The 55,558-nt window shown below is 66.3% G+C and carries 53 protein-coding genes (2 of these 53 running past the window's edge); 20 read left to right on the top strand and 33 right to left on the bottom strand.

Going from position 1 to position 55,558, the window contains the following annotated elements; all coding sequences use genetic code 11:
- A protein-coding gene (locus AC06FB_RS04035) for a DoxX family protein (RefSeq protein ID WP_053520277.1) crosses the window boundary here: on the bottom strand, positions 1-17 show its 5' portion. Its footprint begins 394 nt before the window's first position; 17 of the gene's 411 nt are visible here — the first part of the coding sequence; the start codon lies at positions 15-17; its stop codon lies beyond the left edge, outside the window.
- Positions 18-112: 95 nt separating this feature from the next.
- Between AC06FB_RS04035 and AC06FB_RS04030 the strand changes: the two genes are divergently transcribed.
- Positions 113-994 carry a LysR family transcriptional regulator gene (locus AC06FB_RS04030; RefSeq protein WP_065182533.1) on the top strand — a complete coding sequence of 294 codons (882 nt, stop codon included), beginning with the start codon at positions 113-115 and terminating at the stop codon, positions 992-994.
- 66 nt (positions 995-1,060) lie between these two features.
- On the opposite strand, the gene AC06FB_RS04025 is transcribed toward AC06FB_RS04030, so the two are convergent.
- Entirely contained in the window at positions 1,061-4,012 is a 2,952-nt protein-coding gene (locus AC06FB_RS04025; RefSeq protein ID WP_239519757.1) for a bifunctional diguanylate cyclase/phosphodiesterase, read from the bottom strand.
- A gap of 287 nt (positions 4,013-4,299) precedes the next feature.
- Between AC06FB_RS04025 and AC06FB_RS04020 the strand changes: the two genes are divergently transcribed.
- Positions 4,300-6,411: a M13 family metallopeptidase gene (locus AC06FB_RS04020; protein ID WP_478053409.1), complete on the top strand. Its 2,112-nt coding sequence runs from the start codon at positions 4,300-4,302 to the stop codon at positions 6,409-6,411.
- 330 nt (positions 6,412-6,741) lie between these two features.
- Positions 6,742-7,356 (top strand): hypothetical protein, encoded by a 615-nt coding sequence (locus AC06FB_RS04015; protein ID WP_053518857.1) that lies wholly within the window; start codon positions 6,742-6,744, stop codon positions 7,354-7,356.
- Between the two features lie 39 nt (positions 7,357-7,395).
- Here the strand turns inward: AC06FB_RS04015 and AC06FB_RS04010 are convergent, their stop codons facing one another.
- The 9 genes from AC06FB_RS04010 to AC06FB_RS03970 all read right to left on the bottom strand — a co-directional run bounded on the left by AC06FB_RS04010 (position 7,396) and on the right by AC06FB_RS03970 (position 14,693).
- On the bottom strand, positions 7,396-7,740 hold the full coding sequence (locus AC06FB_RS04010; protein WP_262100743.1) for a hypothetical protein: 345 nt from the start codon (positions 7,738-7,740) through the stop codon (positions 7,396-7,398).
- Positions 7,741-7,772: 32 nt separating this feature from the next.
- Positions 7,773-8,540 carry a LytR/AlgR family response regulator transcription factor gene (locus tag AC06FB_RS04005; protein WP_053518856.1) on the bottom strand — a complete coding sequence of 256 codons (768 nt, stop codon included), beginning with the start codon at positions 8,538-8,540 and terminating at the stop codon, positions 7,773-7,775.
- A complete protein-coding gene (locus AC06FB_RS04000) occupies positions 8,530-9,792 on the bottom strand; it encodes a sensor histidine kinase (RefSeq protein ID WP_053518853.1) in 1,263 nt (420 codons plus the stop codon). Before AC06FB_RS04000 ends, AC06FB_RS04005 begins: the two co-directional genes overlap by 11 nt.
- Before the next feature lie 159 nt (positions 9,793-9,951).
- Entirely contained in the window at positions 9,952-11,601 is a 1,650-nt protein-coding gene (locus tag AC06FB_RS03995) for a M28 family metallopeptidase (protein ID WP_053518851.1), read from the bottom strand.
- 54 nt (positions 11,602-11,655) lie between these two features.
- Positions 11,656-12,924 carry an RNA polymerase sigma factor gene (locus AC06FB_RS03990; protein ID WP_053518849.1) on the bottom strand — a complete coding sequence of 423 codons (1,269 nt, stop codon included), beginning with the start codon at positions 12,922-12,924 and terminating at the stop codon, positions 11,656-11,658.
- 45 nt (positions 12,925-12,969) lie between these two features.
- Positions 12,970-13,326, bottom strand: a complete 357-nt coding sequence (locus tag AC06FB_RS03985; RefSeq protein ID WP_074901992.1) for a DUF1428 domain-containing protein — start codon at positions 13,324-13,326, stop codon at positions 12,970-12,972.
- A gap of 30 nt (positions 13,327-13,356) precedes the next feature.
- The gene (locus tag AC06FB_RS03980) at positions 13,357-13,767 is read right to left on the bottom strand and encodes a VOC family protein (protein WP_065175394.1); all 411 of its coding nucleotides are present in this window, start codon (positions 13,765-13,767) and stop codon (positions 13,357-13,359) included.
- Between the two features lie 38 nt (positions 13,768-13,805).
- Entirely contained in the window at positions 13,806-14,228 is a 423-nt protein-coding gene (locus tag AC06FB_RS03975) for a VOC family protein (RefSeq protein WP_164151011.1), read from the bottom strand.
- 51 nt (positions 14,229-14,279) lie between these two features.
- Positions 14,280-14,693: a YciI family protein gene (locus AC06FB_RS03970; RefSeq protein ID WP_053518842.1), complete on the bottom strand. Its 414-nt coding sequence runs from the start codon at positions 14,691-14,693 to the stop codon at positions 14,280-14,282.
- Positions 14,694-14,873: 180 nt separating this feature from the next.
- Between AC06FB_RS03970 and AC06FB_RS03965 the strand changes: the two genes are divergently transcribed.
- Positions 14,874-15,278: a YciI family protein gene (locus AC06FB_RS03965; protein WP_478053408.1), complete on the top strand. Its 405-nt coding sequence runs from the start codon at positions 14,874-14,876 to the stop codon at positions 15,276-15,278.
- On the opposite strand, the gene AC06FB_RS03960 is transcribed toward AC06FB_RS03965, so the two are convergent.
- The 4 genes from AC06FB_RS03960 to cycA form a co-directional block, all read right to left on the bottom strand.
- The gene (locus AC06FB_RS03960) at positions 15,256-17,334 is read right to left on the bottom strand and encodes a gluconolaconase (RefSeq protein WP_478053407.1); all 2,079 of its coding nucleotides are present in this window, start codon (positions 17,332-17,334) and stop codon (positions 15,256-15,258) included. The genes AC06FB_RS03965 and AC06FB_RS03960 overlap by 23 nt on opposite strands.
- Before the next feature lie 9 nt (positions 17,335-17,343).
- Positions 17,344-18,696, bottom strand: coding sequence for a hypothetical protein (locus AC06FB_RS03955; RefSeq protein ID WP_478053406.1), 1,353 nt, complete (start codon positions 18,694-18,696; stop codon positions 17,344-17,346).
- Positions 18,697-18,829: 133 nt separating this feature from the next.
- Positions 18,830-19,606 (bottom strand): lytic transglycosylase domain-containing protein, encoded by a 777-nt coding sequence (locus tag AC06FB_RS03950; protein ID WP_322523349.1) that lies wholly within the window; start codon positions 19,604-19,606, stop codon positions 18,830-18,832.
- A 61-nt stretch (positions 19,607-19,667) separates the two neighbouring features.
- A complete protein-coding gene (cycA, locus tag AC06FB_RS03945; protein WP_065182541.1) occupies positions 19,668-21,041 on the bottom strand; it encodes a D-serine/D-alanine/glycine transporter in 1,374 nt (457 codons plus the stop codon).
- Positions 21,042-21,267: 226 nt separating this feature from the next.
- Here cycA and AC06FB_RS03940 point away from each other — a divergent pair, with 226 nt between their 5' ends.
- The gene (locus tag AC06FB_RS03940; RefSeq protein WP_262100737.1) at positions 21,268-22,884 is read left to right on the top strand and encodes an EAL domain-containing protein; all 1,617 of its coding nucleotides are present in this window, start codon (positions 21,268-21,270) and stop codon (positions 22,882-22,884) included.
- A gap of 3 nt (positions 22,885-22,887) precedes the next feature.
- Here AC06FB_RS03940 and AC06FB_RS03935 read toward each other — a convergent pair whose 3' ends face one another.
- The gene (locus AC06FB_RS03935) at positions 22,888-24,072 is read right to left on the bottom strand and encodes an MFS transporter (RefSeq protein ID WP_478053405.1); all 1,185 of its coding nucleotides are present in this window, start codon (positions 24,070-24,072) and stop codon (positions 22,888-22,890) included.
- Complete coding sequence (locus AC06FB_RS03930) at positions 24,069-25,247, bottom strand: serine hydrolase domain-containing protein (RefSeq protein ID WP_180875805.1); 1,179 nt, start codon at positions 25,245-25,247, stop codon at positions 24,069-24,071. Before AC06FB_RS03930 ends, AC06FB_RS03935 begins: the two co-directional genes overlap by 4 nt.
- A 157-nt stretch (positions 25,248-25,404) precedes the next feature.
- Between AC06FB_RS03930 and AC06FB_RS03925 the strand changes: the two genes are divergently transcribed.
- A complete protein-coding gene (locus AC06FB_RS03925; protein WP_053518823.1) occupies positions 25,405-26,304 on the top strand; it encodes a LysR family transcriptional regulator in 900 nt (299 codons plus the stop codon).
- A 163-nt stretch (positions 26,305-26,467) separates the two neighbouring features.
- A complete protein-coding gene (locus AC06FB_RS03920) occupies positions 26,468-28,078 on the top strand; it encodes an ATP-binding cassette domain-containing protein (protein WP_478053404.1) in 1,611 nt (536 codons plus the stop codon).
- Between the two features lie 10 nt (positions 28,079-28,088).
- Here AC06FB_RS03920 and AC06FB_RS03915 read toward each other — a convergent pair whose 3' ends face one another.
- Positions 28,089-29,414 carry a GTP-binding protein gene (locus AC06FB_RS03915; protein WP_478053403.1) on the bottom strand — a complete coding sequence of 442 codons (1,326 nt, stop codon included), beginning with the start codon at positions 29,412-29,414 and terminating at the stop codon, positions 28,089-28,091.
- Between the two features lie 68 nt (positions 29,415-29,482).
- Here AC06FB_RS03915 and AC06FB_RS03910 point away from each other — a divergent pair, with 68 nt between their 5' ends.
- A complete protein-coding gene (locus AC06FB_RS03910; RefSeq protein WP_478053402.1) occupies positions 29,483-29,860 on the top strand; it encodes a MerC domain-containing protein in 378 nt (125 codons plus the stop codon).
- A gap of 24 nt (positions 29,861-29,884) precedes the next feature.
- Here the strand turns inward: AC06FB_RS03910 and AC06FB_RS03905 are convergent, their stop codons facing one another.
- Positions 29,885-30,169, bottom strand: a complete 285-nt coding sequence (locus AC06FB_RS03905; protein WP_049417302.1) for a metal-sensing transcriptional repressor — start codon at positions 30,167-30,169, stop codon at positions 29,885-29,887.
- Between the two features lie 51 nt (positions 30,170-30,220).
- On the opposite strand from AC06FB_RS03905, the gene dmeF reads away from it, so the two are divergent.
- Complete coding sequence (dmeF, locus tag AC06FB_RS03900) at positions 30,221-31,195, top strand: CDF family Co(II)/Ni(II) efflux transporter DmeF (RefSeq protein ID WP_065182548.1); 975 nt, start codon at positions 30,221-30,223, stop codon at positions 31,193-31,195.
- Between the two features lie 24 nt (positions 31,196-31,219).
- Here dmeF and AC06FB_RS03895 read toward each other — a convergent pair whose 3' ends face one another.
- Positions 31,220-31,504, bottom strand: coding sequence for a hypothetical protein (locus AC06FB_RS03895; protein WP_111186611.1), 285 nt, complete (start codon positions 31,502-31,504; stop codon positions 31,220-31,222).
- A gap of 85 nt (positions 31,505-31,589) precedes the next feature.
- Here AC06FB_RS03895 and AC06FB_RS03890 point away from each other — a divergent pair, with 85 nt between their 5' ends.
- Positions 31,590-32,006 (top strand): hypothetical protein, encoded by a 417-nt coding sequence (locus tag AC06FB_RS03890; RefSeq protein WP_322523345.1) that lies wholly within the window; start codon positions 31,590-31,592, stop codon positions 32,004-32,006.
- A 513-nt stretch (positions 32,007-32,519) separates the two neighbouring features.
- Positions 32,520-33,410, top strand: a complete 891-nt coding sequence (locus tag AC06FB_RS03885; protein ID WP_478053401.1) for a class I SAM-dependent methyltransferase — start codon at positions 32,520-32,522, stop codon at positions 33,408-33,410.
- Between the two features lie 3 nt (positions 33,411-33,413).
- Here the strand turns inward: AC06FB_RS03885 and AC06FB_RS03880 are convergent, their stop codons facing one another.
- Together AC06FB_RS03880 and AC06FB_RS03875 are read right to left on the bottom strand one after the other, a co-directional pair.
- Positions 33,414-34,382 carry a polysaccharide deacetylase family protein gene (locus AC06FB_RS03880; RefSeq protein WP_111186613.1) on the bottom strand — a complete coding sequence of 323 codons (969 nt, stop codon included), beginning with the start codon at positions 34,380-34,382 and terminating at the stop codon, positions 33,414-33,416.
- Between the two features lie 54 nt (positions 34,383-34,436).
- Positions 34,437-35,081 carry a hypothetical protein gene (locus tag AC06FB_RS03875; RefSeq protein ID WP_053518811.1) on the bottom strand — a complete coding sequence of 215 codons (645 nt, stop codon included), beginning with the start codon at positions 35,079-35,081 and terminating at the stop codon, positions 34,437-34,439.
- Positions 35,082-35,211: 130 nt separating this feature from the next.
- Between AC06FB_RS03875 and AC06FB_RS03870 the strand changes: the two genes are divergently transcribed.
- Positions 35,212-35,916: a hypothetical protein gene (locus tag AC06FB_RS03870; RefSeq protein WP_478053400.1), complete on the top strand. Its 705-nt coding sequence runs from the start codon at positions 35,212-35,214 to the stop codon at positions 35,914-35,916.
- Here the strand turns inward: AC06FB_RS03870 and AC06FB_RS03865 are convergent.
- Both AC06FB_RS03865 and AC06FB_RS03860 read right to left on the bottom strand, forming a co-directional pair.
- Positions 35,913-36,083 carry a hypothetical protein gene (locus AC06FB_RS03865; protein ID WP_164972344.1) on the bottom strand — a complete coding sequence of 57 codons (171 nt, stop codon included), beginning with the start codon at positions 36,081-36,083 and terminating at the stop codon, positions 35,913-35,915. The genes AC06FB_RS03870 and AC06FB_RS03865 overlap by 4 nt on opposite strands.
- 20 nt (positions 36,084-36,103) lie before the next feature.
- The gene (locus AC06FB_RS03860; protein ID WP_478053399.1) at positions 36,104-36,916 is read right to left on the bottom strand and encodes an alpha/beta fold hydrolase; all 813 of its coding nucleotides are present in this window, start codon (positions 36,914-36,916) and stop codon (positions 36,104-36,106) included.
- 219 nt (positions 36,917-37,135) lie between these two features.
- On the opposite strand from AC06FB_RS03860, the gene AC06FB_RS03855 reads away from it, so the two are divergent.
- The gene (locus AC06FB_RS03855) at positions 37,136-37,612 is read left to right on the top strand and encodes a nuclear transport factor 2 family protein (protein ID WP_478053398.1); all 477 of its coding nucleotides are present in this window, start codon (positions 37,136-37,138) and stop codon (positions 37,610-37,612) included.
- A gap of 113 nt (positions 37,613-37,725) precedes the next feature.
- On the opposite strand, the gene AC06FB_RS03850 is transcribed toward AC06FB_RS03855, so the two are convergent.
- A complete protein-coding gene (locus tag AC06FB_RS03850; RefSeq protein ID WP_461289454.1) occupies positions 37,726-38,865 on the bottom strand; it encodes a YncE family protein in 1,140 nt (379 codons plus the stop codon).
- Positions 38,866-39,553: 688 nt separating this feature from the next.
- Between AC06FB_RS03850 and AC06FB_RS03845 the strand changes: the two genes are divergently transcribed.
- Positions 39,554-39,922 (top strand): hypothetical protein, encoded by a 369-nt coding sequence (locus AC06FB_RS03845; RefSeq protein ID WP_065182553.1) that lies wholly within the window; start codon positions 39,554-39,556, stop codon positions 39,920-39,922.
- 659 nt (positions 39,923-40,581) lie between these two features.
- Complete coding sequence (locus AC06FB_RS03840; RefSeq protein ID WP_478053430.1) at positions 40,582-41,295, top strand: HNH endonuclease; 714 nt, start codon at positions 40,582-40,584, stop codon at positions 41,293-41,295.
- A 103-nt stretch (positions 41,296-41,398) separates the two neighbouring features.
- On the opposite strand, the gene AC06FB_RS03835 is transcribed toward AC06FB_RS03840, so the two are convergent.
- The 4 genes from AC06FB_RS03835 to aceE form a co-directional block, all read right to left on the bottom strand.
- On the bottom strand, positions 41,399-42,754 hold the full coding sequence (locus AC06FB_RS03835) for a DNA cytosine methyltransferase (protein WP_478053397.1): 1,356 nt from the start codon (positions 42,752-42,754) through the stop codon (positions 41,399-41,401).
- A 10-nt stretch (positions 42,755-42,764) separates the two neighbouring features.
- Positions 42,765-43,709 carry a hypothetical protein gene (locus AC06FB_RS03830; RefSeq protein WP_478053396.1) on the bottom strand — a complete coding sequence of 315 codons (945 nt, stop codon included), beginning with the start codon at positions 43,707-43,709 and terminating at the stop codon, positions 42,765-42,767.
- A complete protein-coding gene (locus AC06FB_RS03825) occupies positions 43,693-44,868 on the bottom strand; it encodes a hypothetical protein (protein ID WP_478053395.1) in 1,176 nt (391 codons plus the stop codon). Before AC06FB_RS03825 ends, AC06FB_RS03830 begins: the two co-directional genes overlap by 17 nt.
- 134 nt (positions 44,869-45,002) lie before the next feature.
- Positions 45,003-47,690, bottom strand: coding sequence for a pyruvate dehydrogenase (acetyl-transferring), homodimeric type (aceE, locus tag AC06FB_RS03820; RefSeq protein ID WP_065175416.1), 2,688 nt, complete (start codon positions 47,688-47,690; stop codon positions 45,003-45,005).
- 573 nt (positions 47,691-48,263) lie between these two features.
- Between aceE and AC06FB_RS03815 the strand changes: the two genes are divergently transcribed.
- Positions 48,264-48,821, top strand: coding sequence for a PadR family transcriptional regulator (locus AC06FB_RS03815; protein ID WP_053520111.1), 558 nt, complete (start codon positions 48,264-48,266; stop codon positions 48,819-48,821).
- Between the two features lie 59 nt (positions 48,822-48,880).
- Positions 48,881-49,678, top strand: coding sequence for a siderophore-interacting protein (locus AC06FB_RS03810; protein ID WP_053520112.1), 798 nt, complete (start codon positions 48,881-48,883; stop codon positions 49,676-49,678).
- A gap of 16 nt (positions 49,679-49,694) precedes the next feature.
- Here AC06FB_RS03810 and AC06FB_RS03805 read toward each other — a convergent pair whose 3' ends face one another.
- The gene (locus AC06FB_RS03805; RefSeq protein ID WP_368865992.1) at positions 49,695-50,519 is read right to left on the bottom strand and encodes a hypothetical protein; all 825 of its coding nucleotides are present in this window, start codon (positions 50,517-50,519) and stop codon (positions 49,695-49,697) included.
- Positions 50,520-50,700: 181 nt separating this feature from the next.
- On the opposite strand from AC06FB_RS03805, the gene AC06FB_RS03800 reads away from it, so the two are divergent.
- Positions 50,701-51,102 carry a hypothetical protein gene (locus AC06FB_RS03800; RefSeq protein WP_164151053.1) on the top strand — a complete coding sequence of 134 codons (402 nt, stop codon included), beginning with the start codon at positions 50,701-50,703 and terminating at the stop codon, positions 51,100-51,102.
- A 104-nt stretch (positions 51,103-51,206) separates the two neighbouring features.
- On the opposite strand, the gene AC06FB_RS03795 is transcribed toward AC06FB_RS03800, so the two are convergent.
- Together AC06FB_RS03795 and AC06FB_RS03790 are read right to left on the bottom strand one after the other, a co-directional pair.
- Positions 51,207-51,917 (bottom strand): YceI family protein, encoded by a 711-nt coding sequence (locus AC06FB_RS03795; protein ID WP_074902043.1) that lies wholly within the window; start codon positions 51,915-51,917, stop codon positions 51,207-51,209.
- 85 nt (positions 51,918-52,002) lie between these two features.
- Positions 52,003-52,593: a malonic semialdehyde reductase gene (locus tag AC06FB_RS03790; RefSeq protein ID WP_053520115.1), complete on the bottom strand. Its 591-nt coding sequence runs from the start codon at positions 52,591-52,593 to the stop codon at positions 52,003-52,005.
- 126 nt (positions 52,594-52,719) lie between these two features.
- On the opposite strand from AC06FB_RS03790, the gene AC06FB_RS03785 reads away from it, so the two are divergent.
- Positions 52,720-53,679: a mitochondrial fission ELM1 family protein gene (locus tag AC06FB_RS03785; protein WP_478053394.1), complete on the top strand. Its 960-nt coding sequence runs from the start codon at positions 52,720-52,722 to the stop codon at positions 53,677-53,679.
- Positions 53,680-53,780: 101 nt separating this feature from the next.
- Positions 53,781-54,347 carry a queuosine precursor transporter gene (locus AC06FB_RS03780; protein ID WP_053520117.1) on the top strand — a complete coding sequence of 189 codons (567 nt, stop codon included), beginning with the start codon at positions 53,781-53,783 and terminating at the stop codon, positions 54,345-54,347.
- A gap of 111 nt (positions 54,348-54,458) precedes the next feature.
- Here the strand turns inward: AC06FB_RS03780 and glnE are convergent, their stop codons facing one another.
- Positions 54,459-55,558 carry the 3' portion of a bifunctional [glutamate--ammonia ligase]-adenylyl-L-tyrosine phosphorylase/[glutamate--ammonia-ligase] adenylyltransferase gene (glnE, locus tag AC06FB_RS03775; protein ID WP_460256216.1) on the bottom strand. 1,696 nt of this gene lie beyond the right edge of the window, so the window shows 1,100 of its 2,796 coding nt (coding positions 1,697-2,796); the start codon falls outside the window, past its right edge; the stop codon is at positions 54,459-54,461.

Raw genomic sequence — 55,558 nt, 5'->3', positions numbered from 1 at the left:
GCAGCAGAGGTCGTCATGGCGGGGCCTCGAAAGGGAAGAAGCACAGCTTATTGCGCCGACCGATGCCGATAAATACGATGATTCGACCGTATTTATTTCATAAGGCGCAACAATGGACACTTTGGACGCCATGCGTGTGTTCGTGGCCGTGGTCGAGCGCAATGGCTTCAGTGCGGCCGCCCAGGCACTGGATCTGTCCACCGCCGGCGTCACCCGGCAGGTTGCGGCGCTTGAGAAGCGCCTGTCGACGCGGCTGCTCCACCGCACCACCCGCCGGGTCAGCCCGACCAGTGCCGGCGCCGCCTACTACGCGCAGTGCGTGCGCCTGCTGGCGGAGTTCGACGCACTGGAGGCCAGCATCGGCGCACAGGCACTGGAACCGTCCGGCCTGCTGCGCATCAATGCGCCGGTCAGCTGGGGCATCGCCCGTCTCGGCCCGCTGCTGGCCGGCTTCCGCGAGCGGTTCCCGCAGGTGGAACTGGACCTGGCCCTGTCCGACCGCCTGGTGGACATGGTCGAAGAAGGCTACGACGTGGCCATCCGCATCACCCGCGAGCCCGGGCCCACGTTGATCGCGCGTCGCCTGGGCGAATCGCGGATCAGTCTGTGCGCGGCGCCCTCCTACCTGGCTGCGCACGGCACGCCGGCCACGCCGCAGGCACTGCAGGATCACGCATGCCTGGGCTACAGCTACTGGGCCGGCGGCGACCAGTGGCCACTGCACGGCCCCGGAGGCGACGTCCAGGTCACGGTGAACAGCGTGCTGCGCGCCAACAACGGCGACGTGCTGCGCGAGGCGGCCATTGCTGGCATGGGCGTGATCCTGCAACCGGATTTCCTGCTCCAGGAGGCGCTGGCCGACGGCCGCCTGGTGCGCATCCTGCCGGACTGGGAAGCGGCGCCGATCGGCATCTTCGCCGTCTACACCAGTCGCAGCCACCTGGCGCCGAAGGTGCGCAGCTTCATCGATTACCTGGTGGAGGCCGGGATCTGACCGCGCCACTGGACAACACCCGTGACACGCGGGCGCAAGGCCGTGCCCGGCGAGCCGCAACATGGGCTAGACAGCGACCTCGTCCAGCATGCCGATGATCCGCTCCAGAGGGGCCGGACGTCCCAGCAGGTAGCCCTGCACCTGGTCGCAACCGTGCGCGGCCAGCCAGTCGAGCTGCCCCGGCGTTTCCACGCCTTCGGCAATGATGGTCAGGCCCATGCTGTGGCCCAGCGACAGCAACGCCCTGCAGATCGATGCGTTGCGCGGATTGGTCTCCACGTCGGCGACGAAGCTGCGGTCGATCTTGAGGATGTCCAGCGGCAGGTGCTGCAGGTAGGACATGCTGGAGTAGCCGGTACCGAAATCATCCAGCGACACGCAGATGCCCTGCTCGTGCAGGCGCTGCATGGTCTGCATCGCCTGCGCCGGCTTGCGCATCAGGCTGCTCTCGGTCAGCTCCACATGCAGCGCGCCGCGGGCCAGGCCGAAGTCCTGCTGGGCACGGGTGAACTCGGCCACCAGGTCGCTGTTGAAGAACTGCACGGCCGACACGTTCACCGCGATCGGCAGATCGCCCCAACCCGCCTCCACCAGGCGCCGCTGCGCCTGGGCCGCCGCACGGATCACCCAGCGCCCCAGGGCCAGGATCAGGCCGGTGTCCTCGCACAGCTGGATGAACTCGTTGGGAGGAATGAAGCTGCCATCGGCCTGCGGCCAGCGCAGCAATGCCTCCAGTGCCGCCGGACTGCCGTCGCTGGCGTGCCGGATCGGCTGGAAGTACAGCTGGAACTCGCTGTCGATCGCCGCATGGATGCGCCCGGCCAGGCGCAGGCGATCAGCCAGGCGCGTGGTCACCGCAGCGTCGAACCAGGCCACCACATCCCCTTCGGCGCGCGCGGCGTGCGCCGCCTGTGCCGCCATGCCGATCACCTGCTCGGCGCTGTGGCCATCATCTGCCGTGTGCACCGCCACGCCGATGCGCGGCTCGAACTGGTGCAGCGAATCCTTGCCACGCATCGGTGCCGACACGATCTGCAGCAGATCGTCGAGTACGCGCCGGGTGTCATGCGCGGCGCCGATGGCGAACACGAAATCTTCCGCCGGCTGGAAGGCCAGCGCGCCGTAACGTGCCGCCAGCACAGCCAGGCGCGAGGCCATCGACTGCAGCACCGCATCGCCGATCTCCCGGCCCAGCGTGTCGGCCACCAGCTGCAGGCCACGCAGCTGCACGAAGGCGATGGTATAGCCCTCCGCCTGGGCATCCAGCTGCTCGGTCAGCGCGCGCACGTTGAGCAGCCCGGTCGCCGGGTTGTGCCGCGCCTGGTAAGCCAGGTCGCGCTCATAGGCCATCCGCTCGCTGACATCCTCGGCCAGTACCAGGCAGGCCGGCTGGCCATCGAAATCCAGCCGGGACAAATGCGCGCGCACTTCGAACACACTGCCATCCTTGCGCCGGTGCAGGCGCACGGCAGCATCGGGAAGGTCGCCCACGCGCGCCCGCGCGATGGCTCCCTTGACCTCGTCCCACCCTTCCCGCGGCCGGATGTCGAGGATGCTCATGGTGAGGAATTCCTCACGGCTGTAGCCGTACTGCCTCACGGCCGCATCGTTGACCTCGATGAAGCGCAGCGTGTCCGGATCGAACACCCAGAACGGCGCAGGATTGCGGTCGAACAGCAGGCGGAAGCGCCGTTCGACCTGGTTCATCTGTTCACGGGCCTGATACCGCTCGCTGAGATCGGTGAGCGCGCCGATCATGCGCCGCTGGCGATCGGCCACCGGCACGCGCTGGCCCCGCGCGCCGACCCAGCGCACCGCACCCCCCGGCAGCACCAGGCGGAATACCTCATCCATCACCGCGTTGCCGGCAAATGCCTGGTCAAACGCCTTCTGCAGCCGAGCGGCATCATCGCGGTGCACCCGGGCAAAGAAATCGGCCACCGGCAGCGCGTCGGTCTGTACGCCGAAGATCTCGCGTGCCAGCGGTGACCAGCGCAGCAGTGCAGCGTCCTCATCGACATACCAGGTGCAGACCCGCCCGACCTGGTGGGCCAGCCGCAGTTCCGCATTGCCGGCCTGCAGTTCCTCGGCCATCGATTGCTGCCGGCGGATCGTTCGCCGGACGGCGAACAACAGCACCAGCAGCACGGCCACATAGACCAGCACGATGGCCACCGATGCCTGCAGGTAGGGCCACCACGGCGCCAGCACGTCCTTTTCGGCCAGGCCGACCTGCACCGCCAGCGGATTGCGTTCCAGCGTACTGATGGTGGTGATGCGCGGCACGCCGTCAACCACGCCGGGCATGTTCCCCAGTTCGATCACCGCCTGCCTGCCGAGCAGATCGCGCCCGGGCAGCTCGTAGCGGTGTCCGACCGTGCCATGCGGATCGGGCACGCGCGCCAACATGTAGCCTTCGGCATCACTGATCGACACCAGGCCGTTCGGGCCCACGTCCAGCCCGCCGATGATGCGCTGCAGTTCGCCGCAGCGCAGGCGCGCCAGCAGCCAGCGGTCGTCGTCCAGCGGCAGCGCCAGCGGCACCACCCAGCCATCATCGCTGCCCCGCTGCGGCGGCCCGATGTACAGCGCACTGCCAGGGCCGCGCCGTTGCGGATCGGTCCACAGGGGCAGCTGCAGGTCGCCCTGGCCCGCGGTCAGCGCACGTCCGTAGCTGTCGAGCACCACGATGCTGTGCAGCTCGGCGTGCCGTTGCAGCACGCCGGCCACGGCCGCATCGAGCAGCCGCGGTGCCTGTGCCGGCACGCTCCGGAACAGCTCGGCGGCGTCGGCGGAAATGCCGCCCATCGCCCGCTCCAGATTGCGCAGCTGCAATGCCAGCAGGCGCTCGCTGCCGACCGCCAGTGCCCGGCTCTGCCGCTGCGCCGCTTCCAACCGCCGATGGTGGTCATTGACCAGCATCATCGCCAGACCGGCCACCAGCAGCACGCCCAGCACCACCCCGCCCCAGGTGATGGCGCGCAGTGGCCGGGCCAACGCGCGTCTCAGCGCGGGCATCGGTGGGTGTTCCCTGTCCAGTCGGCTGGCTTCATGCGCGAACGATTCCTCCACATCCCCGACCTCAGCGGCCGGCGACTGCCATTCTTGACCGCCGGGCCCGCCACGCCGGATCACCGCCCTGCGTCCGCGCAGGGGTCCGGCATGCAGCATGCACCACGGCGGTGACGGCGTGAAGATCGCCGCACCGCGTTCAGCCAGATCGTGCACAGCCTTGCGCCACAACGGTGCGACCCATTGCATCGGAGCGGATTAGACTTGGCGTTTTCCCGCCGCAAGAGAAGTCCATGTCCAAGCTGCGCCGTCCCACCCTGGCACTGGCCATTGCTGCCAGCCTGTCCCTGGCCGCCTGCGACCGCGCCGCCGATCCGGCGGCCAGTACCGCCGCGCCGGCCGCATCCGCCCCCGCAGCCGCCAAGCCGATGCTGGGCAGCTTCGGCTTCGATGCCAGCGGCATGGATCGCAGCATCGCCGCCGGCGACGATTTCTTCGGCTTCGCCAATGGCACCTGGGTGAAGAACACCGAGATCCCCGCCGACCGCTCGCGCTTCGGCAGCTTCAACGTCATCGCGGAGAAGACCCAGGCCGACACCCGCGCCATCCTCGAAGGCGCTGCCGGCAATGCCCAGGCCAGCGGCGAGGACAAGCTGATCGGCGATTACTACGCCGCCTTCATGGATGAGGCCGGCATCGAGCAGCGCGGTATCGCACCGGTGCAGCCGCAGCTGAAGGCGATCGATGCGATCACTGACAAGGCCGGCCTGGCCCGCGCGCTGGGCGGCGACATGCGCGCCGATGTCGACCTGCTCAATGCCACCAACTTCTACACCGACCGCCTGTTCGGCCTGTGGGTCTCGGTCGATCTGCTGCAGCCGGACCGCACCGCGCCGTATCTGGTGCAGGGCGGACTTGGCATGCCCGACCGCGACTTCTATCTGGGCGACGGCCGCATGGCCGAACTGCGCAAGCAGTACCAGGCCTATATCGCGCAGCTCCTGCAGCTGGCCGGCAGCGCCGACCCGGCCGGCAAGGCGCAGCGCATCGTTGCGCTGGAAACGAAGATCGCGCAGGCGCACGCCACCCAGGAAGAAACCAACGACGTGACCAAGGGTGCCAACCCCTGGACCCAGGCTGACTTCAACGCCAAGGCCCCGGGCATGGACTGGACCGCCTTCCTCGATGCCGCGGCACTGGGCAAGCAGCAGGACTTCATCGTCTGGCAGCCCAGGGCGGTGGCCGGCCTGTCCAGGCTGGTGGCCACCGAGCCGCTGGAGGTCTGGAAGGATTACCTGGCCTTCCATGCGCTGGATCGCGCCGCGGCGTACCTGCCGAAGAAGTTCGCCGATGCCCGCTTCGCCTTCCACGGCACCGCGCTGAGCGGCACGCCACAGCAGAGCGATCGCTGGAAGCGCGCGGTGGATGATGCCAACCACGCCGTCGGTGAGGCCATCGGCAAGCGCTATGTCGAGAAGCACTTCGACGCCAGGACCAAGGAGCGCGCGGACGAAATGGCGAAGAACATCATCGCCGCGTTCGCCAGGCGCATCGACGCGCTGTCGTGGATGTCGCCGCAGACCAAGGCCAGCGCCAAGGCAAAGGTGGCCGGCCTGACCGTGGGCATGGGGTATCCGGAAAAATGGCGCGATTACAGCGGTCTGGAAATCCGCCGCGACGATCCGCTGGGCAATGCACAGCGCGCCGAACTGTTCGAGTACCAGCGCAACATCGCCAAGCTGGGCAAGCCGGTCGACCACGGTGAGTGGGCGATGCTGCCGCAGACCATCAACGCGATGAACGTGCCGCTGGAGAACCGCCTGGTGTTCCCGGCCGCGATCCTGCAGCCGCCGTTCTTCGATGGGGCCGCCGATGATGCGGTGAACTACGGTGCGATCGGTGCGGTGATCGGCCATGAGATCAGCCACGGGTTCGACAATGCCGGCGCGCTGTTCGACGAGACCGGCAAGCTGCACAACTGGTGGACCGCCGAGGACCTGAAGCAGTTCAACGCCGCCGGCGACGCGCTCGCGGCCCAGTTCAGCAGTTACGAGCCGTTCCCCGGCGTGCACGTCAACGGCAAGCTGACGCTGGGCGAGAACATCGCCGACGTCGCAGGTCTCGGAACGGCGTACGACGCCTACCAGCTGTCGCTGCAGGGCAAGCCGGGCCAGACCCTGGAAGGCTTCACCCCGGACCAGCGCTTCTTCCTCGGCTTCGCCCAGGCATGGCGCAGCAAGAGCCGCGAGCAGGCGCTGCGCAATTCGCTGCTGACCGACGTGCACGCGCCGGGCCAGTTCCGCGCGCTCACCGTGCGCAACATCGACGCCTGGTACCCGGCGTTCGATGTGAAGGAGGGCCAGAAGCTGTACCTGGCCCCCGACAAGCGGGTCAAAGTCTGGTGAGATGTGGGAAACGGGCGCCGCGAGGCGCCCGTTTTCCTCCGCACCGGCCCAGCGGGCTGCGCGGTCGGTGCCGATTCAGGCCGAAGACGACGCCGATCGCCGGGATCCCTGCTCATCCCCGGTTTCATGTGCGCCCGCAGCACGTTTCACCCTGCGACATCCTGTCGCAGGCTGCGGGCACTGTGCTGCATCGCACAAAACTTCACCCGGCCGGACAAGACCCTTACGCCGCTTGGCGTTCCGCCCATTGCACCGCTCGCTGGAAGTGCTAGAACTGAACCCGCCACACCGTCCAACGCTGATCGACGCACGTTCCACAAGGAGCCAGCCATGATTGCTTTGTTCAAGGGTTTGGGAATTCTGCTTCGCGACAACGAGCTCTACAGCAGCCCGTTCGACAAACAGGTCGCGCACTGGCGCAATCTCAGCGAGCAGCAGATCCGCGATGAAGTGGCGGTGCTGGCCCAGGCCAAGTGCCAGTGGCTGATCGCCTCCATCATCGGCTGGCAGGCGGCGTCGCTGGTGATTCTGGGCCTGATCGCCAACTACCTGTGGCGTGACGACTTCCATATCACCTTCACCCGCGTGGTGATCGTGTTCGGCTCATGGGTCTCGATCCTGTTCGTGATCTGGTTCATGGCCAACATGTTCGACCAGCAGGCCGGGTTCGAGCGCTGGATGAAAGCCTTCAACAGCCGGGCCCGCATCAGTTCCAAGGCCGACAGCGTCGAGCATGTGGCCGAGGCGCTGGACCTGGCCGAGCACTACCCGGAAGTGCTGGACTACAAGCAGGCGGTCACCGCCAGGCGCGAGCTGCGCCACGAGGACATCCGCATCATGACCGAGATCGGACGGATGAAGCAGCACTCCGAACTGGTCGGGCGGCTGAACCATGTAGGCGAAACCGAACACCATCACGAACTGACGCTGCAGCCTGCCTACTGACCCTTGCGGAAAACGGGGGGGTCCACAATGCCACCGTGATCACTCACGGTGGCATTGTTCTATCGGGTCCTGGCTGACGCATTGGTGGAAGCCCTCGGGCAGGCCTCGCATGGTTTCAGTTTGGCCTACGGCCACCGAAAAACGCCGCAGGGGCGGCGTGGCGCAGGTGGCCTCGGTGCTGCAGGCCGGGTCCAGCAAGAGATAGTGGCACCTGCCACTGCTGCTGGCGATGCATTGGAACCGCGCCTGACCATCAACGACGGTGCCCTTGCTGTACAGCGTGTCCACGCCGTTGGCGCGCGCGCGGGTAATCGAGGAATTGCTGGATTTTTCGCAGCCGGCCAGTGCCAGCAGCACAGCACACACAAGCAGCAGACGGGGCATGGTCATTCCTCGGGGCAGATGCAACGTCGCGGCTACATGCCCCGGAACAGGCTCATGAAGGGCTGGCTGACCACCAGCGTTTCCGGCCGCTGGCGCAGGCGCAGCACACCGCGCCCGGTATCGTCGCGGCTGACCGCGGCGACCGATTTCATGTTGACGATGGTCGAGCGGTGGATCTGGCGGAAGTGCTGCGGATCGAGCACTTCCAGCAGTTCGCGCAGCGGGGTGCGCAGCAGGCTCTCGCCGGCCGCGGTGATCACGGTGGTGTACTTGTTGTCCGCGCGGAAGTAGACCACGTCCTCCAGCATGATCAGCTGGGTCTCGCGGCCATTGCTGGCGGTGATCCACGCCAGCGGCGGGCGGTCACCGTTCTGTCCCGGTCCCAGACGCTGCAGCAGGCGTTCCAGCACCGCATCATCGTGGCGCGTGGAGGGCAACCGCGCCAGGATGCGCTCGCGCGTGGCCAGCAGGCGCTCATCGCTGACCGGCTTGAGCAGGTAGTCCATCGCACCCTGTTCGAAGGCATCGATGGCGTACTGGTCGTAGGCGGTGACGAACACCACCTGCGTGCGCGGGCTGAGCTCGGACAGTGCACGCGCGACCTCGATGCCGGTGATGCCCGGCATGCGGATGTCGAGGAACGCGATGTCCGGCTGCTTCTCGGCCAGCTGCTCCAGTGCACTGGCGCCGTCTTCGCACTCGGCCACCAGCTTCAGCTCCGGCCACAGCCGGCGCAGCTGGTCCACCAGCGACTGCCGCAGCAGTTCCTCGTCCTCGGCAATCAGGGCTTCAAGCGGCATGGCTGCGCTCCTTGCTGGATGGCGGCAATGTCATGGTCGCAGCAACGCCGCTGGGGAAATTGGCGACGATCGCTACGCCGGACTGCTCGCCGCAGGTCAGGCGCAGCCGCTCGCGCAGGTTCTTCAGGCCGATGCCGGTGCCACTGGTGGTGCCTTGGCTGAAGCCGAGCCCATCATCGGCCACGGTCACCGTCACGTGGTCGTCGAAGCCGCGCGCCAGGATCCAGATCGTTCCACCTCCGGGCTTGGGCTCCAGGCCGTGCTTGATCGCGTTCTCGACCAGCGTCTGCAGCGCCATCGCCGGCAGCTTCACCGCATGCAGTTCCGGCGGCACCTGCACCTCCACCGCGAGCCTTGCGCCCATGCGGATCCGCAGGATCTCCAGGTACGCGCGGGTACGCTCCAGCTCCACGCCGAGGGTCGACATCGATTCGTCCACCTGCGGCAACGAACTGCGCAGGTACTGGATCAGGTGTCCCAGCATCTGCTCGGCCCGCGCCGGATCGGTGCGGGTCAGCACCTGGGCATTGGCCAGCGTGTTGTACAGGAAGTGCGGCTCGACCTGCGCGTGCAGCAGGTTCAGGCGCGCCACCGACAGCTCCTTTTCCACCTGGGTCTGCTCCGCGGCGGCCTGCTCGGTGCGGCGCTGGTCGGCCACCCGACGGCTGATCGCACGGGTGACCGCTTCGGCATTCTCGTAGTTGCTGCCTTCGTCCAGCGCCAGCAGATCGGCCCACCAGCCCGCATCGGGCTCGAACAGCAGGGTGACGGTACTGGTGCCCTGCCCGGGCGTGACCGTGGCCAGCACGCCGTTGCGCTTGATCGCCAGCCGCGCGGGCAGGTTCCAGCGCGAGGGCTGGCGGCCGTTCCAGGGGTCGACGCGGCGCACGTAGGCGCGCACCTGCAGGCTGCCGGCCGCGCTTTCCACGTCCTCTACCCGGGGCAGCTCGGCCACGGCCGCCTCGACCACGGCAAAGGCCTGGCCGGCATCCATCGGCAGTTCCACCTGCCGACGCTGGCGCCCGGACAGCGTGCTCGCGTCCAGGCGCCCGGCCACCAGCCAGACCCGGCGCACATGGCTGATCGCACTGCCCAGCGCGGTAATCATCAGGAACATCGCCAGCAGGCCGAAGATCCAGCCCGGGCCATCGTTCATGCCGCTGAAGATGCCGCTCCAGACCATGCCGGCCACGACCAGCGCCGCGGCCCAGGCCAACAGATGACGGAAAATGAGAGTGAGGCTGGCGAACACGGCGGCGCCTTGGTGAAAGGGGTAAGCCGAGCATAGGGCGGCCTGCCGGGCAGACAAGCGGCCTGCGACGAAGTGCGGGAAAGCCGCGATGGAACCCCTCACGGAAACGCCGGGCGTGGCCCGGCGCTACCGGGGGGCGGGGCAGCGCCCCGCCTTCCCTTACTTCCGCTGCCCCGCGCTTTCGTCACGCACGGCGCGGAACGACTCGTCCTTGCTCCAGTTCGGCCAGCTGCGCGAGTTCGCCAGCTGGTTGCCCAGGGTGTACAGCACCTCCAGGTCGCGGGCGGCGCCGGCGAACACCCAGTCGGGCTGCCACTCGTCGCCCTGCTGGTGGTAGCGCTTGGCGGTGTAGTCCTCCGACGCCTTCCTGCCAGCAGCCACACCCCCGTCCACCCAGTCCTGTCCGGCCGACCAGGACAGCGCCGGCACGCCGCGCTTGGCGAACGGGAAATGGTCAGAGCGGAAGAACAGGCCCGCTTCCGGCTTCGGATCGGGCGTATAGCGGATGTCCCAGCCCTTGGCCACCTCTTTCAGCTGGTCCAGCAGCTCGAAGCGCGCGGCACCGTAGATGCCGAAGTCGCGCGAGGGGCCGAACGGCGCCATGCCATCCATGTTGATCACCGCCACGGTCTTCTCCAGCGGATACAACGGATGGGTCGCGTAGTACTCCGAACCCAGCAGGCCCTTTTCTTCGGCGGTGACCGCCAGGAACAGCAGCGAGCGCTGCGGCTGCTTGCCCTTGGCGAAGCCACGGGCCAGTTCGATCAGCGAAGCGGTGCCACTGGCATTGTCCAGCGCACCGTTGAAGATGCGGTCGCCGCGGGCATCGGGCTCGCCCACGCCGATGTGGTCCCAGTGGGCGCTGTAGATCACGGTCTCGTCCGGGTGGCTGCTGCCTTCCAGCCGCGCCGCCACGTTGTGCGAGGTGATCACTTCGGTCTTCACCGCATACTTCGCGTCCAGGCTGGCGCCGGTCAGCGTGACCGGCGTGAAGTCGCGCTGCTGCGCCTTTTTCTTCAGTGCCTCGAAATCCTGGCCGGCCGCGCGGAACAGGTCCACGGCCAGGTCGCGCTGGATCCAGCCTTCCAGCAGAGGGTGACTGTCGGCCGGGTTGTCGCGCACCACATCGAACATGGTGTTGGTGTTGGAGCCGGCGACCGTGGCCCAGCCGTACGAGGCCGGTGCGGTCTCATGCACGATCAGCACGCCCAGCGCGCCCTGGCGTGCGCCTTCCTCGTACTTGTAGGGCCAGCGGCCGTACCAGGTCATGCCCTTGCCGTCGAAGTCGCCCTTGCCGGTCTCGAAGTCCGGGTCGTTGATCAGCACGACCGCGATCTTGCCCTTCAGGTCCACGCCCTTGAAGTCGTCCCAGTTGCGCTCCGGGGCCTTCACGCCGTAGCCGAGGAAGACCAGCGGCGCCTTGCTGATGTCCACCGTGCTGGCGCCGTTCATCGCCGCGCGCACGGCGATCTGCTTGCCCTGCTCCAGCGCGATGGTCCTGTCACCCTGATGCAGGGCCAGCTGCGGCGTACCCACGATGTCGCCCTTGCGCAGCGGCACGGCCTGGGTCCACAGGCGCTTGCCATCCTTCAGGTCGCCACCCGGCTGCAGGCCGGCGTCGGCAAACTGCTTGCTCAGGTAGGCGATGGTCTTCGCTTCGCCCGCAGTGGCCGGCGAACGGCCCTCATAGGCGTCCGAGGCCAGCTCCTTCACGTCGGCGGAAATCCGCGCGCCATCGAATTTCGGCGTGGCCGCCATCAGCGCGCCCGACACCGACAGGGCCAGCACGCCCAGTGCTACTCGCTTCATCGCTCTCTCCAGCAGGGAAATCCCAGCCGAGTGTACAAAAGGGGCCCGACGGATTTAAGGCGCTTTTGGCACTGTCGGATGGGCCCGCGCCAGCAGGTGATCGCGTTCGCGCACGTTGTCGGTGAGCGCGGCAGCGGCCTGGAACGCCTGCCGGGCGTCTTCGACCCGACCCAGGTGCTGCAGCACTTCACCACGGACGACCTGCAACGGTGCGTAGTCACGCAGACGGTCATCGGAGAGCAGCGGCTGCAGATGCGCCCAGGCAGCGAACGCGCCCTCACTGCGCAGGATGGCCACCACCCGGTTCAACGCCACCACAGGCGAAGGCTGGATCTGCAGCAGCCGCGAATACAGCCCGGCGATGCGCGCCCAATCGGTCTGGTCGGCCTGGCGCGCCGTTGCGTGGCACTCGGCAATGCAGGCCTGCAGCACGTAGGGATCGTCGCTACCGCCGGCCGACAGCGCGCGCGCCAGCGCCTGCCGCCCGCGTTCGATCTGCAGCCAGTCCCAGCGTGCGCGGTTCTGCTGGTCCAGCAGCACCGGCCGGCCCTGCGCATCCACCCGCGCCGCGGCGCGCGAGGCCTGCAGTTCCATCAGTGCCAGCAGTCCCAGCACGGCGGCGGCCGGCATGCGGTGGGCGAGAATGCGCGCCAGGCGAAGCGCCTCCTCGCACAGCGCTGGTCGCATCCAGTCATCGCCGGCACTGGCGGCGTAGCCTTCGTTGAACACCAGGTAGATCGCTTCCAGCACGGAGGCCAGGCGCGCGGGCAACGCTTCGGCACGCGGCACTTCATAGGGCACCTGCTTCTGCGCGAGCGTGCGCTTGGCGCGCACCACGCGCTGGGCGATGGTCGGTTCCGGCTGCAGGAACGCGCGCGCGATCTCGCTCGTGGTCAGCCCGCCGAGCAGGCGCAGGGTCAGCGCCACGCGCGCGTCCGCGGGCAGTACCGGATGGCACGCCACGAACATCAGGCGCAGCAGATCGTCGCCAAGATCGTCTTCCAGCGCGGTGCTGTCGTCCGGTGCCGGCAGCGCGGCCGGATGCAGTGCCTCGCCCCACTGCGCATGCTGCTGCGCCACCCGCTGGTGCTGGCGCAGTACATCGATGGCCCGGTTGCGCGCAGTGGTCATCAGCCAGGCTCCAGGATTGTCCGGGATGCCCTGCTCCGGCCAACGCTCCAGCGCGGCCAGCCAGGTGTCCTGGGCCAGTTCCTCGGCACGGCCAACATCACCGCCGAGCAGCCGCGCCAGGCGCGCGATCAACACTGGCGATTCCATCCGCCAGAGAGTCTCCAGGCGCTGGGTCAGGGCGGGCTCGTGCATGCGCCGATCACAGCATGCACGTTCCCGCCGCACAAGCACCGGCAGTCACGCTTCGACGATGGGCCTGAAACCGCCCCAGAACATCCGCCGGGTATCGAACGGCATGTCCTTCGGGCCGATATCGGCCAGGCGCGGATCGGCCATCACCTTCGCGTTGATGCGGTCACGTGCAGCACGCGACCGGAACACCACGAAGGCCACGATCACGGTCTCGCCCGGCTTGGCCTTCACCGCACGCGGGAACGAGGTCGACGTGCCGGGTTCCACGTCGTCGGCCACGCATTCCATGTACTGAAGCGCACCGTGATCCTTCCACACCGCACCGGCCTTGCGGGCAAGGCGGCGGTAGGCCGCGACCTTGTCCTCGGGGCACGGCAGCACATAGGCATCGACGTAAGCCATGAGCGTTCTCCTGTCGTCGGGCGTGGCCGCTCAGCCCGGCTCGCCGTCCATGTGGGCGATTTCCCAGAGATGTCCGTCCAGGTCCTGGAAGCCACGCTGGTACATGAAACCATAGTCGCGCGCCGGCTGCGGTTCAGTGGCACCGGCGGCAAGTGCCTTGTCCACCATCACGTCCACTGCGTTGCGGCTGTCGGCGGACAGGCAGGTGATCACCTCGGTCTGCGCCTGCGCGTCGGCGATCGCCTTGGTGGTGAACTGCTGGAAGAACGGCTTGACCAGCAGCATCACGAAGATGCTGTCGCTGACCACCATGCAGGCCGCGTTCTCATCGGTGAACGCCGGGTTGAAGTGGTAGCCCAGTGCGGCGAAAAAGGCCTTGGACTTGTCCAGATCCTGCACGGGCAGGTTGACGAAGATCATCTGCGGTTGCGGTGTGCTCATTGCTCAGGTTCCCTGGGAAATGGAAAGAAGGCGGGCGATCAGGGCTGCTTCATGCAGTTGACCATCCACGGCTTGCCGTAGCGATCGGTCAACATGCCCCAGCGGTGCGCCCAGAACGTCTCGGCGATCGGCATCTGCACCTGGCCCCCATCGGCCAGCGCGGCGAACACGCGCTCGGCCTCCTCGATGCTGTCGACATCGACATTGATGGTGGTCGAGCCACCGTCGCCGGCACCGGGGCCGTCGGCGGCCATCAGGATGGCACTGCCGATTTCCAGCTGGCTGTGGGCCACGTGGTCAAGGGTGTCGGCCGGCATCTCGTTGCACCCCGGCGAGCCGTCGGAGGGGGGCATGTCGCGGTACTTCATTTCCGAGGTGACCTGGCCACCCAGGGCCTTGGCGTAGAAGGCCATCGCCTCGTGGGCCTGGCCGCTGAAGCCAAGGAAGGGAATCAGTTTCATCGGGGTGCTCCGTTCGGTTGAAGATGTCGAGTGTTCGCGGTGCGGCGGGGCTCAGCCTTCGAGCTGCTCGCGCAGACGCTGTTCCTGCTGCTGTAATTCGGGGGTGAAGGCTTCGCCGAAGTCTTCGGCGGAGATCAGCGGGCGCACCTCGAGCGTGCCACCACTGCCAAAGGGGGCGCGGCTGGCCCATTCCACAGCCTCGTCGAGCGAGCGGACATTCCACAGCCAGAAGCCTGCGATCTGGTCGGCGACGGGCGCGAACGGGCCGCTCTCGACCTGCGGTCCAGCGCCGCCGAAGTGAATGCGGCGGCCACGCGCGGTGGCATGCAGGCCTTCACCGGCCAGCATGATGCCGGCGGCAACCAGCTGTTCGTTGTAGGCGCCCATGGCCGTCAGCTCCTGCTCGCTGGGCAGGCGTCCGGCTTCGGAATCGGCGTTGGCTTTGACGATCACCATGACTTTCATGTGGGTCTCCCGTGGGGCGCAGGTGCGCGCCCTTCACTGTTACAACGAACGAGGGGACGGGGAATCGACAAATTCTGAAAGTTTTTTTTTGGGGGGCATCGGGCACCGGTCTCCCGCGCTGCAACATGCCCCGGCGCAAACCTGCGCGATCATGCAGGTCCGCCCCGCCAGGATCGCGCCATGCAGCAGTACCTGCTTCTGATCTACATCGAACCTGCCTTGCTGCAGGCCCTGCCGACCGAGGCGTTCAACACCTTGATGCGCGACTGCCTGGCCCACGCCGACAGGCTGCAGGCCGAAGGCACGCTGCTGCTGGCGCAGAAACTTCAGCCGGTGGATACCGCGCAGACCCTGCGCGTCCGCGACGGCCAGAGCCGGGTGCTGGATGGCCCGTTCGCCGAAACCCGCGAACTGCTGGCCGGCTTCAATCTCATTGTCGCGCGCGACCGTGACGAGGCGATGCGCATCGCGCGCGAGTTCCCGTGGGCACGGTTCGGCAGCATCGAAGTGCGCCCGCTGGAGGACATGGACGCCGAGCGTGAGCGCTGCGGCGCCCCGCCCGCTATGGCAGCAGCCGTACTCTGACCTCGCGCTTGCCAATGCCCTCGTTGCCGCTGTAGTCGCGCACGCTGGCACGCACGATGTAGTCCCCCGGCGGCAGGGCTGCCGGCTGCCAGCGACCGGTCTCCATCAGGCCATCGCGCACGGTGTTGGTGACCAGGTAGCGGAAACGGGTGACGGCGCTGCCGTGCACCGTGATGCCGCTGTCCGGTGCGTAGGCAACCTTTACGGCGGCATTCTGCGGCGGCATGCGGTTGAACACGATGTTCCAGCGCGGCTGCTCGTAGCCCTGCAGCGGCCGACCGGCCGCATCCAGGATCTGGTAGCCCACCTGGTACGCGCCCAGCCTGCGCCGGGCCAGGTTGTTGTCGACCTGGTCCCAGGCCTCGACCACGATCTGCACGCCCCGTCCCTGCCGCGCGACCATCACGCTGCCGTCGCTCCCCGCCGTCATCGGTTGGTCGTTGGCGTCCAGCAGCGCCACATCGGTGATGCGCGGCGCGAAGTGATCGGCGAAGTTGCGGAACCCCAGCGCGACCGCGTTGGTTTCAAAGCCGCTGGTGCCCACCGCCAGATGCACGTGCGCCTGGCTGTTGATGCTGCCCAGGCGATCGCCCACGTGGATGCGCGTGCCCCGGCGCACGCGGATGCGTTCCAGCGCGCCCTGGTCGTCATACAGCGCCTGCCAGCGCGCGTCGAACGGTTCCCCGCGCGGCGTGCGGCCCACCCGCATGTGGATGTACTTCAGCCGGTCCACCGCCAGCCCTTCGCCCTGCCCGCCCAGGCTCCAGCTGGCCACCGGGCTGCTGATCTTGCCCTCGGCAATGGCCAGCACGGTCTGGCCGACATCGCCGCGCACATCGAAGCCGCCGTGCAGATGGTGCCGGCTCTCACCCCTGAAATTGCCCCGCACCTCACCCAGCGTGCCGACCACTTCGTGCCAGCCCTCCTGCGGTGCCAGCGGCCAGCGCCCGGCCGTGTCCGGCAGCGCTGCATCAGCGGCGGGTCCAACCAGCGCAGGGGCCGGAAGCTCGCCCACCGGCAGCGGCCGCAGCCGATGCAGCCGGTATCCGGCCGCGTCGGCCACCAGCAGGCTGCCATCCGCATCCAGCGCCAGGCCGCTGGGGCGCGCCAGCCGCGGCAGTCGGTCATTGCCCACCAGTGCGATCTGGTGGCCCTGTGCGGTGACCTGCACCACGCGTCCCTCAAGGTCGCCCACGTACAGCACGCCATCATGGGTCGCGGCCAGCGACAGCGGCCCGTTGATGACCCCGCCACTGCCGACCCACGTTCTGACCGTGCCATCGGCACCGACACGACGCACCGCGTTGTTGAACAGATCCGCCACCAGCAGGACCCCGTGCGCGTCGAAGGCCAACGCCACCGGTGTATCGAACCGCGCCTCGCCTCCTGCCGCGTCGATGAAACCAGGCCGATCGCCCCCGGCGAGGGTGCGCACACTGCCGTCGGTGCCGATCACCCGGATCCGGTCGTTCCAGGTATCGGCCACGTAGATCTGACCCTGCGCATCCACCGCAATACCCATCGGTGCATCGAAACGTGCCTGCGCGCCGGGACCGTCGGCGTATCCCTGCTCGCCGCCGGCCACCGTGGTCACCTGGCCATCGACGCCAATGCGGCGGATCGCATGGTTGCCGGTGTCGGCCACGTACAGATTGCCCTGTGCATCGGCGGCGATGCCGGACGGCGTGTGGAAGCGTGCCTGCAGTGCCGGGCCATCGACGCGACCTTCGCCCTGCCCGGCCACGGTCTCGACGCGGCCATCGGGCAGGCGGCGGCGGATGCGGTTGTTGTCGCCGCCATCGGTGAAGTAGACGCTGCCATCGGCCAGCCGCAGCAGCGCGTAGGGGTCGGCGAAGCGCGCCTGCGCGGAGGCGCCATCCCGATCGCCCGGATGGCCATCACCGGCCAGCAGTTCGATCTGCGCGGTCCATGCCAGCGGCGTCGGCGCTGGTCCCGCAGGTGTGTCGGGGTGGGGTTCGTCCGGCAGCCAGAAGGTCGCTGCCAATGCACCGGCGGTTGCCACCGCAACCGCCGCCATCCAGTATCGCCGCGCCATCGTGTTCCATCATTCAACGGGGAGCGACGAACTTAGCCAGTAGTTCCACCCATGCCAACCCGCATCGGCCTCAGCCGCACGCTCGGGTGCTGTTGCAGCGCGCACTTTGATTTCGTCAGGCCAGGCATCGCTGTGCTTCAGCGGCCCTACCCTCCGCTCGCACAGCGCAGCCTGGTTGGCCGGCTCCAGCGCGGTGTCGAGCAGCAGCGCGTCGGCGAACAGCTTCCAGTCGCCATCCTGCATGTAGGACGCTACCGGATGTGGATGCGATTTCAGCGCGGGCTGCGGAAACGCGACGGCCCACACCTGCTTTCGCCCGTGCGATTCGCTGCTGCGCAGGTCGCGCCGTACCGCTGCGCAGGAATAGCGGATGTGGGTGGCCATGCAGGTGTTGCCCGCCATCCTGCACGACCCCAGCCGGCGGCCCTTGCCGGTGGCGAAATCGTGCCGGCTCAGGCCCAGGATCAACCGGTCGGGGATCGTGCCGAAGGTCTGCTCCAGGCGCGGATGATGGTAGTTGGCCATCGCCGTCGGCGGCTGCGCCGGTACCAGCATCGCCATGCGCAGGTTGCGCAGCGGCGGGAATCCATAGCCATCCAGACCGGCAGCGCGACGGTAGTAAGCGTCCTGCATGCCGCGCAGCGGAGAAGAGCCGTTGCCCAATGCGTTGTTCATCACGTACGCACCCGAGCTGTGGGTGAACACCCGCAACGGCATGTCCGTGTTGTCCACACCCGCCAGCACCCTGCGCAGCTCCAGTCCCACGTAGGGCCCGTTGAGCTGGGCGGCGCCCCAGATCAGGAACGCGTTGCCATGCATGCCATCCCAGTACACGCGCACGAATGACAACGTCTGCCCGCTGGCCGCCCCGCGCTCGCGGAAATCACGCTCCACCCGTTCGTACCAGGCGGCTGCCTCGCGGTAGTCGTTGTTGTAGCCGTGCACCAGCAGCACCACCACACGGCCGTCCTCCGCCGCACGATCCAGCTGCTGCGAGGCGCGCGCACGCAGCACCTGCTGGATCTGCTGCCAGGTGTCGGTGAAGGCGGCGTCGGGCGTCACCCCGGTATCGGCAAGCAGGCTGCGCCACGCCGCTGCCGAGGCAGCACCTGGCACCGCCGACTGCTGGTAGAGATGCCGGAGCGTCGCGAACTCCGCCGACGACGGGCGTGCCCCTTCCAGCATCTGCTGCACCGGCACCGCCACGCTGGCTGCGGGGTAGAGACTGCCCTCACGGTCCAGGAACAGCGCGGTTGCGTCCTGTCGTCGTTCGGCATCGCGATACAACACGTTCTTGCTGGCACAGCCATTGCATGCGATCGCGAACAACAATGCCGCGACCACGCTCCTGATAGGCTTCATGCACATCCCCCTGTGGATTCGATGCTGCAGGCCGGATCGTCCCTCGACGCCCGGGCCGGCGCTCCCCCGCCCACCCGTGCAGCGCCATCCTGCCGCGGCCGAGGGGCGCCCACAATCACCGTCCGACGAGTGGCTACTTTGCCGGCACCTCGATGCGGATGCCCATCGCCTCGCGATAGCGCGTGTACAACGCCATCACCTTGTCCACGTAGGCCAGCGTTTCCGCGTAGGGCGGTACGCCCTTGTAGCGGGTCACCGCGCCGATGCCGGCGTTGTACGCGGCCGCGGCAAGCGTGCGGTCGCCGTTGTAGCGGCGCAGCAGCGCGCGCATGTAGCGCGCGCCACCGTCGATTGACTGCTGTGGCGAGAACGGGTCGCTCACCCCGTACTCCAGTGCGGTCTCGGGCATCAGCTGCATCACGCCCTGGGCGCCCTTGCTGGACACCGCCAGCGCGTCGAAGTTGCTTTCTGCGTGGGCGATGGCACGCAGCCAGGCATCATCAACACCGGTCGCCTTCGCTGCCGCCCTGAACTGCCGCGCGTGCGGTGCCAGCTGCGGCTTGCCGACCCGGCCCAGGCCCTCATGCGCAGGCTCGCCCGGCGGCGTGGCCACGGTGAATTTCAGGAACACCCGCGAGCCCGGCAGATTGCGGGTGGAATAGACCAGCCGGCCGTCCTGCTCACGTTCGTACAGCACGCCGCTGAACACCCCCATGTTGCCCCACAGGTTCGGGGTCTGGATGGCGTTGTCGTCGATATCTCGCGCGGTGCAGAGCGAACCGGGTTCCGGCGCGGTGGCCAGGCTGACGGTGTTGCCCTGCACGCAGCGGTACACCGTGCGCGCAGCCGCCGTCCCGGCCCACAGGAGGGACAGCAGCATCAGCGCAGCGAGGACGGGGCGGCGGGTCATGGCGGCCGGATCATCCGGCCGCCCCCGCTAACGATGGGTGAATGCGGTGGCGGCCGCGCCCCTAGCGGGCCATCCGGCTGCGCAGCGCATAGCCCACGCCCAACAGCACGAACCACGCCGGGCTCGCGATCAGGGCCTGGCGGGTATCGGCCTGCAGGCTCAGCAGGACCAGAACGCCGGCGAAGAACCCCAGGCACGCCCAGCACATCGCCACGCCACCGGGCATCTTGAAGATCGAGGCCGCGTGGCGCTGCGGGTAACGGCGGCGGTAGACCATGTAGGCCACCAGGATCAGCGACCAGACGAAGATGAAAAGCACCGTCGCCAGCGTCGTCACCAGGGTGAAGGCGGTCACCAGATTCGGGATCAGGTAGATCAGCAGCGTGCCGCCCAGCAGGCACAGGCAGGAGAACAGCAGCCCGCGGGCCGGCACCGCCGCGCGCGACAGTTTCGACAGGCCGCGCGGCGCGTGGCCTTCTTCCGCCAGGCCATACAGCATGCGGCTGGTGGAGAAGATGCCGCTGTTGGCCGAGGACGTTGCCGAGGTCAGCACCACGAAATTGATCAGGCTGGCGGCGGCAGGGATCCCGGCCAATACGAACAGCTGCACGAACGGGCTCTTGTCCGGCACCACCTGCCGCCACGGCGTCACTGCCATGATCGCCACCAGCGCAAGCACGTAGAAGATGATGATGCGCACCGGGATCGAGTTGATCGCCTTGGGCAGGTTGCGCTCCGGGTCGGCGGTTTCAGCGGCGGTGGTTCCCACCAGCTCGATGCCGACGAAGGCGAACACCGCGATCTGGAAACCGGCAAAGAAGCCGACCAGTCCCATCGGGAACATGCCACCGTCGTTCCACAGGTTGGCCAGCGAGGCGGTGTGCCCGCTGGGCGAGGTGAAGCCCCACGCCACCAGGCCGGCGCCGGTGATGATCAGCGCGCAGATCGCCACGATCTTGATCAGCGCGAACCAGAACTCCATCTCACCGAACAGCTTCACTGTCACCAGATTCAGCCCCAGCAGCAACAGCACGCACATCAGTGCCGGAATCCACGCATCCAGGCCGGGGAACCAGAACTGTGCGTAAGCAGCGATGGCGATGACATCGGCGATGGCGGTGACGATCCAGCAGAACCAGTAGGTCCATCCACAGAAGAAGCCGGCCCAGGGCCCAAGCAGATCGGTGGAAAAATCGATGAAGGATTTGTACTGCAGGTTGGACAGCAGCAGTTCGCCCATCGCGCGCATGACGAAGAACAGCATCGCGCCGATGATCAGGTAGACGAATACGATGGACGGGCCGGCCAGGCTGATGGTCTTGCCCGATCCCATGAACAGACCGGTGCCGATGGCACCGCCGATGGCAATCAGCTGAAGGTGGCGGTTGGACAGGCTGCGGCGCAGATGCTCGGGGGGCTGGGCAGGGTCGGTCATGGCGCGGAATCGGCGGGCGAAGCGTCCGACGGTAGTCCTCCCGGGCCGGTTGCGCCAGCTGGGGACGGGCTGAATCCGGCAAAGTTGGCCGCTTTCACCACAATGTGACCGAATACCTGATTCGTCCCATTCCGCCCGGCGCGGCGGCATGCTCAGATAGCCGCATCTGCCCAAGGATCGGCCCGACCATGCGCCCTGCCCTGCCTGCCTTGCTGGAGCCCCGGACGTGAGCCGACTGCGGATCATCATCGGGGGAACCGCGCTGGCGCTGCTGGCGGCGGCCATTCCCATCGCCGTCATGGCCTACGCCACGTGGGACCGCGCCGTGAGCGTGGAGCAGCAGCGCCTGCATGACATCGCCGAACGCACCCTGCGGCGTGCGGACCTGTCCTACCAGGAAGCACTGGCCGCACTGAAATCAGCCGAGGCCACCGCACTCCCCGCCTGCAGCCCGGAGCACATCCGGCGCATGCAGACGCTGGTGATGACCACCCCTTCGGCCGATCAGCTGGGCTATTTCGAAGGCGGCAAACTGCGGTGCACCTCATGGGGGCCGTTCCTGTCCGACGTGAACCAGCCCAGGCCGGACCACGTCACCAGCGACGGCGCCGGCATCGCGGTCGATGTGCGTCCCGAGACCAGCGGCCGCCGCAAGGTGCTGTCGATCCTGTATGGCTCCTACGACGTACTGGTCGATCCCCGCCGCTTCGTCGATGTCATCGTTGATCCGAACGTGCGGCTGGCCCTGGCCAGCCCCGACGGCCGCCTGCTGGCCCGGCAGAACGACATGGATCCGGCGCTGCTGCAGACCCTGCTGCGCGATCCCGGCATTGGTCTGGACCAGAACACGCTGTACGCCACCGCTCGCAATGAAGAATGGCTGGCCATCGCCACCACCCCGCGGACCGCGCTCACCGCCAGCTTCCGCCAGCAGGCGTGGCTGTTCGTGCCGCTGGGCGTGCTGCTGGCCGCCGCCGGTGCCGGCCTGGTGATCTGGTTGTCGCGCCGCCGGCTGTCGCTGCGGGGTGAACTGGCCACCGCCATCCGCCGTCGCGAGCTGTACCTGCATTACCAGCCGATCATCGAACTGGACACCGGCATCTGCGTGGGCGCCGAAGCGCTGGTGCGCTGGCAGCGTCCGGACGGCACCCAGGTGCGTCCGGACCTGTTCATTCCGCTGGCCGAAGAGGCCGGCATGATCGGCGATGTCACCGATCTGGTGATCGAGAACGTGGTGCGCGACCTGCGCGAACTGCTGGTCGGCGATCGCAGCGCGCACGTGGCGATCAACCTGGCGGCCGAAGACATCAGCAGCGGCCGCGCGTTGAAGATGATCGCCAAGCACATGACCGGCAGCGGCATCCTGCCGCAGCAGATCTGGATGGAGGCCACCGAGCGCGGCTTCCTCGATCTGGACCGCGCCCGCACGATGCTGGCCGCGGCACGCCGCGCCGGGCACAGCGTCGCCATCGACGATTTCGGCGTGGGCTATTCCAGCCTGCAGTACCTGGCACAGCTGCCACTGGATGCGCTGAAGATCGACAAGTCCTTCGTCGATGCGATCGGCACCGACAGTGCCACCAGCCCGGTCACCCCGCACATCATCGGCATGGCGCGCGAGCTGGGCCTGTGGGTCGTGGCCGAAGGCGTGGAGACAGAAGCGCAGCTGGCCTATCTGCACGGTCAGAAGGTGCAGTTCGGGCAGGGCTGGCTGTTCTCCCGGCCGCTGCCACGTGACGAATTCGTGGCGTTCCACCACAAGCGGCAGCAGCGCTACGGCGCAGCGCGCGAACAGATGCAGAACCCGCGCAGCGTACCGATCGAACAGGAGCCACTGCCGTAAGCGTTACGCCCAGGCCTTCGGGCGTGCGATCAGCCACACCGCACTTGCCGCCAGCAACAGCAGCGGCAGCCAGCCCAGATGGCGCGCGTCGCCGGACTGCAGCACCAGGCCACCGGCCACGCCGCCGGCCGCAATGGCCAGGTTCCAGCCGGTCACCAGCATCGACTGCGCAAGGTCGGCCGCCGCGCCGGCGCGCCGCGCCAGTGCCGTCTGGAACAGGGTCGGCACCGCACCGAACGCCATGCCCCACACGATCGTCGCCAGCAGCAGTGCGGTCGCGCTCACCGGCCACAACAGCAGCGCCATGACGGCGGCGATGAAGCCCAGCACCGTGCTCCAGACCAGCGCATGCAGGTGGCGGTCCACACCCCAGCCAGCGATCGCGATACCGACAAGGGCCGCCATGCCGAACGCCAGCAGCAGGCGGTCCAGCCAGGCCCCCGCACCGGCCTGCAAGGCCAAGGGCTCGATGTAGGTGTACAGCACGTTGTGCGCGAGTACGTACAGCGCCATCACCAGCAAGGTGCTGCGCACGCCCGGCATGCGCCATACCGCAGCCAGCGACACACGCCGTCCGGAGCCGGCTGCGGGCAGGGCCGGCAGGGCCCAGCGCGCATAGACCAGCAGCAGCACCGCCAGCACGCTCATCAGGGCGAACGCCCAGCGCCACCCGATCTGCTGGCCCAGCAGGGTACCGGCTGGCACGCCCAGTGACAGGGCCAACGGCGATCCGATCATCGCCACCGCGATGGCGCGTCCCTGCAGCTCAGGCACCACCATGCGCGCGGCGTAACCTGCCACCAGCGACCACAGCAGGCCGCCACTGACGCCGGCCAGGAAGCGCGCCGCCAGAATCAGCGCGTAGCTGCTGCTCAACGCGGTCAGCGTATTGACCAGCACGAAGCCGGCGATCGCGGCCAGCAACAGGGGACGACGCGGCAAACGCTGGGTCAGCGCGGTCATCGGCAGCGCCGCCAATACCGAACCCAGCGCGTACACGCTGACCAGCTGACCCACCGCCGCATCGCTCACCCCCAGGCTGGCGCCCATCGGCCGCAGCACCCCGGCCGGCAGTGTTTCCGTCAGCAGGGTGATGAAGGCACCGCCGGCCAGCGCCAGCAGGCCGGCCCAGGGCGGGCGCGAGGCCGCACCCGCGGGGGCTGCCGCATCGATCGCGTGGCCACTCATCGTGCAGCCTCCAGATCGGCGTAGATCGCATCGCGCAGTTCATCCACGAATGCACCGTCCATGCCCTCGTACAGCGTATTGGTCAGCGCCACCACGCTCAGGCCCCGTGCCGGGTCGACGAACCAGCTGTGGCCGTAGGCACCGCCCCAGCGCCAGCTGCCTGGCGCCTGCGGCGTTGCGCCGGCAACCGCATCGCGCAGCACGGCAAATCCCAGGCCGAAGCCCCAGCCTGCCGGCTCCGGCGGCCCCGCCTCACCCACCTGCGGCGTGCCCATCTGCGCCAGCAGCGGGGCCGGCAGCAGCGCAGGCGCCTGCCCGTCGCGCAGCGCCTCGAGCACGGTCATCAGGTCGTCGGCCGTGCCGACCAGGCCCGCGCCGGCCGATGGATAGCGGCTGGCATCGGTGGCCCGGGCCAGGCTGTACTCGATACCGACCGTTTCCGGGAACACCGGCACGACCTCGCCCTCGCGCAGGCGGTGCGGCAGCGGGTCGTCGCTGACATAGGGCGTGGCCAGCCGGCTCGCGTCGCCGGTTGCGAAGGCGGTGTCGCGCAGGCCAAGCGGCGTCGCCAGCAGGCGCTCGAACAACGCCTGCAGGGTCTCGCCCGTTGCGGCTTCGGCCACCGCCCCGGCCACGTCCACGCCCAGCGAATACATCCACTGGCTGCCCGGCGGGAACAGCAGGGGCACCTGTGCGATACGCCGCACGTTGTCGGCCAGCGACAGCGGATTGGCATCCATGCCATCACTGACGCCGGCCCGCGCGTAGGGGCCGTGCGCATCGGCTTCCAGGAAGCGGTAGCCCAGGCCGCTGCTGTGACTGAGCAGCTGGCGCAGGCTGATGGCCGGCGTGCTGCCGTCGGCGAGCGCCGGCCGGAAATCGGGCAGCCAGCGCTGCACCGGCGCATCCAGATCAAGCACGCCCTCGGCGACCAGGCGCAGGATCACCACCGTCAGCAGAGGCTTGCTCACCGATGCCAGGCGGAACAGATGGTCACGGCGCATCGGTTCGCCGCGTTCACGGTCGGCCAGGCCGGTGGCGCTGGCGTGGCGCAGCACCCCGTGCACGCGCACCTGCACGACCGCACCGACCAGCCGGTGAGGGTGCACCTGCTGCAGCAGGCGCTGCACCGACGGCAGGGCGGGTTCAGTCACTGGGGAAAGAGCGGCATTCATGACGGCAGTCCGTGGGAGGAGAGGCCGCCACCTTAGGCAGCCTGGACGCCGGCAAAAAGCCGGTTGCCGCTCCGCGCATCATGGACCGGGGAGTCCGCAATGGGCATGATGCCCGGAACCGGAAGGCCATCATGCCGCTCCCCTGCCTGCCACGCCCATGTCCGTTCTCGACAATCTCGCCAACCTGCAGACCTTCGTGCACGCCGCCGACACCCGCAGCTTCGTCGAAACCGGCCGCCTGCAGGGCATTTCCGCCTCCGCGGCGGGCAAATGCGTGGCGCGGCTGGAACAGGCCCTGGGCGTACGCCTGTTCCACCGCAGTACGCGCAGCATCACCCTCACCGCGGAGGGCCAACTGTTCCTGGCCCGTTGCCGGCGCATCCTCGACGAGCGCGATGCCGCGCGTACCGAACTGGCGCAACCGCATGCCACGCCCAGTGGCACCCTGCGCATCAGCCTGCCGCTGGTCGGCGACCTCACCCTGCCGCTGATGGCCGAATTCATGGCGGCGTATCCGGACATCCGCCTCGACCTGGACTTCAGTGACCGCCTGGTGGACGTGATCGAAGAAGGCTTCGACGCAGTGCTGCGCGTGGGTGAGCCCAGCGATTCGCGCATGAACGCGCGTCGGATGGGGGTGTTTCCCCGGCGTGTCGTTGCCTCGCCTGCCTATCTGCAGCGGCGTGGCACGCCCCGCACCCCGGCCGACCTGCTGCAGCACACGCTGCTGCACTACCGCTTCCCCAGCAGCGGCAAGCTGGAGCCATGGCCGATCCACTGGCCCGAAGGCGAACCCGTGCAGGAACTGCCCGTGCACATGGTCGCCAACACCATCGAAGCCCGCGTGGCCCTGGCCCTGCGCGATGTCGGCCTGGCCTTCGTACCCGTGCATTCAGTGCGCGATACGCTGGCCGACGGGCGCCTGGTGACGGTGCTGGACGAGTACGTGCACTCCTGCGGCACCTTCCACCTGTTGTGGCCCTCGGGGCGCCACGTACTGCCGAAGCTGCGCGTGTTCATCGACTTCGTCGGCGCGCGCCTGGACACCGTGCCGTAGCCACGCCGCGGCGCGACCGTTCAGCCGCCGGCGCTATACTGGCCGCTCATTCCTCCTTGAGGCTCGCGACCGATGCGCCATTGATGCCGCCGTCTTCGAACTAGACGGCCCGACGCTTCCCGCCCCTGCGCGCAGGGGAGAACACGGCATCCATGGAGGTCGCATGACCGCACATTTCCTCACGCTCGATCGCGTGTCGTATCGACTGGCCGATGGCCGGTCGCTGTTTTCAGACCTGTCGTTTTCCTTTGAACCGGTCGCCACCGGCCTGGTCGGCGCCAACGGTGCCGGCAAGAGCGTGCTGGCGCGCCTGCTGGCGGGGCAGATCACGCCGGACAGCGGCGACGTGCACCGCAGCGGCAACGTGTTCCTGCTGCCCACGCCCGGCCAACCACCCCGTGGCAGCGTCGGCGAACTGGCCGGCGTCGGCCCGCAGCTGGCCGCACTGGCGCGGATCGAGGCTGGCAGCATCGACGAGGCCGACTTCGCCTGCATTGGCGAGCATTGGGATCTGCGCGAGCGGCTGGCACAGCACTGGCAGGCGCAACAGCTACCGGACGATCTCGATCCTGCGCAGCCGGCGGCCCGCCTCAGCGGTGGCCAGGCGATGCAGGTGGCGCTGTCCGGCGCCTGGGCCAGTGGCGCCGACTGGCTGATTCTGGACGAGCCCAGCAATCACCTCGACGCCCGCCATCGGCAGCAGCTCTACGCGCAGCTGCAGCAGTGGACCGGCGGTCTGCTGGTGATCAGCCACGACCGCGAACTGCTATCGCACATGCAGCAGATCGTCGAGCTGGACGCGCACGGCCTGCGTCGCTACGGCGGCCCCTGGCAGCACTATACCGAGGCACGCGCCGCCGAGCGGGACGCAGCGGACGCACAGCTTGACCACGCACGTGCACAGCACCGGCGGCAGCAGCGCAGCGCGCGCGAGCAGCACGAACGCCAACAGCAACGGCAGGCACGCGGCACGCGCGAGGCGAAGCAGGCCAACCAGGCACCGATCCTGCTCGGCCGGCAGAAGCAGCGCGCAGAAGCCAGCCACGGGCGTGCGCAGCAGATCCAGAACGAGCGCCTGCAGGCCAGTGCCGCGCAGGTACGCGCCGCTTCATCGGCCGTGCAGGCCACACCCGAGCTGGCCCTGTTTGCAGGCGAGGGCGAACGTGGCAGTACGCGCCTGCTGCAGGCGACTGATCTCGTACTGCCGTACGGTTGCAGCCTTCCGTTGCAGCTGGAAATCCGTCGCCGGCAACGCATCGCCGTGATCGGCGACAACGGCAGTGGCAAATCGACCCTGCTGCGTGTGCTGGCCGATCACCTGCCCGCGCGCAGTGGCGCCGTGCAGCGCCTCGCGCCGCTGGCCCTGCTGGACCAGCAGCTGCTGGGGTTGTGCGGTACGCGCAGCATTCTGGACAGCGTGCAGGCCGCCAACCCCGCCGCCGATCCTGGCGAGCTGCGCACGCGCCTGGCGTTGCTGGGGCTGGATGCGCAGCGCATCCAGCGTCCCACCAGCAGCCTCAGCGACGGCGAACGGGTGAAGGGCGCACTGGCCAGCGTGCTGTATGCCGACCCGGCACCCCAGCTGCTGCTGCTCGACGAGCCCGGCAATGCCCTGGACCTGGGGGCACTGCAGGCGCTGGAACAGCTGCTGGATGCATGGCCGGGTGCGTTGATGATGGTCAGCCACGACCGTCACCTGCTGCAGGCCTTGCGGCCCACGCAGGTGCTGCAGGTGACGGCAGACGGTTGGCAATGGCACGACCCACGCCCTTGAACCCCTCCCGTCAGCGCTTCCACACCGGGAACGACTGAGGCAGCTGCTGCCACAGCAGCGGGCCGGCGCGGAGCTCCTGGTCATCCAGCAGGCACGCATCCAGTTCCGCGCGCACCGCGCGTTCGTCCATGTGCACGCCGATCACCACCAGCTCCTGCCGACGGTCCCCCCATAGCGGATGCCACAGCCGCGCCATTGCGGCATGCGCGGCGCGATCCGGGAAGTCCTCCACGCCCGGCAGCGGGGCGCTCCAGCAGTTGGCCTGCTGGCGCGCCCAGCCCACATCGCTGTACGGCAGGGGCGTCGGCGGCAGCAGCGGCGTGGTGTCTTCCAGGCCTGCACGTACGCGATCACGCGCGGCGTACCAGAACCCTGCGGCCTGCGTGCGCGTTGCCGCGCCAACCGCGTTCAACTCGCCCACCCAGTCCATGCGGTTGGCCAGCCAGAACCAGCCCTTGCTGCGGATCACGCCGGGCATGCCACTGCGCAACGCGCGCGCGAAACGGGCCGGATGGAACGGCCGCCGTGAACGGTAGACGAAACTGGCAATGCCGTACTCTTCGCTTTCCGGCGTGTGCTCGCCACGCAACTCCTTCACCCAGCCCGGTGCGCGCTGCGCCCGCTCGAAGTCGAAGCGGCCGGTATCGAGCAGTTCCGTCAGCGGTACATCACCGAAGCTGGACAGCAGCAGCTTCGCATCGCGGTTGAGGCCGCGCAGCACGGCCAGCGTGTCCTGCAGCACTTCCTCATCCACCTGGTCGATCTTGCTGACCACGATCACGTCAGCGAACTCGACCTGCTCGCAGAGCAGGTCGACCACCCCGCGGTCGTCGTCCGGTCCCGCCTGCTGGCCACGCTCGGCCAGGCGCAGGGTCGATCCGAAGTCGGCCAGGAAGGCACTGCCGTCGACCACGGTGACCATCGTGTCCAGCCGGGCGATGTCGCTCAGGCTGAAGCCCTGCTCATCGCGCACCGCGAAGGTCGCGGCCACCGGCATCGGTTCGCCGATACCGGTGGATTCGATCAGCAGGTAGTCGTAGCGGCCGCTGTCGGCCAGCCGCCGCACTTCCTGCAGCAGGTCCTCGCGCAGCGTGCAGCAGATGCAGCCGTTGCTGAATTCCACCAGCGTCTCTTCGGTGCGGCGCAGTTCGGCGCCGCCGTCGCGCACCAGCTGCGCATCGATGTTGACCTCGCTCATGTCGTTGACGATGACCGCCACGCGCAGGCCCTCGCGGTTGCGCAGGATCTGGTTGAGCAGGGTGGTCTTGCCGGCCCCCAGAAAGCCGGACAGCACGGTGACGGGCAAGCGGCGGTCGGCGCGGGAAACAGTGTTCATGTCGGAGCGGTCTGGCTGCGGGAAAGAAATGTTACTGTATAACAATTGTTGCGCAAGGAACCTCCCCCATGAAGTCCCCTTCCCCCGCACTGCTCGATGCCGGAGCCCTCGCCCTGTCGAGCCTGTGCCTGCTGCACTGCCTGGCGCTGCCCCTGCTTGCCGCCGCGTTGCCACTGTTCGGCGCCTGGGCCCAGGCCGAATGGGTGCATCTGCTGTTCGTGGCGATCGCCCTGCCGCTCACCGGCTACGCCCTGTGGCGGGCCGATCGCCGCCATCGCCTGCCCGTCATGGCCTGGACCGTGGCCGGTCTCGGCCTGGGCCTGCTGCTGGCCGGCGCGCTGGAGCTGCCTTCGCATGCCTGGGAAACGCCGCTGACGGTCACCGGCAGCCTGCTGCTGGCCGCCACCCACGTCTGGAACGCGCGGCGCCGGCACCGCCACTGCTGAGCATCGCCGGCCGCCTGCCCGGCGTTACTTCCCGTAACGCCGCAACAGTTCGACCAGTACCTCGGCCTCCGCCGCCCGCTGCTGCGGGTCTTCAGCCCCGACCACGTGCTCCTGCAGGTGCTCGTGCAGCAACTCCATCAACAGGCTGTGGGCCGCACCACGTACCGCCGCGACCTGCACCAGCACGTCCGCACAGTCGCCCGCTTCACCCTCGGGCCTGTCCAGCGCCTGCTCCAATGCCGCCACCTGGCCGCCAATGCGGCGCACCCGGGTCAGCAGCTGTTTTCGATTTCTGTGTACATGTGCCATGGGTGGATCGTATACCCTATGGGGGTATCAACTCCACCCGCCGGTCACTCAATGCATCTGGACACGCTCGCCGCTGCCCGTCGCCACGACCATCGCTTCGACGATGGCAATCCCCTTGCCGAACGCAATACCCGCCGCGCCCTGTGGCTGACCGTCGGCATGATGCTGGTGGAGATCATCGGCGGCTGGTGGTTCAACTCCATGGCCGTGCTGGCCGACGGCTGGCACATGAGCTCGCACGCACTGGCGCTGGGCCTTTCGGTGTTCGCCTACCGCTGTGCACGGCGCTACGCGCACGACCCGCGGTTCGCCTTCGGCACCTGGAAGATCGAGATCCTGGCGGGCTATACCAGCGCCATTGCCCTGCTGGGTGTCGCCGCGCTGATGGCCGCGCAGTCCGTGCAGCGGCTGTGGGTTCCCGCGCCGATCCATTACGACGAAGCCATCGCCATCGCCGTGGTCGGCCTGGGCGTGAATCTGCTCTGTGCGTGGTGGCTGCACGACAGCCCCGGCCACGCGCATCATGCGCATGGGCACGACCACGCGCATCATCACGGGCATCACCACGATCACGTTCATGCCCCTTCGCATGGCCACGATCTCAATCTGCGCTCGGCCTACCTGCACGTGCTGGCCGACGCGGCCACCTCGGTGCTGGCCATCGTCGCACTGCTCGGCGGCAAACTGCTGGGCCTCACCTGGCTGGACCCCGTGATGGGTCTGGTCGGCGCCGTGCTGGTCACGGTGTGGGCGGTCGGCCTGCTGCGTGACAGTGGCCGTATCCTGCTCGACGCGCAGATGGACGCGCCGGTGGTGGCCGAGGTCCGCGAGGTGATCGAGCAGGGCCCATGGCCGGCACGCCTGGCCGACCTGCACGTCTGGCAGGTGGGCCGGGGCAAGTACGCGGTCAGCGCCAGCGTGGTGACCAGTGACGCCCGCCTTGATGCCGATACCGTGCGCCAGGCGCTGGCGATCCACGAGGAGCTGGTGCACGTGACGGTCGAGATCCATCACAGCCCGTCCTGACAGCGCCGAGCCCTCGCCCCGGCTTCAGAGCTTCAGCATCATCCGCAGCAGGTACATCAGCAACGGCAGCGCACTCAGCACCGCGCCCACGATACCGATCCAGGGCCAACGCTCGCCCCGCACCCGCGACGCCACCGCCAGCCCGCATCCCACCAGTGCCGAGCCCAGCACACCCACCCCCAGGCCCGCGGCGATGCCATTGCCTCCCGCGGCCACCGCCGCCTGTGCCGCAAGCGTGCCTGCAGCCCACCCCACGACCAGGCCCAATCCACTGGCCACACCGCACCACGGTGCCTTGTCCTGTGCCATTGCACGCGTCCTCTTGCCGAATTTCTGTACGGGCCACGCCCGGCTGCTGCCTACACTAGCCGCACCTGCCTCGTCGGGACATCCCATGCGCGCGCTTCGCCTGCTGCTGCCCGGTGCCCTGCTGCTGTTCACCGCCTGTGGTGGCGATGCACGGCTGCCGTTCTCTTCTGATGCCCTGCAAGGCTGCTTCGCCACCAGCCCGCGCAGGACCGCCGATTTCCGCATCGAGCGCGAAGGCAGCCAGTACTTCGTTTCCTTCAACCGCGATGGCCAATGGCAGCGCGACCCGAACGGGCTGCACAAGGCCACCTCCAGCGAGATCAGCCGCTACTTCCGCGACGATGCGGCTCAGATCGACAGCGCCGTGATCCGCATGGCCGGCGGCTTCGGCCTCTTCCACTTCAACAGCGGCGCCACGCTGAAGGGCAAGGCCAGTGACAGTGACTACATGGCGCTGATGCTGATCGGTGCCGGGCCGGTGTATGCGGTGAAGTGCGATTGATCGAAGTGCAGGGATTCAAGCGGATGAGGAAAGTTTCAAATTCGACCAGGCACAACTTCGGTCACAATCAAGATGCCGGATATTGTTGAGCCTACTGTCTCCGCAACCATGAAACGGAGACTCACACATGAGCAGACGCGCGCGGATGCTATGTCTAGCGGCGGCCATGGCTGTACCTGCGTTCGCAGAAACACCCTTGAGTGTCGACAGAACGGAGTTGGACTCCAAGGGCGAGATCATCATCGTTCGTCGTACAACCTGGCCAGACTTCGACGGAGCACACATCCAGGTTGACCAGCATCTCAAGCCAGATGGATCTGGACGCCTGATCTATCGATACAGTGACCAGTCGGAAGCCACCAAGCTCTATCATCAGGCCTTCTGCGCCTCGATGGATATGGAACCGTCTCAGGGGGAAGGGACGATTGAAGGGCCGGCGGCGGGCTGGGTATGCACTCGTGAAAATGCCCCCGGCAGCTGCGTTGGGATCCAACACCGCTCTTTCTATCCTTCATGGCAGCTGCGGTACCATGCCCTCCCCCGAACCACCCGATGCCTGCCGTGCCCCACTACACCGGCCCTCTGCTGACCCGCGACAGCGCCGACGCCCTGCGTCGTGCCCATGACAAGGGCGCGCCCGAGTGGCAAGGCTCGCTTGACCTGGGGCGCAGCCAGGACAGCGTGGGGCTGGACGCGGAAGGCTTCCATTTCCGCGGCCAGCACTACCCGTGGCCGGGCAAGCTGAAGGACCGCACGCTGTACTACTGGGAGGGCGAAGACTTCGCTCCCATCTCACGCTACAGCGGTTCACTGATCAAACTGGTGCCTACCGAGTGGGGTGCGCCGACCTTCGAGATCGACGGCATCAAGATGCTGCCCACCTCGAAGCTGTCGCCGTTCGAGGACGCGCGCCGCAAGGTCGGGCTGGTTGCACCGGCGGGCAAGGCGCTGCTTGATACCTGCGGTGGGCTCGGCTACTTCGCCGCCTGCGCACTGGAGGCCGGCGTCGGCCAGATCCGCTCGTTCGAGAAGAACGCCGACGTAATGTGGCTGCGCACGCTCAACCCGTGGTCGCCCGATCCCGACTCGGCCGCTGCCGGTGGTCGCCTGCACTTCAGCCAGGGCGACGTCTCGCAGCAGATCGAGCAGATCGCCAGCAACAGCGTCGATGCGATCCTGCATGATCCGCCGCGCTTCGGCATCGCAGGCGAACTGTATTCGCAGGTGTTCTACGACCATCTCGCCCGCGCCCTGCGCAAGGGCGGCCGCCTGTTCCACTACACCGGCGCGCCCAACAAGCTCACCAGCGGCCGCGATGTGCCGCGCGAAGTGGCCAAGCGCCTGGAAAAGGCCGGATTCAAGGCCGAGCTCGCGCTGGACGGCGTGCTGGCGGTCAAGCGCTGAGCGCTACTCCGAATCCACCTTCGCCAGCGTCATCACCCACGCCGGCACCACCGGTTCGCCGGCATAGAAGTCCTTCGGCTTGTTCTCGGCCATCGCCCAGCGATGCAGCCAGCTCGGGCCGTAGCGGCCGTTGTAGCCTTCCGCGCCGCGCGCATAGGCAGGATCACGCATGGCTTCTTCCAGCGTGATGAAGCGGTAGCCGCGCCGCCGGGTGGCCGCCACCAGTTCGGCGAAGGTGGCCGCGTTCAGTTCATTGGCATGCATCAACCAGACCTGCGGCAACGCATAGCCCAGCAGCGCCTGCGACTGCCGCTCGTAGTAGTCCAGCTTGTTGAGCATGTACGGCACATAGCCCTTGCGCAGCTGCGCCAGCGTAGCCTCGCGGGCTGCGGACGGCGGCTGTTCATTCATCACGTTGGCGTAGGCGAAGGCCCAGACCCATTCGCCGTTGTCCACCGTCACCGGCGCCACGCGGTACCCGTGGTCGCGGAAGAATCCGTCCATTGCCGCGCGGTCCTCGGCCGTCCGGCCCGCACGCAGATACGGATGGCGCATCCACTGTGGCCGCTGGCCACGCTCGGCCAGCAGCGGCCGCAGCACCTGTTCGCCACGCAGGAAATCCTGCTGGAAGGCGGCTACGCCCTGCGCATTGAGGTCCATGTGCGAATAGGTGTGGTTGCCCAGCCCATAACCCGCGTCGAGCCAATCGCGCAGCATCTGCACCCGCGCCGGCTGCACCTGGCCATCAACCTCCAGCTTGTTCTCGTTGACGAAACCCACCACCGGCACATCGGCCTGGCGCAGCTGCGCCATCAACGCCGCATGGCGCGTCTGCAGATCCGCAGGCAGGATGGTGTCCACGCGCGCCCACGGCAGATCATCAATGGTCACCGCGATGCGCCGGTCCACCTCCGCGGCGTGCACCGCCAGCGACAACAGCAGCAACGGCAGGGCACGCAGCCACGTACGCATGGACCATCCTTGTGTCGGCAGGAACGCCGACTGTAGCCCAGCGCGCGAGCGCCGTCAGCGCCCCTCTTCAGCAGCCGCGGCCCGCCACAGCGCAACACCGCCCACCATCGCGGCCGTCAGCAGCGCCACCAGCACCAGGGCCAGGTCATCCGGATTGCGCTGCAGCGGCGCGTGCGCGCGGGTGAAAATATGGAAGACCACTTCCTGGGCCTGCTCCAGCGGCATGCGTCCCTGCTGGGTCAGATCGACCAGACACGCCGTCGGAGACAGCCTGACCACGCTGTTCCACGCGTCTTCGTACAGATGCAGGGTCCACGCCGCCAGCGCCATGGCGCTGGCATGCAGAGCCATCAGCCCCAGCGCGGTGGTGCGCAGGGGCCGCCGTACCCGGTGCCACCAATGCACGCAGATGGCCATCGCACCCAGCAGTGCGAGCACCATGCCCGCTACCGGCAACCACCGCAGTGGCTGCCAATCATCCAGCGCGCCGGCACGCGCCATCAACACTTCAGCCATCCGCAGTCGCGCCGCGGGATCTGGGCCACCGCAGGCAGCCGTCACCGGCTCCAGCAACAGATCCACACGGTGATGGAAATAGCCTGCGGCCAGGCCAAGGCCCAGCACGGCGACCACCTGCAGCAGAAGCAACATCAGTCCCGGGGCGCGCGTGCGGCCCTGAGGGAACGGAGTGGATGTCATCGTTACACTCGTGTCGGTGGTCTGTCATCGTAACCAAGCCGATCACGGCTGTCGGCTGGCGGATGCGACAACACGTGTGCTCGGCGGTACGATATCCACCGAGGAAGAACCGCTGCATGGAGTGCGCTGGATGCTGACGCTGTACCTGCTGGTGCATTACGGCACCGGCCTGTTGATGATCGCAGGGGCGGCCTACGCCGTGTCGCGTGTCATCCAGACCCAGCGCGCCAAGCTGCCACCAGTCACGCAATCCCTGCTGCCTACGGCCACACCACCGCGCCGTCGCGAACGCAAGGCACTACGGCGCCTGCAACGTCGTCATCCGCAGTGGAGCTACCACGTTGCCGCACCGGTTCCCCGCGCGTGGTACTTCATCGGCTGCATACCGATCTTCGCCACGGCAGCGGTATGGGCCGTCGCCATGCCGGACGGCGCACGCTTCCAGGTCATGGTTGAAAGCACCGTCGGCTACCCGGCGAGCATCGCCCAGGTGCGCCTGCCCGCATCCCGGCACGCCGCGCTGTTGCAGGCGTGGCAGCCTGTCATCGCACAGGGCGCACGCACGGTCGAGATGGACTACACCATCGGCCGCCCACCGCTGGCAATCCAGTCGCGCGATGTCCTGCCGGTACAGGTACGGCAGCAGGGTGACCTGCTGCAGGTCGCGTTCGCACAGCCGATGCAGACACACCGGCTGCAGGCCGCACTGACCGCACGCGGCGCTCTGGCCGCGGGTGCGGTGCAGGTCCATCCACGCACGGTCGCACCTTGGCGCGAACGCGGTTGGACGCCCCTGCTCGCCCCTGCACCAGCGGGCCGCCCAACGCCGCGCTAACCGCGCGGCAGCTTGGCCGCCCACATGTTGTCGACCAGGTTCGGATAGGGTCGCCCGTTCTCCTCCGCGCGCTGCCGCGCCGCCTCCTTCTGTGCAGGCGACAACGGCTGCGACTTCTGGCCCTTCGGGTTGGGCTTCTTCCACGGTGGCGTGCGGGTCTGGCGCATGCGACGAGTGTAGAGGCCGGTTACTGCTTGAGGAAGTTCAGCAGCGCCAGATTGAAGTCGTCGGTGTGGCTGGTGTTGCAGCCATGCGGCGCGTTATGCAGCACCACCAGCTCGCTGCCCCGTATGGCACGCTGGGTGCGCTTGCCCGAGCCCTCCAGTGGCACGGTGGCATCACTGTCGCCGTGCAGCACCAGGGTGGGAACGCTCACCTTCTGCAGGTCGCGACGGAAGTCGGTAGTGGCAAACGCCTTCATGCAACCCAGCGCCGCCGCCTGGTCGGACTGGTGGCACAGCGCAATCGCCGCCTGGCGCTCGGCCTCGGTGACCATCAGCTTGCCGTTGGCGCTGAAGAAATCGCGGGTGAAACCATCGAAGAAGGCTTCGCGGTCCTGTTCCAGGCCGGTGCGCATCTCGTCCGCCTTGTCCTGGGTCAGCGGGCCCTCCGGGTTATCGTCGGTGCGCAGCAGGTAAGGGGGCACCGCAGCCGCGAACACCACACTGTGCAGGCGCGACTCGCCGTGATTGGCGATGTAGCGCGCCACCTCGCCGCCACCCATCGAGAAACCGACCAGCGTGACCTCCTTCAGATCGCGCTGCTCGATGATGCTGGCCAGATCGGCCGCCAGCGTGTCGTAGTCATAGCCGTCGGCTGGCTTCTCGGAGCGACCGAAGCCACGCCGGTCATAGCTGATCACGCGGTAGCCCGCATCCCGCAGGATCGGCACCTGATCCTTCCACGCCTCGGCCGAGAGCGGCCAGCCATGGATGAGGATGACCGGGCGGCCCTCGCCGCCGGTGTCTTCGATGTGCAGCCGGATGGGGGAAGCAGACATGGGAACTCCTGGTGAAAGGATGGCACCAGCCTAGGCAGCGCCGCCTGTGGCGACCGTGAGGGAATCCGCCCGCGCCATGACATGCCCTACACGCCTGGCGCCCGGCACCCGCACCTGGAATCCGGCCGTTTGTACCCGGCAGACGCGGCTTCGTCGCACCCGTGCGCCGACCGCCCCCGCAGCGTGCCACTGTGCGCCCGACATCCACGGAGACGCGCCATGCTGTTCGCCCTGCCCCTGCTCGCCGCCGGCCTTGCCGCCAGCCCGGCCCCGTCCGATACCCTGCGCGAGCAGATCCGCCAGGCCGATACCCAGCTGTTCGCGGTGGCGTTCGAGGCCTGCGATGCCGATCGGGCCGCGGCGATGACCACCGAGGACATGGAGTTCTTCCACGACAAGGACGGCAAGTCGGCCAGCAGCCGCGAGGACTTCCGGCGCAGCGTGGCCCGCATGTGCGACAACGCGCGCGAGGGCGGCTGGCGCCTGCGCCGCGAATTGGTGGACCGTTCGCTGCAGGTGTTCCCGCTGCACGAGGAGCGTGCATTGGAGATGGGCGACCATCGCTTCTACGAACGCGGCAAGGACGGTGTGGAGCGGTGGGTGGGGCAGGCGCGCTTCGTGCAGGTGTGGCGACGCGTGGACGGCACCTGGCAGGTGGAGCGAGTGATCAGCTATGACCACCGCGGGGTGGATTGAGGTTCGGGGTGGCAGGCGGCGGAGGGTCCACGCCGCCACTCTGGCGCCCACCTGGCGAAATCCCATGCCTGTAACAGGTGGCCGCGCCTTCCCAGCGCGGCCACCTCCAGCCGTTACAACTGGATGCGCGCCACGCTCTCGTTCGCGTCCTTGGCGTCCTTCTCGCCGTTCTTGATGCTCACGTACAGCACGTTGTTCTTCGCATCCAGCGCCAGGCTGTTCGGGTGGGTCGGCACCGGGTAGGTGGCCACCTTCTGGTAGCTCTCACTGTCGTACGCGGTCACCGTGCCGCCATCGCGGTTGGTCACGTACAGGCGCTTGCGCGGTGCGTCCAGCAGGATGCCCAGCGGGCCGGCGTCGGTCGGGATGCTGGCCAGTTCCTTGCCGGTGGTGCGGTCGAGCACCAGCACGCGCTGGCCCGGGTGCTTGCTGGTGAAGCCCGCGCTGCTCTTGGTCATGTAGCTGCGGATCATCTCCGAGCCCTGGTCGGTCACGAACAGGCGCTTGCCGTCCGGGTGAAGCGCGATGTTCATCGGCTGCTCGGCGCTGATCTTGTGCTGGGCCACCACCTTGTTGGCGTCGGTGCCAACCACCACCAGGTCGGCCAGCAGGTTGCTGGTGTACACGCGCTTGTTGGCGGCATCCAGCGCCAGGCCCGGCGCCTTGGCGTTGCCCAGGCCCGGAATGGTGTTGATCACCTTCAGGGTGGTGGTATCGACCACGAACAGCACGCTGCCCTCGCTGGAATGGCCGGTGACGTACAGACGGTTGGCCGGGCTGTCGACCACCAGTTCGCGCAGGTCGTGGGTGTAGGCGGCCTTGCCGTCCTTGCCGACCTTCTTCTCCATCAGCTGCACGATGCCGATGGCCTTGTTCTGGGCGGTATCGACCACGGTTACCGAGGTATCAACGGTGTTGCCGACGTACAGGCGGTTGTGGGCGTCATCCAGCACCACGCCGAACGCCTTGCGCTCCAGCGGGATGCGAGTTTCCACGGCCAGCGTGGCCGGGTTCAGGCGCAGCACCTGCGACGGGCCGGCGTCATCGCCGAAGCCGCCGGAGGAGGCCACGAACACGGCGTTCTGGGTGGGGCTGTACGCCAGTTCGTACAGGCCCTTGGCGATGGCCTGGCGCTGCACGGCAGCGGGGGTGCTGGCGGCGGGAGCGTTATCGGCGAAGGCCGCCGGGGCGCCGACGCTGAGCGAGATGGCAAGGGCCAGGGCGGCCGAGCGGAAAGCGGAATGACGGAACATGCGAGCATCCTTGAAAGGGCACGGAAGGGTGTCCTGGCTCGCTGGGCCGTACGGCGACGGCCCGCCCCGGGTGTGTCTGCACGGGGTGGGCTGGCTGGGTTGCGGGGGAATGGTAGCAGGCTGGGGAGAGGCGTGGCGCCGAGGACGACGGCCGAAGTGTCGTTTTTGGCTCGCCTTTTCGGCTGCGGGGCGATGACGTTGGCCCGATTTCGGTGTGGACGGAGGATTTCAGGCGGCCCAGCGCGATCGGCAGGCGGTAGCGTTCTGTGCGGGCGCACAGGCTGATTACGATCTTTCCTGTCGTAGAAAGCTTCCTTGAAGTTCGATTGCGGAGATTGTCGTCGCATACGGCACGCTGGCCATCTGCGACAATAGTCCTGCTCTGTGGAACTGCGTGTTTTCTCCGCAAATTCCAATTGGATTTCAGGGCGCAGGCGTGAGCAGATTGGCGGGCCACCGGAAAAGGGTGGCGCGGGACTCGAAAACCCGTCTGATACCCAGTGCTTTGCGCTTGTCAGTCGGCGTCACCTCTCGGTGGCGCCGGCTGACAATCCGTTCGCGTTCCATGGCGGGCGGTGCGTGGGGGCCTTCGAGCCCGCCGGCTTGGGTAATCACCGGTTTTCGAGCCACGCATCGTCCCGCCACCTTCATGGGTGGCGTTGCTGTCTGTCCTGTACGGAGCATTGCCATGAACGAATCGGATTTCCGTTCCCTGCACGCGCAGTACGATCCGGCCAATACCGAGCCCGAGCGCGACGCATCCCCCGATCCCAACGGATTTGTCTCCACCCTGCGTCGCATCGGAAAGGGTGCGGCCGCGGATGGCCAGCCGTGGCCCGAGCGGCATCAGTTGCCTGGGCGTTGTCTTCAACTGGCGGATGCGGATTGCGCGCTAGCGGGATTGCGCGTGGTGGCAGAGCTGATGCTGGCTGCGGAGCGCACGCGGCAGAATGGTGCGCCCGAGGAGTACGTGGGAGATCGGGTGATGGAGGGGTTGAAGATGGCGTGTGTGGCGTTGACTGCGCAGGCTACTGAGCGGTTGCAGGTGCGGGAATAGAGCCCAAGGCTTGAACCTCAAGCAATAGGCTGTGGTCTGTCGTCGCAGCCCAATTGTCCGTTCGCCTTCGATCTTCCAATGAAGTCTCTGATATACGCGGTACTGTGCTTGGCAGCGCTGATTGGTTCAGCGCTCGCCCACTTCCACCTGCCAAAATGCTATTTGGAGCTGAAGACCTACCTCAAGGTCTCAGCTGCAGAGTTTGCTGTCATGCGCGAGGAAGCCCTAAGCCTAGCGGCTGAAAAGATGCAGCGCTCGGTGCTAGGCGCTTTGAAGCAAGGTGCGTCGAACTCACTTGCCGAGGTGAGCCAGTTCTGCTGGTGGACAACTCCTCAGCACAGTTGTTCATCCTACGGATCATAGGCCGAGCCATTGAGGCGCCTTGCGCTCAACATCTACTCCAGCACTGGAGTAGCCGACTGCTTCCAGCCGATTAGGGCTTTGCAACTGAACTCCACATACGAGACGTATCGACGGACCTGAACAATCTGCGGTTTGCGCTGACACACTACGCTCCTCCGCCCCAAGCCTTTAGCGGCTCATTATGTCGTTTACGGCATACTCTCCCCGGAAGCGCCACGCGCGGTCGAGGACAGGGGAAGGCTGTGAGCAGGTGGACTGACGACGAATTGGCTGCTGCCGTCGAGGCGTATCGCCAAATGGAGGCGCGTCTCGCCGATGGATTGATCCTTGAAAAGACCAGGTTCTATCGAGACCTGGCAACCCGCCATGGGCGCACGCCCAAGGCGTGGGAGTACCGCATGCAGAACATCTCCCATGTTCTAGATCAGGCAGGCAAACCTTGGCTACCCGGGCTTCTTCCAGCATCGAACGTGGGTGCGAGGGTTGAGCCGAAACTTGCCAAGCTCCTCGGGCTTCCTGGTGGGAAGCTGACGTCGGTCTCTAGTCCTACAAGGGTACTGTTGAAGCAGGAGGCCAAAGCGGCGGAGGCATCTGGCAGCTTCTCCCCAACAGACGAGGTGGACGAGAGGCAACGTGTGCTGGCAACTATTGTTCGGCGCCGCGGGCAACCGGCCTTCCGTAGGGCGCTGCTAGACGCGTACGACGGTCACTGCGCCATGACAGGATGCGGTGTCGTTGATGCTCTAGAGGCCGCCCACATCCGTCCATACACTTGTCAATCGAGCAATGTGGTCAGCAATGGCCTTCTTCTGCGTGCAGACATTCACACACTATTCGACCTACATCTAATCAGCATAGATCCAGCGTCTAGATGTATCGTGAGCGCGCCCTCACTACACAGATCGGCCTACTTAGAACTCCATGGACGAGATCTTGCCGATCCCGTCAATACAGCCGACGCTGCGAGCCATGATGCGCTGGCATGGCACAGAGCACGTTGTCTTTGGTAACAGCAGATCTAAATAATACTAGCGACTACACTGGACATAGCTAGCACGTGTATCAGTAGTACCGCCGGAAGATCGACAGAAGGTGAGCCGTGCCAGCATCGCCTCACACGTTGTTCAAGGCGAGATCAGAATATCGAGAAGCATCTGCAACTGTCTCGGTCAAGACGCCGGGAAGACCTGATTTTTGCTTACCAACGCTCAGCAGAGACGCAATGACCTCCCTAGCGACCGTCACGTTCACTGCGTTTCCCAGCGCCTTGCACGCCCTGGTCAAACTGTCCGGAAGAAACTTCAGTTCTTCCATAGACTGCAGTCTGGCACATTCCGCCGTGGTCATGTAGCGCCCTTCCCATCCAATAATAGGCACCTGACTAGTCGTCATGGCGACAAGCGAAGGGGCGCTCGTCGCACGTTTCACACGAACGCCGGAGGCTCTCAACTGCATGATGTGTTGAGATAGATCTCTAACCTCGCCCTGACAATTCCATTCAAACTTTTGAAAGGAATGATCAAATCTCCTGACTTCCTTTAACCATGAGCGAAGGGCGACACGATGTTCCTTAAAGAATGCTCTGTTCTGAAGAATGAAATCCTGCTTCCACAGCGGAAATTCGCCACTTCGCGCGTAGGGCGGAACTAACTCGAGCGCATCCTTCTTAAAAACACCCTCAATTCTCTGCCCAAATGCCCCTCGATAGTTTCTTAACGACTTCAAGCGGAGACCGGACAAAGGGCCTTCGTCGACAGGATACGTCGCACCCGCCTCACAACTCCATATTGGGAAATGAGGAAGCTTGGCATCAGCAGGCAACAAGTCTAGAAACTTCTGCCAGGTCTTTATCACGAGCGAATGCTTATCTGATAGTTTCCGAGCATCAATCGGCATATGATCAAGCACAGAATGAATGGTAGCAACATCTGTATCGAAACGAGAGTTTGGCCACGAAAACTCGGCCAACCCTCCTAGATCACGCCGTCGCGCCACCAAATACATGCGATCGCGAATTTGTGGAACGCCGAACTGATGCGGAGACAACTTTGCCGCTCGAGCATCGTAGTTCAAGCCCTCTAATGCAGCGCAAACGGCCCGAAATGTATTCCCATCGTCGTGCCTAAAGAAATTCGCAACATTCTCGAGAACAATGAATTCCGGTCTACGCAGTTCGATTATCTCGACAATTCTAAAAAACAAGGTCCCACGCACCACGTCCTTCCAACCGAGTTGAGAACCCGCCTTGGAGAATGGTTGACACGGGAATCCAGCACAGAGTAGATCATGCTCCGGAATATCATCCAATGAAACCTCAGTGATATCTCCGCTCGGCGCAATTCCAAAATTACGCTTATACAATTCACGAAGGTCCTGCTGCAACTCCGAAGAAAACACGCAGCGACCTCCCAGACTACTGGCAGCCAGATGGAAACCACCAAGGCCAGCAAATAGATCAATAAACTTCATATTTCCGCAATCACCCTGCAAAAGCCGAGTCGGGGACCTTTACGATTCGACTCTTTAGGAACTTCTTAAGGTCTGAATCGAGCTTCTCAGAAACCCAGTTCGCATTGTTTTCTGATGGAGCAAGCAATCGGCAACGATCAAAGAACACGCCGTCGACGCTTGTGGCACCTCTTCGGAATGCGTTGCTGTCAACAAAGGCGTATGGAATGGTCATACCTCTCATCGGTCTAGCATTGAAGCTAACAACCTTTTGCCAGATCGCAAGATCAGGAGTATTCCTCTTCTTGATCCAATTCTTGCCAGATGCGCACTGAATCATCATCACAGGAAATGAAGCGCTTTCATCTGAAAAATCTCTGTACAGCAAGAGATCCAAACCTAACTCTTTTGACTTGGCAGTCACATGAAGGGCAATTTCCGCCCCGGAAACCTCGCACAATCTGCCCGTAATCTCTTCGATCAATTCAGTTAACTTTACCGGGTTATCGGGAGTCCAGCCAAGTGGCCAAACTTTCCAGCGAGGAAACATTTCCTTGAGCGCCTCCTCAGACAACCGCTCAAAGAGAGCCCCTTGCTTTATGGAATTAGCGACCTTCTCCATCGCCTTAGGATAGAGATAGGCAACACAGCTCAAGTATAAACAAAATGCATATGCCGGAAACTCTGACCAGCTTCCGTTTTTGCTAATTCGTGTAGCTGAAACTTCAACCCCAAGTGGAGCGCCAACTCTAGAGAACCGCCGCTTGAGAACACCCCATGCAAGCGAAACAAACTCTTCAGCAAAATCTTGTTTTTTGTATATTTCATTCTCAATGAGAATGTCAACCACATCGGACTTCGAGACAGGGTCATCCAGCAGTATGGCACTAGCTTCAATCCAATCGCAAACATTCGCCATATTAGAATTATGGTTTCTTATGCTTCGACTAACACCCGACTCAGGCAGCGCCAGCATCGTCTTTCAACTCCTTGATCATTTCCTTTTGTATCGACGGGAAAATGGAGATGAGCTGCATTGCATCGACTGCAAGGCGCTTAACCGCTTTGGCTATATCGGGCGACTTTTTGAATACATGGGCTTCGGTGAGAGCGAGTTGAATCGAGTCAGAGGCAGAATTTACGTAACTGACGACGTCAGCTTGACTAGCGCCAGACTTTCTCTTTGCCACGTCAAACCGAGGATTTGGAGTCCGTTCCAAATACTGAACCGCCTCTTCGCTCTCGAGAACCCTGCCAAACTGATCGACTGAGCGAGAGTCAGAGAAAAGTGGAGGAACTTTATCCGTTCCGAATAGCCATCTCGCGTAGTTAACCAGGCGGGGAATATTCTTAGTCTTTACCGGCTTGCGTGCAGTTGCGGGCTCTGCAAGCAAGTTCAGCCCCAGATAACTTTGAACGCCAGCAGTTCTCAGAGAGAGATACAGTACGCTGAACTTCACCTCGACATAGTCCATGGCAATTTCAGCCTGAGCATCCATCTGAAGCAAAAGTCTGTATGCAATGTAGTGCTGACGAACTACAGGGGCTTTACTGCCAATTTTCCGCCTGACTTGCTCATAAGAAAGACCCTCCCCCTCAATCAACTTCGCAATATACTCAGCTTTCTCTGCCGGCTTCCATTCCTTAATTCCGGAAACATGCCTAAAGCCCAGATAGGCTGACACTTCCGAACGATCTTTTACCTCAATTACTGGAATCTCTTCGAAAAACTTCTGCGTAATCTTGGCGCCACGCACAAGTTCCTCCCAACGAGCGGAAAATGGCTTTCCATCTACGGCATTCTTTAACAGCTTCAACGCTGCCAATCGCCGATTACCTTCTACGACGATTAGTTTATTCGACCGCCCAAGCTTCTCCTTTACGACAATAAGGGCTTCCTGCGGCCAGAATCCACTCTCTATGAACGAAGTCGCGAGTTCATCCAGCGACCAGTCGGTCATTGCATCTAGAATCTCTTCTTGAGTTAATTTCGACGAAACAACACGCCTACCCAGACGGGGATTCGTGGGATCGAAGTGAAGATCTTGCACCTTCGCGTACTGGATTTTCGGAATGTTTGCCATTTTAGTTCCGCGGATAACGGGATCTAACGTCGTTTCGATTGTCTTTGCCATCGATTGCATCTGATGATTCCCAGGCATCTTGGCGTCTCGAAGCATAGCAACCCGCAGCCCGTCGTGCGTCTCCACCCCCACAACGAGGAAGGGCGGCCAAGGCCGCCCTTCGAAGAAGCCATCAGGTGAATCAATCAAACCCCAACAGGATTAGCCTTCTCCGGATCAATCTTGTACTGCTTGATCGCCCGGGCCACATCCTTCGCGGTCATCTTCCCTTCCTTCGCCAGCGCCGCAATCGCGGCATGCGCGATGTAGTACCGGTCAACCTCGAAGAAGCGACGCAGGTTCGCACGGGTATCCGAACGGCCGAAGCCATCCGTACCCAGCACCGTGTAAGACATCGGCACAAACGCGCGGATCTGATCGGCATACGCACGCACGTAGTCGGTAGCGGCAATCGCCGGGCCCTGGCGGCCTTCCAGCAGCTCGGTCACGTAGGCCTTGCGCTGCTCGCCTTCCGGATGCAGGCGGTTGTGGCGCTCCACATCGAAGCCGTCGCGGCGCAGTTCGTTGAAGCTCGGGCAGCTCCAGATATCGGCGGTCACGCCGAAGTCCTTGTCCAGCAGCTCGGCGGCGGCGATGGCTTCGCGCAGGATGGTGCCCGAACCCAGCAGCTGCACGCGCAGTTCGCCCTTCTTCGGCTTGCCGGCGTCGGTCAGCAGGTACATGCCCTTGACGATGCCCTCGGCTGCGCCTTCCGGCATGTCCGGGTGGGCGTAGTTCTCGTTCATCAGGGTCAGGTAGTAGTACTCGTCTACCTGGTCTTCCATCATCGCCTTGGTGCCGTGCTGCAGGATCACCGTCACTTCGTAGCCGAAGGTCGGGTCGTAGCTGCGCACGTTGGGGATGCCACCGGCCACCAGATGGCTGAAGCCATCTTCGTGCTGCAGGCCTTCACCGTTCAGCGTGGTGCGGCCGGCGGTGCCACCCAGCAGGAAGCCGCGGGTACGCATGTCGGCGGCCTGCCAGGCGATGTCGCCCACGCGCTGGAAGCCGAACATCGAGTAGTAGATGTAGAACGGCAGCATCGGCACGTTGCTGACCGAGTAGCTGGTACCGGCGGCCATCCACGAGCTGATCGCGCCCGGCTCGCTGATGCCCTGCTGCAGCACCTGACCGCTCTGGTCTTCGCGGTAGAACATCAGCTGGTCGGCGTCCACCGGCTTGTACTTCTGGCCGAACGGCGCGTAGATGCCGATCTGGCGGAACAGGCCTTCCATGCCGAAGGTGCGGGCTTCGTCGGCCACGATCGGCACGATGTGCGGGCCCAGCTCCTTGTCGCGCAGGGTGATGTTCAGGCTCTGCACGAACGCCATGGTGGTGGAGTAGGTGCGTTCGCCGCTGCTCTTCAGCAGGCGCTCGTAGGTTTCCAGCTTCGGTGCGTTGAAGCTCTTGTCGGCCTTGCGGCGGCGCTGCGGCAGGTAACCACCCAGGGCGGCACGGCGCTCCTGCAGGTACTGCACTTCCGGCGAGTCCGGGCCCGGGTTGTAGAACGGCACCTGGCCGTCCTTGAGTTGCTCGTCGGTCACCGGAATGTTGAAGCGGTCGCGGAAGTGCTTGACGGCTTCGTCGTCCAGCTTCTTGGTCTGGTGGGTCGGGTTCAGCGCTTCACCGGCGCTGCCCATGCCATAACCCTTCACGGTCTTGGCCAGGATGACGGTCGGCATGCCCTTGGTGTTCACGGCCTGGTGGTAGGCGGCGTACACCTTGTGCGGGTCGTGGCCACCGCGGTTGAGGCGCCAGATGTCGTCGTCGGACAGGCCGGCGACCATCGCGGCGGTCTCCGGGTACTTGCCGAAGAAATGCTCGCGGGTGTACGCGCCGCCGAAGGCCTTGCAGTTCTGGTATTCGCCGTCGACGGTTTCCATCATCAGCTTCTTCAGGACGCCGTTGGTGTCCTTGGCCAGCAGGGCATCCCAGTAACCGCCCCACAGCAGCTTGATGACGTTCCAGCCGCCGCCGCGGAACACGCCTTCCAGTTCCTGGATGATCTTGCCGTTGCCGCGCACCGGGCCGTCCAGGCGCTGCAGGTTGCAGTTCACCACGAAGATCAGGTTGTCCAGGCCTTCACGGCCGGCCAGGGCGATGGCACCCAGGGTTTCCGGCTCGTCCGACTCGCCGTCGCCGATGAAGCACCACACCTTGCGGTCGGACTTCTCGATCAGGCCACGGTTTTCCAGGTAACGCATGAACTGCGCCTGGTAGATGGCGGCCAGCGGGCCCAGGCCCATCGACACGGTGGGGGTCTGCCAGAAGTCCGGCATCAGCCACGGGTGCGGGTAGGAGGACAGGCCACCGCCGTCCACTTCCATGCGGAACTTGTCCAGCTGCTCTTCGCTGATGCGGCCTTCCAGGAAGGCGCGGGCGTAGATGCCCGGGGCGCTGTGGCCCTGGATGAACAGCAGGTCGCCGGGGTGGTTGTCGCTCGGGGCGCGCCAGAAGTGGTTGAAGCCCACGTCGTACAGGGTGGCGCCGGAGGCGAACGAGGCGATGTGGCCGCCCAGGTCGCCCGGCTTGCGGTTGGCGCGGACCACGGTGGCCATCGCGTTCCAGCGGATGATCGAACGGATGCGCCATTCCAGCTCGGCATTGCCCGGGCTCTTGGCCTCGAACTGCGGCTCGATGGTATTGACGTATTCGGTGGTGGGAGAGAACGGCAGGTAGGCGCCCGAACGACGGGTCAGCTCCACCATGCCTTCCAGCAGCTGATGCGCGCGCTCGGAGCCCTCGACATCAATAACGGCCTTCAACGACTCGATCCACTCCTGGGTTTCCACAGGATTCGGGTCGTTGTTCAGCACCTCGTTCAACCAGTTCATTAGCGCTCCCATAACCGCACGCACGCGCGCGACTGTTGTATAGATATCTAGACCGCAAAGTGTAGCGCACCAAGGGCTTTCGTCACTTGGCTACGCTGGCGTATGGACGCATGCAGCCAGTGTCCGCAAGGCATGTCCCGCCTGTCTTCGGCGGGCCAGCAGGCGCGCTGCAGGCCGCTGCGGCGGGCCTCGGACCGCTTCAGACACGTCGCGATTGCCCGCCTGGCGCATGTGCAGAACGAAGTGTTACCCAGGGCGATGACCGTTGTAGGGCACGGCCGACCGCGTGTGGGCCTACGCCGGGGGCACCGCAGCTGAATGACTGATGCGGTGTCGCGCCCGGCTCTGGACCGGGCTGCGCCTGCCGCGCAAGGTGACGGCGAGTGTTGGCACTGCCGCAACGGCCCGCCGTCTGGCTGCCTCGCTCCCTTCCACAGTGGTCCCCGGGGCGCACCGCAAGGGCGCCCTTTCTGTGTACGTGGCCCAAACGCGGCACGGTTGTGGCCGGATCGATGCTTGCCGGCGCCTGCCCTATCGATATATCGTTTCGATACTCGTTACCGATATATCGAAATGAGCCGTTCCCCTTCCCCCAGAACCCGTTCCAGCGAATCGGCCGTGCCCCGCCGCCATGGCCAGCCACGCGTGCTGAGCCGGGGCGACCTGCGCCTGCTGGTGCTGGCCCTGATCGGCGAGCAGCCGCGCCATGGCTACGAGCTGATGCAGTTGATCAGCAACCAGTTCCTGCAGGCCTACACGCCCAGCGCCGGCACCATGTACCCGCTGCTGGCGAGCTTCGAGCAGGCCGGCTGGGTGGCATCGGAGGAAGTGGATGGCCGCCGGGTGTTCCGCATCACCGCCGCCGGCGAGTTCGAGCTGAAGGTGCAGCGCACCCAGGTGCGCCTGGCCCAGCGACGGGCCTTCGATCGCGCCCGCGAGATCACCAAGGCATCGCTGCCGCCGCCGCTGGCCAGCGCCCTGCGTGACTTCAAGCGGGCGCTGGTGCATCACCACGGCCGCTGGGCCGAAGGCGAGGCCGAGCAGGTGGCGGCGCTGCTGTCGCAGGCATCGGCACTGATCAACGGCACCACCGGTAGCGAGCCCACCTCTTCAACGACCCAGCCAGACTGACTCCAGCCAGGTCTCCCCCTACGCCGCGCCCCCTGCGCGACACCTTTACAGGTATTCCCATGACTGAGCATCACAACGCGCGCCTGCGCCTGGATGTGAGATTCCGCGAACTGACGGTGCTGCGCACCGAGGTGGTCACCCCGCACATGCGCCGCGTCGTGCTGGGCGGCGATGATCTGGCCGGCTTCGATTCGCCCGGCGCCGACGACCACATCAAGCTGTTCTTCCCCAACGCCAGCGGCGAAATGGTGCTGCCGGTGCTGACGGCCGAAGGCCGCAGCTACCCGGACGGCAAGCAGCCGTCTCCGGCACGCGACTACACCCCACGCTGGTGGGACCACGACGCCGGCGAACTGGCCATCGACTTCGTGCTGCACGACCAGGGCATTGCCGGGCCGTGGGCTGAACGGGCGCAGCCGGGCGACACGCTGGTGATCGGCGGCCCGCGCGGCTCGTTCGTGGTGGCCGACAGCTACGACGCCTACGTGCTGATTGGCGATGAAACCGCGCTGCCGGCCATTGCCCGCTGGCTGGACGTGCTGCCGGAGGGCGCCGAGGTGCAGGCTTTCATCGAAGTGAGCGACGAAGCCGAGCGACAGGACCTGCCGCAGTACGAGAACGTGCAGATTCACTGGTTGGAGCGCAATGGCTTCCCGGCGGCCAGCAGCACGCTGCTGGAAGACATGCTGACCGACTTCGAGGCGCCGGAGGGCGACACGTTCTACTGGATCGCCACCGAATCGCGTCGCGCACGGATGATGCGCAAGTTCATCGAAGGCCATCTGGGCGTGCCGCGCGACTGGATCCGCTCGACCGGCTATTGGAAGGCGCACCCGGACGATACCGACGGCGACTGAGCGCGCCGCGCTGGCCTCAGTCTGCGTGAGCCGGGCATGGCCCGGCTCTGCAGCAGGCAGCCACCGGGATGTGTTGCTGTCGCCATCCGAACCGGTGCGCGGCCCAGATCTCCAGCGCCATCAGCAGCACAACGACCAGCCACGGCAGCAGCAGGCCGAAATACACGCCCGGCATCATGCCGTTGATCTGCGCTTTCACCAGCCGCAACACGCCGCGGGTGTGCAGCAGTTCGTCCACGCGCATCGTCAGCGCTTCGCGCACCACCGTCGGCTCCACGCCCAGTACACCGGCCTTGTCCACCAGAGTGTCTTCCACCAGCCCGCGCAGCACGCCTTCGCGCACCTTGCCGATCACCCAGCCACTGGCGCGTCCCAGTGCGCCATCGCCCAGGCCATCCAGTACCGGCAGCGGGTGTTCGCTGAGGTAGGCCGAGGCGACGGCTTCGGCCACATCGCCCACCGTGCCTTCGCTGTGCAGCGCATCGCGCATGCGCGGGTCGTCAAGCGAGTCGGTGAACCCGTGGCTCCACTGGGTCACGAGCGTCTGCAGATGCGGCTGGAAATGGTCCATCTGCTGGAGCAGCGCGCGGTGCGCGCCCGCGGTGAAACCCAGCTGCAGGCCGAAGAAGGCAGTGCCCAGCGGCAGCAGCAGCGCGTAACTGGCCAGCAGCCAGTGATGCCAGCGCCTGCGCCGCTGCAACCAGCCGCGGCGGCGCAGCGCATACCAGCCGGCCAGTCCGACCATGAGGCCCAGCAGCGCGCCCAGCACGCTGCCCACTGCCAGATCGAGCACGCTCAACCCGGCCCAGAATTCGTTCAACCAGTACTGCACGTCCTGCATGGCCTTACCTTCCGTGGATGAAACAGCAGGCGATTGTAGGACCGGGTTCACCCTCGGTGGCTCTTCGGCCCATGCCACGGGGTCAGCCCCCTTGTCCCACGGAGCGGCGCATGACGCCGGCAGCGGATCGACCCGGGCAGATGCGACAATCGCGCTCCTTTCCAGTTGCAACGAGGCCCCTGTGGGCAAACTGACCTTGGCCGGCGTCGATGCGCTGCGCTCCCGCTTCAACGACGACGCCGCCTGTGATGGCGCGCTGGCGGCCTTCGCTGATCCGGCCGCCCTGCGTGCACCGCTGCGGGATCTGTTGGACGCCGAACACCGGTTCCTGCAGGCCGAGTACGAAGTGGCGCAGGTGGCCGATGTGCTGCGCCGCGACCAGAAGTACGCGCCGGTGGGCCGGCCGTCGGTGCATATCGTGCAGCTGCGCAAGCAGCAGGCGGCGACCAGGCAAGCCGCGTTGATCGCACGTCAGGTGGTGGCGCAGGCCGCGCAGACCTTCGTGCGGATGAGTGGCATGACGGTGAAGGCCAAGCAGAGCCCGAGCGAGGCGTGTGCAGCGTGGTTGGGCGCGCTGCGCTGAGCGCGCGTACCCGGTAGTGGCCAACACGCGTTGCCCGCGCTCAAAAAAGAAGGCCCGCTTCGCAGCGGGCCTTCTGCCTTCTCACGACGAGTGAGCGGGGTGCATCAAGCGGCCGGCTTCTCGCCGGTGGCTTCGGTGGTGATGCGGATCTTCACTTCATCGCTGACGTTCGGGGCGTAGGCGCCCACGCCGAAATCGCTGCGCTTGAGGGTGGTGGTGGCATCGAAGCCGGCGGCCGGAACCTTGGCCATCGGGTGCTCGCCGCCGCCGTTGATGGTGACGTCCAGGGTCACCGGCTTGGTGATGTCCTTGATGGTCAGATCGCCAGTGACGGTCAGCTTGTTGGTGCCGGCCGATTCCACCTTGGTGCTCTTGAAGGTGGCCGCCGGGAACTTGGCAGCGTCGAAGAAATCGGCGCTCTTCAGGTGCTCGTCGAACTTGGCGGTGAAGCTGTTGAGGCCGCTCAGCGGCAGCTTCACTTCCACGGTGGACTTGGTCACGTCGGCGGCGTCGTACACCAGGGTGCCTTCGGCGTTGCCGAAGTGCGCGCTCGGGTTGGAGAAGCCGAAGTGGCTCCACTGTGCCAGCACGTCGGTGTGGCTCGGGTCGAGCTTGTAGGTGCCCGAGGCGATCTGGATCGCTTCGGCGGCGGGCGCGGCAGCGGCAGCATCGGCAGCCGGGGTGGCGGCCGGCTGTTCGGTGGCGGCCGGAGCGGCGGCATCAGCGGCCGGGGCAGCGGTATCGGCCGGCTTGGAGCAGGCGGCGATGGCCAGGGTCAGGGCCAGCGGCAGCAGCAGTTTACGGGTGGCGCTCATCTGAGGAACTCTCCGGATCGTAGGGTGGGTACAGGGTGCAGCAATGGCCCGCCGCAACCGGCGGGCCCGAAACCGATACAGCGACTTACGCGATGCGCGCCGCTTCGTCGAACGACAGACGCGGCAGGCGCGGGAACAGGCCCGCCGGGTCACCGTACCCCAGGTTGACCAGGAAATTCGACTTGATGCTGGTGCCGGCGAAGAAGGCTTCATCGACCTTGGCCGGGTCGAAGCCGGACATCGGGCCGGCATCCAGGCCCAGCGCGCGCGCGGCCAGGATCAGGTAGGCGCCCTGCAGGCTGCCGTTGCGGATGGCGGCCTCGTGGCGGCCTTCCTGCGGGCCGTCGAACCAGGACTTGGCGTCGGCGTGCGGGAACAGGTACGGCAGCTTCTCGTGGAAATCCAGGTCGAAACCGATGATGACGGTGACCGGTGCGGCCATGGTCTTGTCATGGTTGCCTTCGGACAGCGCGGGGGCCAGCTTGGCCTTGGCTTCGGCCGACTTCACGAACACGAAGCGCGCCGGGCTGGCGTTGGCCGCGGTTGGGCCCCACTTCACCAGCTCGTACAGTTCCTGCAGCAGGCTGTCGTCCACCGGGGTGTCGAGGAAGGCATTCTGGGTGCGGGCGGTGCGGAACAGCTGATCCAGTGCGGCGGCGTCAAGCGCGTGGGACATCGGTGCATCTCCAGGGCGGCGAAGGGGAGTCAGTGCCCGCGGGCAACGCGGGGCGAAACGACCAGCCGCAGTGTAGAGTGTCGCGACTGTTGCAACACCCAGCAGGGCTGAAACGAATTAATGCCAATGGTGAAACGATCGAGCGCACCGTGGACGGTCACCGATGGCCGTGCAGGCAATGTCCGCCAGGCGGTCGCGCTGGCCTCGGCGCTGCGCCAGGGCACCTATCGGCCGGTGGTGCTGCAGCCTCAGGCGCCCTGGCGCTGGATGTCACCACGGCGCCTGCCCGGTGACGTGAACGGCTACGGCGATGCGTTCGCGGCACTGGCGGCCGAGCGCCCCGCGCTGGCGATCGGCTGTGGCCGCCAGGCCGCCGGTGCGCTGCGCGTGCTGCGCGCCCGCGGCACGCAGGTGGTGCAGATCCTCGACCCGCGCATCGGCGCCCGCCACTGGGACGTGGTGGTGGTACCCGAGCATGATCGCCTGCGCGGCAGCAATGTGCTGACCTTGATCGGCAGCCTCAACCCGGTCGATGACGACTGGCTGGCCTGGGGACGGGCCGCGTTCGCCGGCTTCAGCACCCTGCCCGGTCCGCGCACTGCACTGCTGGTGGGCGGCCCGACGCCGCTGGCGCCGTGGGACGAAACGGCGATGGTCAGTGTGTTCCGCGCCCTGGCCGCGCAGATCCGCAACGAAGGCGGCAGCCTGCTGGCCACCACCTCGCGACGCACCCCGCCGGCACTGGCCGAGATTCTGCGCGCACAGTTCGCCGACCTGCCGCACGTGATCTGGGGCGACGGCGGCGACGGGGTGAATCCGTATGGCGGCCTGCTCGGCTGGGCCAACCGTGTGGTGGTATCGCCCGATTCGGTGAACCTGCTCTCTGAAGCCTGCGCCACGCGCATGCCGGTGATGGTGGCGCTGGCGGAGACCGCGCAGGGACGCCTCGCCCGCTTCCAGCAGCAGCTGCACGAGCGCGGGCGATTGCAGAAACGCTGGCTGGACTGGCAGTACGACCGCATCGAACCACTGCGCGAAACCGCGCGCATCGCCGCCGAGGTCAGGGCGAGGCTGGCATTGGGGTAACGCCCCACCGTTGACGGCGGGTGTGTTCCTGAACGGGTGGTTTTGGATTTGCCTTTGGCCGCGCGGATAATGGGGGATTCCCCTTGTCCTCCTGGCTCGCCATGTCCGTGCGTCCTGCCCCCGTTTTTGCCCCGCTGACCCCGCGCGCCCTGGTGCTGGCCGTGCTGGCGATGGGCGCGGTGGTGCTGCTGTCGAACGTGCTGGTGCAGTACCCGATCAACGACTGGCTGACCTGGGGTGCGTTCAGCTATCCCGTCGCGTTCCTGGTGAGCAATCTGATCAACCGCCGCTTCGGCCCGGGACCCGCCCGGCGCGTGGCCTGGATCGGTTTCGCGGTGGCGGTGCTGTTGTCGGTCTGGGTGGCGACGCCGCGCATCGCCATCGCATCGTGCTCGGCCTTCATCGTGGCGCAGCTGCTGGACATCACCGTATTCGACCGCCTGCGCCGGGGCAGCTGGTGGCGTGCGCCGATGGTAGCCACCACCTGCAGCGCGACGGTGGACACCACGATCTTCTGGTCGATCGCCTTTGCCGGTTCCAGCCTGCCGTGGGTGAGCTGGGCGGCAGGCGATCTGGCCGTGAAGCTGGCCATCGGCGTGTGCCTGCTGGCGCCGTTCCGCGCGCTGCTGTGGAAGATGGCGCCGCTGCGCGCGGAAAGCGCGCGGTGATTCCGCCGGGCATGGCCCGGCGCTACCGTTGCGTTTGTTTGGATGACGCCGGCATGGCGCAGCGCGCCTGTTCGGGTAGCGCCGGGCCATGCCCGGCGGCCTCGCCGCCGATCAGCCGAACGGCAGGCCGGCCGCCCGGCAGGCCGCACTGATTGCTGCGCAGGCCGCTTCGATGGCCGGTGTGGTCGGTGCCAGCCGCGGGCGACGGTCCAGCGTGCAGGCCAAGCCCACATCCAGCAGAGTGGCATGCGCAGCGTGCAGTGCCTGCGCGGTGGCGACCGGCAGGAATTCCGCTGCGGCCAATGCATCGATCAACGACGGCGTATCGCGGGGTGACAGCAGCGCCGGTACCTGTGCACTGCGCTCGAGCACACCGGTCTGCAGCAGGAACTCCAGGTCCACCACGCCACCGGCGCCCTGCTTCAGGTCGATGCGCGCGGCATCGCTGCGGTCCAGTTCGGTGCGCATGCGCCCTCGCATCTTCAGCACATCGGCATAGAGGGTGGCGGGGTCGCGTGCACGGCCCAGGGTCTGCGCACGCACCTGCTCGAAGTCGGCCAGCAGGCTGGCATCACCGGCCACGCCGCGCGCGCGCACCAGCGCCTGATGCTCCCAGGTCCACGCGCGTTCGCGCTGGTATTCGGTGTAACTGGCCAGGGACGAGACCAGCGAGCCTTTGCCGCCGTCCGGCCGCAGGCGCACGTCGATGTCGTACAGCCGACCGGCGGCGGTGACCGCGCCGAGCAGGGCCATCACCTTCTGTGCCAGCCGCGCGTACCAGCGTCCCGGCTCCAGCGCGCGCGCGCCATCGCTGGCCTCCACGCCCGCCGGATGATCGTGCAGGAATACCAGGTCCAGATCGGAACCGAAGCCGAGTTCGAGGCCCCCCAGGCTGCCATAGCCGATGATCGCAAAGCGCCCGCCGGGAATGCCGCCGTGGGCGGCCTGCATGTCGGACTCGGCCATGGCCAGCACCGTGACCACCACCGCCTGCGCCAGCTCGGCCAGTTGGCGGGTGCTGTCGACAGCGCCCTGGCGGCCGTCCAGCGTGGCCATCGCCATGCGGAAACTCAGGGCCAGCCGGGTTTCGTTGAGCCAGCGCAATGCGGCTTCCGGGTCTTCGACCGTCAGCGCCTGCTGGCATTCGGCCAGCATGCCGGCCGCATCCGGCATCGGGCCGGACACGCGCACGTCCAGCAGTTCGTCCAGCA

This window comes from Stenotrophomonas sp. Steno-C15 (assembly GCF_056393265.1).
Note: the sequence above shows the minus strand (reverse complement) of the source record. Positions and strands in the feature narration are given on the sequence as shown.

Bases quoted from the DNA above. Each gene is read 5' to 3' on its own strand.
- AC06FB_RS03955 (WP_478053406.1), bottom strand. From the start codon at position 18,696: ATGAAGCCTATCAGGAGCGTGGTCGCGGCATTGTTGTTCGCGATCGCA.
- AC06FB_RS03885 (WP_478053401.1), top strand. From the start codon at position 32,520: ATGGCAGCTGCGGTACCATGCCCTCCCCCGAACCACCCGATGCCTGCC.
- AC06FB_RS03995 (WP_053518851.1), bottom strand. From the start codon at position 11,601: ATGAAGCGAGTAGCACTGGGCGTGCTGGCCCTGTCGGTGTCGGGCGCG.
- AC06FB_RS03935 (WP_478053405.1), bottom strand. From the start codon at position 24,072: ATGAGTGGCCACGCGATCGATGCGGCAGCCCCCGCGGGTGCGGCCTCG.
- AC06FB_RS04015 (WP_053518857.1), top strand. From the start codon at position 6,742: ATGATTGCTTTGTTCAAGGGTTTGGGAATTCTGCTTCGCGACAACGAG.
- AC06FB_RS03925 (WP_053518823.1), top strand. From the start codon at position 25,405: ATGTCCGTTCTCGACAATCTCGCCAACCTGCAGACCTTCGTGCACGCC.
- AC06FB_RS03780 (WP_053520117.1), top strand. From the start codon at position 53,781: ATGTCCGTGCGTCCTGCCCCCGTTTTTGCCCCGCTGACCCCGCGCGCC.
- AC06FB_RS03960 (WP_478053407.1), bottom strand. From the start codon at position 17,334: ATGGCGCGGCGATACTGGATGGCGGCGGTTGCGGTGGCAACCGCCGGT.
- AC06FB_RS03785 (WP_478053394.1), top strand. From the start codon at position 52,720: ATGGTGAAACGATCGAGCGCACCGTGGACGGTCACCGATGGCCGTGCA.
- AC06FB_RS03920 (WP_478053404.1), top strand. From the start codon at position 26,468: ATGACCGCACATTTCCTCACGCTCGATCGCGTGTCGTATCGACTGGCC.
- AC06FB_RS03950 (WP_322523349.1), bottom strand. From the start codon at position 19,606: ATGACCCGCCGCCCCGTCCTCGCTGCGCTGATGCTGCTGTCCCTCCTG.
- AC06FB_RS04005 (WP_053518856.1), bottom strand. From the start codon at position 8,540: ATGCCGCTTGAAGCCCTGATTGCCGAGGACGAGGAACTGCTGCGGCAG.
- AC06FB_RS03965 (WP_478053408.1), top strand. From the start codon at position 14,874: ATGCAGCAGTACCTGCTTCTGATCTACATCGAACCTGCCTTGCTGCAG.
- AC06FB_RS03830 (WP_478053396.1), bottom strand. From the start codon at position 43,709: ATGCTGGCGCTGCCTGAGTCGGGTGTTAGTCGAAGCATAAGAAACCAT.
- AC06FB_RS04025 (WP_239519757.1), bottom strand. From the start codon at position 4,012: ATGCCCGCGCTGAGACGCGCGTTGGCCCGGCCACTGCGCGCCATCACC.
- AC06FB_RS03805 (WP_368865992.1), bottom strand. From the start codon at position 50,519: ATGCAGGACGTGCAGTACTGGTTGAACGAATTCTGGGCCGGGTTGAGC.
- AC06FB_RS03870 (WP_478053400.1), top strand. From the start codon at position 35,212: ATGCTGACGCTGTACCTGCTGGTGCATTACGGCACCGGCCTGTTGATG.
- AC06FB_RS03990 (WP_053518849.1), bottom strand. From the start codon at position 12,924: ATGCACGAGCCCGCCCTGACCCAGCGCCTGGAGACTCTCTGGCGGATG.
- AC06FB_RS03930 (WP_180875805.1), bottom strand. From the start codon at position 25,247: ATGAATGCCGCTCTTTCCCCAGTGACTGAACCCGCCCTGCCGTCGGTG.
- AC06FB_RS03840 (WP_478053430.1), top strand. From the start codon at position 40,582: ATGGAGGCGCGTCTCGCCGATGGATTGATCCTTGAAAAGACCAGGTTC.
- AC06FB_RS03810 (WP_053520112.1), top strand. From the start codon at position 48,881: ATGACTGAGCATCACAACGCGCGCCTGCGCCTGGATGTGAGATTCCGC.
- AC06FB_RS03905 (WP_049417302.1), bottom strand. From the start codon at position 30,169: ATGGCACATGTACACAGAAATCGAAAACAGCTGCTGACCCGGGTGCGC.
- AC06FB_RS03835 (WP_478053397.1), bottom strand. From the start codon at position 42,754: ATGAAGTTTATTGATCTATTTGCTGGCCTTGGTGGTTTCCATCTGGCT.
- AC06FB_RS03895 (WP_111186611.1), bottom strand. From the start codon at position 31,504: ATGGCACAGGACAAGGCACCGTGGTGCGGTGTGGCCAGTGGATTGGGC.
- dmeF (WP_065182548.1), top strand. From the start codon at position 30,221: ATGCATCTGGACACGCTCGCCGCTGCCCGTCGCCACGACCATCGCTTC.
- aceE (WP_065175416.1), bottom strand. From the start codon at position 47,690: ATGAACTGGTTGAACGAGGTGCTGAACAACGACCCGAATCCTGTGGAA.
- AC06FB_RS03815 (WP_053520111.1), top strand. From the start codon at position 48,264: ATGAGCCGTTCCCCTTCCCCCAGAACCCGTTCCAGCGAATCGGCCGTG.
- AC06FB_RS03850 (WP_461289454.1), bottom strand. From the start codon at position 38,865: ATGTTCCGTCATTCCGCTTTCCGCTCGGCCGCCCTGGCCCTTGCCATC.
- AC06FB_RS03825 (WP_478053395.1), bottom strand. From the start codon at position 44,868: ATGGCAAAGACAATCGAAACGACGTTAGATCCCGTTATCCGCGGAACT.
- AC06FB_RS03980 (WP_065175394.1), bottom strand. From the start codon at position 13,767: ATGAGCACACCGCAACCGCAGATGATCTTCGTCAACCTGCCCGTGCAG.
- AC06FB_RS04030 (WP_065182533.1), top strand. From the start codon at position 113: ATGGACACTTTGGACGCCATGCGTGTGTTCGTGGCCGTGGTCGAGCGC.
- AC06FB_RS03880 (WP_111186613.1), bottom strand. From the start codon at position 34,382: ATGCGTACGTGGCTGCGTGCCCTGCCGTTGCTGCTGTTGTCGCTGGCG.
- AC06FB_RS04020 (WP_478053409.1), top strand. From the start codon at position 4,300: ATGTCCAAGCTGCGCCGTCCCACCCTGGCACTGGCCATTGCTGCCAGC.
- AC06FB_RS03985 (WP_074901992.1), bottom strand. From the start codon at position 13,326: ATGGCTTACGTCGATGCCTATGTGCTGCCGTGCCCCGAGGACAAGGTC.
- AC06FB_RS03975 (WP_164151011.1), bottom strand. From the start codon at position 14,228: ATGAAACTGATTCCCTTCCTTGGCTTCAGCGGCCAGGCCCACGAGGCG.
- AC06FB_RS03915 (WP_478053403.1), bottom strand. From the start codon at position 29,414: ATGAACACTGTTTCCCGCGCCGACCGCCGCTTGCCCGTCACCGTGCTG.
- AC06FB_RS03890 (WP_322523345.1), top strand. From the start codon at position 31,590: ATGCGCGCGCTTCGCCTGCTGCTGCCCGGTGCCCTGCTGCTGTTCACC.
- cycA (WP_065182541.1), bottom strand. From the start codon at position 21,041: ATGACCGACCCTGCCCAGCCCCCCGAGCATCTGCGCCGCAGCCTGTCC.
- AC06FB_RS03910 (WP_478053402.1), top strand. From the start codon at position 29,483: ATGAAGTCCCCTTCCCCCGCACTGCTCGATGCCGGAGCCCTCGCCCTG.
- AC06FB_RS03970 (WP_053518842.1), bottom strand. From the start codon at position 14,693: ATGAAAGTCATGGTGATCGTCAAAGCCAACGCCGATTCCGAAGCCGGA.
- AC06FB_RS03855 (WP_478053398.1), top strand. From the start codon at position 37,136: ATGCTGTTCGCCCTGCCCCTGCTCGCCGCCGGCCTTGCCGCCAGCCCG.
- AC06FB_RS03860 (WP_478053399.1), bottom strand. From the start codon at position 36,916: ATGTCTGCTTCCCCCATCCGGCTGCACATCGAAGACACCGGCGGCGAG.
- AC06FB_RS03790 (WP_053520115.1), bottom strand. From the start codon at position 52,593: ATGTCCCACGCGCTTGACGCCGCCGCACTGGATCAGCTGTTCCGCACC.
- AC06FB_RS03845 (WP_065182553.1), top strand. From the start codon at position 39,554: ATGAACGAATCGGATTTCCGTTCCCTGCACGCGCAGTACGATCCGGCC.
- AC06FB_RS03865 (WP_164972344.1), bottom strand. From the start codon at position 36,083: ATGCGCCAGACCCGCACGCCACCGTGGAAGAAGCCCAACCCGAAGGGC.
- AC06FB_RS04010 (WP_262100743.1), bottom strand. From the start codon at position 7,740: ATGCCCCGTCTGCTGCTTGTGTGTGCTGTGCTGCTGGCACTGGCCGGC.
- AC06FB_RS03795 (WP_074902043.1), bottom strand. From the start codon at position 51,917: ATGAGCGCCACCCGTAAACTGCTGCTGCCGCTGGCCCTGACCCTGGCC.
- AC06FB_RS03875 (WP_053518811.1), bottom strand. From the start codon at position 35,081: ATGACATCCACTCCGTTCCCTCAGGGCCGCACGCGCGCCCCGGGACTG.